This window comes from Xanthomonas sp. DAR33341 (assembly GCF_003992815.1).
Lineage (GTDB): Bacteria > Pseudomonadota > Gammaproteobacteria > Xanthomonadales > Xanthomonadaceae > Xanthomonas > Xanthomonas cissicola.
The window spans coordinates 55,761-113,431 of the sequence record NZ_QEYV01000037.1 but is presented as its reverse complement, the minus strand read 5'-3'; the positions used below and the strand labels follow the sequence as shown (position 1 = coordinate 113,431).

The window sequence follows — 57,671 nt, the reverse complement described above, 5'->3', positions numbered from 1 at the left end:
ATGTCCAGGCCCTGCTTCTTGAATTCCTTCAAGGCGGTCTTGGCCACTTCGGCATCGGCCAGGGCCAGGAAGTCCGGCAGCGCTTCGAGGATGGTCACCTCGGCGCCCAGGCGCTTCCACACGCTGCCCAGCTCCAGGCCGATCACGCCGGCACCGATGACGGCCAGACGCTTGGGAACGGCGGTGAAATCCAGGCCGCCGACGTTGTCGACGATGGTGTCGCCGTCGAACTTGGCGAACGGCAGTTCGATCGATTCCGAACCGGCCGCCAGGATCACGTTGGTGCCCTTGAGCTCGATCTCGCCGCCTTCATGCTGGGTCACCTTGACGATGTTGCCCGGCTGCAACTGGCCGAAGCCGTAGTACGGGGTGATCTTGTTGGCCTTGAACAGCATCGCGATGCCGCCGGTGAACTGCTTCACGATCTTGTCCTTGCGGCCGATCATGGTGGGCACGTCCATCTTGGCGTCGTTGAAGCTGATGCCGTGGTCGCCGAACAGGTGGCCCATGTTCCAGAACTGGCGCGAGGAATCCAGCAGCGCCTTGGACGGAATGCAGCCCACGCGCAGGCAGGTACCGCCCAGTGCCGGCTTGCCGTCCTTGCCCAGGGCCGCGTCGATGCAGGCGACCTTCATGCCCAGCTGCGCCGCACGGATGGCGGCGTGATAACCGGCCGGACCGGCACCGATGACGACGACGTCGAATTGTTCGCTCATTTCATTTGCTCACGGGAATGGGGAATAGGGAATAGGGAATGGGGAATCGCAATAGCGCACGCGCCCTTGGCGTCCCATCCAGGTCCAGGCGGGAATGGAGCGGTCCATGGGCGCTTGTCCCATTCCCGTATCTCCATCCCCGATTCCCGGCGCTTACAGGCCGAACAGCATGCGGCCCGGGTTTTCCAGCTGGTTCTTGATGTCGACCAGGAACTGCACCGAGTCCTTGCCGTCGATGATGCGGTGGTCGTAGGACAGCGCCAGATACATCATCGGCGCGATCACGACCTGGCCGTTCTCGGCGATCGGACGCTCCTTGATCGCGTGCATGCCCAGGATGGCGCTCTGCGGCGGGTTGATGATCGGGGTGGACAGCAGCGAGCCGAAGGTGCCGCCGTTGGTGATGGTGAAGGTGCCGCCCTGCAGGTCGTCCAGGCCCAGCTTGCCGGCGCGCGCCTTGGCGGCGTAATCGGCAATGCCTTGCTCGACATCGGCGAACGACTGGCGCTCGACGTTACGCAGCACCGGCGTGACCAGGCCCTTGTCGGTCGACACCGCGATCGAGATGTCGCTGTAGCCGTGATAGATGATGTCGTCGCCGTCGATCGAGGCGTTGACCAGCGGGAAGCGCTGCAGCGCGTTGGCGGCAGCCTTGACGAAGAAGCTCATGAAACCGAGCTTGATGCCGTGCGCCTTCTGGAACTCGTCCTGCAGCTCCTTGCGCGCGGCCGACACCTTGGCCAGGTTGACTTCATTGAAGGTGGTCAGCATCGCGGTGGAGTTCTTGGACTCCATCAGGCGCTTGGCGATCGTCTTGCGCACGCGGGTCATCGGCACGCGTTCTTCCGGGCGGGCACCAGAGGCCTTGCCGACGCCGCCGGCCTTGGCGAAGTTGACGATGTCTTCCTTGGTCACCGCGCCACGACGGCCGGTGCCTTCGACCTGCGAAGGATCCACGCCCTGGGTGATCGCGGAGAAACGCGCGCCCGGCGGCAGCGAATCGGCAGCGGACTTGGACGCAGCAGGCGCCGCGGCGGCCGCCGGTGCCGCAGCAGTCGCAGCCGGGGCAGTGGCCTGCTTCTCTTCAGCTGGTGCCGCCGCAGCCACAGCGCCTTCTTCGATGATCGCCAGAATCTGGTTGCTGGTGACCGTGCTGCCGGTTTCGAACTTGATTTCCTTCAGTACGCCGTCGACCGGCGAAGGAACTTCCAACACGACCTTGTCGGTTTCCAGGTCGACCAGATTCTCGTCGCGCTTGACCGCTTCGCCGGCCTTCTTGTGCCAGCTGGCGATGGTGGCGTCGGAAACGGATTCGGGCAGTACCGGAACTTTGACTTCGGTGGCCATTCGGGGAGCGTCCTAGGGTTTTCGTTCTTTGGGGAAGAGGAGTTATTCAGCGACTTGGTCGTTGAACGGGTTGAGCAGCGCATCGGCGACCAGCTTCTGCTGCTCGATGATGTGGTCGGCCATGTGGCCGGCGGCAGGCGAGGGCGAACGGGCACGGCCGGCGTAATGCAGGCTCTGACCGCCGGCCAGGCAGAAGTTGAGGTGGTGGCGGATCTGGTACCACGCACCCTGGTTCTGCGGTTCTTCCTGGCACCACACCACATCGGTGGCGTTGGCATAGGCCTTCAGTTCGGCCGCCAGCTGCGCGCGCGGGAACGGATACAGCTGCTCCACGCGCAGGATGGCGACATCGTCCTGGCCACGCTTGGTCTGGTCTTCGAGCAGGTCGTAATAGACCTTGCCCGAGCACAGCACCACGCGCCTGACCTTGGCCGCGTCGGCCTTGGCGTCCGGGATCAGATGCTGGAACTGCCCGTCGGCCAGTTCTTCCAGGCTCGACACCGCCAGCTTGTGGCGCAGCAACGACTTGGGCGTCATCACCACCAGCGGCTTGCGGGTCGTCATGCGCATCTGGCGGCGGATCATGTGGAAGCACTGCGCCGGCGTGGTCGGCACGCAGACCAGCATGTTCTCCAGCGCGCACAGCTGCAGGAAGCGCTCCAGACGTGCGGAGCTGTGTTCCGGGCCCTGGCCTTCGTAGCCATGCGGCAGGAACAGCGACAGGCCCGCGATGCGGCCCCACTTGGCCTCGCCGGCGGCGATGAACTGGTCGATCACCACCTGCGCGCCATTGGCGAAATCGCCGAACTGCGCTTCCCAGATGCACAGCGCATTCGGGTCGGTGGTGGAGTAGCCGTATTCGAAGCCCATCACCGCTTCTTCGCTCAGCAACGAGTCGATGACAGTGGCGTCTTCCGGGTTCTGCACCAGTTGGCGCAGCGGCAGGTAGTAGTCGTCGGTCTTCTGGTCGTGCAGGATCGCGTGACGGTGGAAGAACGTGCCGCGGCCGGCGTCCTGCCCAACCAAGCGCAGCTTGTGGCCTTCGGCCAGCAAGGTGGCGTAGGCCAGGTTCTCGGCAAAGCCCCAGTCGCCGAGCTGATCGCCGGCGGCCATCTTGACGCGATCTTCGTAGATCTTCGCCACGCGGGCGTGCAGTTCGACGCCTTCGGGGATGGTGGTGATCAGCTTGCCCAGGCGGTCCAGCTGGTCGCGCTTGACGCGCGTGTCCACCGGATCGGCAGCGGTGCCGACCAGGTACCTGGACCAATCGATGGCGAATTCGTCCGGCTTGCGCTTGGCCAGTTCGGTGGTGTACTCGCCCGAATCCAGCTTGTTGCGGTAGCCGTCCACCAGCGCCTTGGCCTCGTCGGCGCTCAGCACGCCTTCGCTTTCCAGCTTGGCGGCGTACAGCTCGCGGGTGGTCTTGTGCTTGCGGATGGTCTGGTACATCACCGGCTGGGTCGCTGCCGGTTCGTCGGCTTCGTTATGGCCCCAGCGGCGGTAGCAGACCAGGTCGATGACCACGTCCTTCTTGAACTGCTGGCGGAACTCGTAAGCCAGCTTGGACACGAACATCACCGCGTCCGGATCGTCGCCGTTCACGTGGAAGACCGGCGCGCCGATCATCTTGGCCACGTCCGTGCAGTACAGCGTGGAGCGGGCGTCGTCGCGGGTGCTGGTGGTGAAGCCGATCTGGTTGTTGACGACGATGTGCACGGTGCCGCCGACCGCGAAACCGCGCGCCTGCGACATCTGGAACAGCTCCATCACCACGCCCTGGCCGGCGAATGCGGCATCGCCGTGGATCAGGATCGGCAACACGCTCTTGCGCTCGGCATCGCCGAAACGCTCCTGGCGCGAACGCACGCTGCCGACCACGACCGGGTCGACGATTTCCAGGTGCGAGGGGTTGAAGGCCAGCGCCAGGTGGACCTGCTTGTCGGTGCCCACCGCGATATCGGCCGAGAAGCCCATGTGGTACTTGACGTCGCCGGTGTGCGCACGGTCGTCATGGGCATGCTCGAACTTGCCCTCGAATTCGTCGAACAGCTTGCGCGGGTTCTTGCCCAGCGTATTGACCAGTACGTTGAGGCGGCCGCGGTGGGCCATCCCGATCACGATGTCCTTGACCTGATCGTTGCCGGACTGGCGGATGATCTCGTCCATCATCGGGATCAGCGAATCGCCGCCTTCCAGCGAGAAACGCTTCTGGCCGACGTATTTGGTATGCAGGTAGCGCTCCAGGCCCTCGGCAGCGGTGAGCCGCTCCAGGGTGCGCTTGCGGCTGGCCGCATCGCCGGCAATCTTGCCGCCGGCGTCTTCCAGGCGCTTGTAGATCCACTGGCGCTGATCGAACTCCTGGATGTGCATGAACTCGGCGCCGATGCTGCTGGCGTAGGTCGCCTTCAGGCGCGTCAGCAGATCCTTGAGCTTCATCCGCGGCTGGCCGCCGACACCGCCGGTGCTGAACTCGCTGTCCAGATCGGCCTGGGACAGGCTGTGGAACGGCAGGTCCAGGTCGGGCGGGTTGACCGGCGGGACCAGGCCCAGCGGGTCGAGCTGGGCGCCGAGGTGGCCACGGGCGCGGTAGGCGGTGATCAGACGGCCGACATTGCGCTCGCGCTCGTCACTGGCGCCTGCGCCGGTGCCGGCATTGGCAGCCTGCTTGGAGGCGGCGAGGATGTGGGCGATGGCCGCCGAGTGCGGCACATCACCGGCACCGCGACCTTCGAAACCATCGAAGTAGCTCTTCCACTTCGGATCGACACTGTCCGGGGCGACGAGGTACTGCTCGTACAGATCCTCGATATAGGCGGCGTTGCCGCCGGCGAGTTGCGATGACTGCGCGAACTGCTTTAGGAGATTATCCACGATGGTAAGTCGGGTCTGCTGTGGGGATGATTGTGCGGAAGCGGCAGGGCGAGATGCCCTATCGGTCGGTCTCAAATCTCGAAAAATTATACCCCCTTGCGCTAGTGAGGAGGCGTCTGCAAGCTGACCGACGGGGTAGACCAATCGCGCGCGCGCCTACGTGCAAGGGGCGCTGCGGCGTCAGATGCCGAGCGCGCGCGGCTCGTTCCAGAGCGCGCTGCGCTCCCATATCTGCGCGAATTCGCGCTCCAGCTGGCGGCTGCGCGCTGCGCCCGACAGCCAGGTTTCGCCATCATCGAAGCGATGACCTGTTGGACGAAAGTAGTAGGCGTCGTCGCCGACAACATAGACCGATGCAAAACTTGCATCGACCGGGTCGCTGACCGCGCGGAACCGGAACACGCTGGGCAGGCGCTGTGCCAAGCGCAGCATCGCGCTGCTGCTGGCCGCGGCACTGGCGGTGTCTTGCACCAGGACATGTACACGCTTGTCGTGGCGGGCGGTGGCGAAACGACGCAGCGCGTCGAGCACCGCGGCGTTGTCGAACAGGGCCGGGTCCAGGGCGCGGGTGTAGATCAGCACCTGGCGGCGCGCGGCGCACAGCAGCCCGGTGGTGGCGGCCAAGGCTGCGGTGAAGGAGTCCACTGCCATCGGGCCGTCGAGGCGACGGTGCACGACGGTACCGGGCGCATCGTGGGTCTGGCCAATGCGCTCGGGTGAGGAGAGGGTGTCAGCGTCGGGCAGAAAGCCCAGGCGCGCGAAGACCGCTTCCGCAGCAGGGCTGGGACATGCGCGCAGGCCAGGCCAGCCGCGCTGCCGTGCCGCGTCGACTGCGGCAGCGAGCAGTTGGTCCGCCACGCCACGGCGGCGCCAGTTGGACAGAACGCCGAGCCGGTCGAGGCGGCGGTCGGCGGTGAGCCGCACCGAGGCGATCAGCTGGCCCTCGGCGCGTACGGCCAGATGCAGGCTGAGCGGGTCCAATGCATCCCACTGGACACCGCCGGTGGCGCCAGCGGTGTCGGTGGCGCAGGCCAGCCGCAGCGCACGCAGCGCCGCGGCGTCGGCGGCCGGGTCCAGCGTGACGATCTGCGGTCTGGCGTGCGCGGTCATGCAGGCTTGGTGGTGTCGTCGCTGTCGTCGGAATCGGTCTCGTCGGCGATCGCACTGTCGACGTCCTGCTCGGCTTCGGCATCGTCGCCGGGCTCGACATCGGCCTCCAACGCCTCTGCCGGGGTATCGGCAGCGTCGGCAACCTGTTCGACATCGGCGTCGGCATCGATGTCTTCGTCCGCCTCCGGCGCGTCGTCCTCGGCGTCTTCGTCGTCGTGGTCGGCCGACACGCTCAGCGCATGCGCGTGGTCGTCGTCTGCGATGGCGTCCTCGGCATCTTCGTGGGCGCGCTGGTAGTGGCCGTGTGCCAGCAGTTCCAGTACCACCTCGCGGCCACGCGGGGACAACTGCGCGTACAGCGTGCCGTCGATCTCTTCGGCCGCGGCCAGGCGGGACGCATCCTTGGCCGACAGCGCAAACTCCAGGCCGCTGCAGAACAGCGTGGCGCCGCGCTTGGCGCGCCGCCAGGCCAGCCGCGACCACGGGTGGCGGTGCAGCAGCACGCCTTCTTCCAGCGCCTGCTCGACCGCTTCGCGCGGGATCGGCTCGGGCGCCGGCACCACGTCGCCGGAGGCGCGGTAGGTGGTCATGAAACGGCCGAACCAGTCGCCCAGACGGTCGGGGTCGTTCATGCGCAGCGCATTGAGCGCAGCGACCACGCGGTTCATCGCGGTGACGTCGATTTCGTAGGGGTCGGCCGGCACCTTGAGGTCTTCGTCGTGATAGCGCACGGCCTCGTCGGCATCGGCAATCAAGGTGTCCAGGTAATCGCCGATCAGCTCGGCCGAGGACGGTGCGCGGGTGCCGATGGAGAAGGTCAGACAGGCGTCTTCGGCCACACCGTGGTGCGGGATCAGCGGCGGCAGGTAGAGCATGTCGCCCGGGCCCAGCACCCAATCGTGGGTGGGCTTGAACTCGCGTAGCAGCTTGAGCTCGACATCGTCGCGGAACGCCAACGGCGTGGCCTTGCGGCCCTGGACGGTGCGCGCGTCGATCTGCCAGCGGCGGTGGCCCTGGCCCTGCAGCAGGAACACGTCGTAGTGGTCGACATGCGCGCCCACCGAACCGCCAGTGGCGGCGAAGCTGATCATGATGTCGTCGATACGCCAGCGCGGCAGGAAGCGGAAGTGCTCCAGCAGGGCACGCACGTCGGCGTCCCATTTGTCCACGTCCTGCACCAGCAAGGTCCAGTCATGGTCGGGCAGGCCGGGAAAATCGGTTTCCTGGAACGGGCCGGTGCGCACGTCCCAGCCGTCGGTGGCGCGGTCGTGGCTGATCAGGCGTGCCAGCACGCCGTCTTCGCAGGCCAGCCCGGCCAGATCTTCCGGCTGCAGCGGCGAGGCGAAATCCGCGAACGCATTGCGGATCAACAGCGGGTGCTTGTGCCAGTAATTGCGCAGGAAACGCTCGACCGGCATACCCAGCGGCTGTCCCGGACGGGCCTGGACTTCGATGGCAAGTGGGGTCGCTTTACGTACGGCCATGGGGGGTCCTTACACGATGTAGATAGAGAGTGCGGTGCGCGGCATCGGCCGGCGCCAATGGCCTATTGTCGACTGCCCGAGCCGGATGTGCACCTGTGCGGCGCGCAGCGAGCCGGCTCCCGTTCGCCGCTGCGGGGCTGGCCAGCGATTCCGATCGCTTCTTCGTGCTGATGGCCGTGCGAGCGGCATGGTGGCGCCTGCCGCGCACGCCGATCGCCGCGCGCGCGGTAGCGCACCGGCGCGCATCACATCACCTTGTTGCGGCTGCCGCGATCGTCTCGTAAGGGGTTGCTGGAAGGGTTGACGGTGTTGTCGTTGCCCGAAAACCGTACCTGTTTCACGGCGCGCGCCAGCACCAGATTCCTGTTGCCCTGGATGTCCACGCGATCGACATCGGTCAGATTGAGCGCGTTGTCGTGACCGCTCACGCTGAGCTGACCGAGTTGCCTGTTGAGTACCGTGACGTTGCTTCCCTCCAGCCGAATGCTGCGCGCGGTGTCCAGATTCATCGCGCCACGCGAGGCGGTGATGGTGACCGTGCCGCACGCGCCGTGCAGGATCCATTCGCTGTCATCGCGGGTCAGCCGGACATCTTTGCCGGCACAGTCTGCGCCGCTGGCCGGAGCAGGGACAGTGCCGTGTGGGTGACGCGCATCGCCGGTCTGGTGAAAAGCAAGGCCGGCACGATAGCAGTCCGGTCAGGTCACCCATGTGCAGGTCCTCGCCAACCATCCAGTCCGCTAAGGCCGTGCGACGCATCCGACGCGAGGCGTCGTCATCACTGGCCTTGATCGTGCGTCATCGGCATGCGCTGATGCCGATGACGCCTCGCCGATGAGGTCGATGACGTGGCCCGCTTCGCAAGCTCCCACCGAAGCTCGCGGTTCGGTCAGCTCAGATCGCGCGCGCCAGCTGCTCGGCCAGCCCGGTGTAGGCGCCCGGGGTGAGCGCGCGCAGGCGCTGCTTGTCTTGTTCCGGCAGTTGCAGACTTTCCACGAAGGCCTGCATCGAGGCGGCGGTGATGCCCTGGCCGCGGGTCAGCGCCTTGAGTTGTTCGTAGGGGTTCGGCAGGCCGTGGCGGCGCATGACCGTCTGCACGGCTTCGGCCAGCACTTCCCAGGCCGCATCCAGGTCGGCATCCAGCCGCTCGGGGTTGACGGTGAGCTTGCCCAGGCCCTTGGCCAGCGAATCCAGCGCGACCTGGGTATGGCCGAACGCGGTGCCGAGTGCGCGCAGCACGGTGGAATCGGTGAGGTCGCGCTGCCAGCGGCTGATCGGCAACTTGGCGGAGAAATGTTCGAACAGCGCGTTGGCGATGCCGAAATTGCCCTCGGCATTTTCGAAGTCGATGGGGTTGACCTTATGCGGCATGGTCGAGGAGCCAACTTCGCCCTCTTTCAGCTTCTGCTTGAAATAGCCCAGCGAGATATAGCCCCAGATGTCGCGCGCCAGGTCGATCAGGATGGTGTTGGCGCGGCGGCTGGCATCGCCGATTTCGGCCACATTGTCGTGCGGCTCGATCTGGGTGGTGTAGGGGTTGAACACCAGACCCAGGCTTTCCACGAAACGCTGTGCGAACGCCGACCAGTCCAGGTCCGGGTACGACACCAGGTGCGCGTTGTAATTACCGACCGCGCCGTTGATCTTGCCGGTCAGTTCGACTGCGGCGATCTGCTTGCGCTGGCGCTCCAGGCGCGCGACCACGTTGGCGATTTCCTTGCCCAGCGTGGTGGGCGAGGCGGTCTGGCCGTGGGTGCGCGAGAGCATCGGCTGGGCGGCCTGGGCGTGGGCGAGGGCGCGCAGCGCGGCGGTAATACCATCCAGGCTGGGCAGCAACACCTGACGGCGTGCCTGCTCCAGCATCAGCCCGTAGCTCAGGTTGTTGATGTCTTCGCTGGTGCAGGCAAAGTGCACGAATTCCAGCGCCGGGCCGAGTTCGGCATCGTCCTTGAGCTGCTCCTTGATGAAGTACTCCACCGCCTTGACGTCATGGTTGGTGGTGCGCTCGATTTCCTTGACCCGCGCGGCATGGGCCACGCTGAAATCGTCGGCCAGGGCGCGCAGCCGCTGCGTGGCAGCCGGCGAGAACGGCGCCAGTTCGGCGATGCCCGGCTCGGCGGCCAGTGCCAGCAGCCATTCGATTTCGACCTTGACCCGCGCCTTGATCAGGCCGTATTCGGAGAAGATCGGGCGCAGCGCATCCACTTTGGAGGCGTAGCGGCCATCGAGCGGGGACAGGGCGAGCAGAGCGGAATCCGACATGGGCAGGAGAGGCAGCGGTGACGGTGGGGCCAGCATTCTACGCCGCCGAGGCTGCGGGCAGGCCCGGTGCCCTGCAAAACGGGTTCCCAAGCCCACGGCAGAATGGCTGAATGGCGGGCTACCTGCGCGGCAGAGGAGCCCGACATGGCGCGACCTGCACTTTATGGTAGAGCTCCCTGCGCTGTTCCGGCTGCCATGCGCCCGATCTTCGCTCGCCTCGCCTTTGCGATCTTTACCGCCGCGCTGCCCGCCGCCGCGCAGGATGCCGACTTCGCCGCGCAGGCGGCGGCGCTGTATCGCACCCCGCCTGCGATCGCCAGCTGCCGCGCCGGAGACCTGCAGCCGGCGCAGCGGCAACGCGTGCTGGCGCTGATCAACGACATCCGTCGGCTGCACGGGCTCGACGCGGTCGACGACGACCCGGCGGCCGAGCCCGAAGCCACCCAGGCGGCCTTGGTGATTGCCGCCAACGGCCGCCTCAGCCATACGCTGACGCCGGACTGGCGCTGCTATTCCGACACCGCAGCCAAGGGCGCGCGCCGTAGCCTGATCTACGGCGGAGTCAGCTCGCCGCTGCTGCGTTTCTCCAGCGCCGAACAGATCGTGATCGAGTGGCTGACCGACGCCAACAATGTCAGCGCCGGTGGACTGGGGCACCGGCGCTGGCTGCTGGATCCGTTTCTGCAACGCGTCGCCTTCGGCATGGTGGCCGGTCGCGACGGCGCCACGTTCAGTAGCGGTGCCGCGCTGCGCTTCGTTCCGGCGGTCGGCGTCGCGGCGCGGACGCGTGAGGATTTCATCGCCTGGCCGATCGGCGAGTACCCGGGCCGCTACTATTCCGACGATGCGCTGTTGTCGTTCACCGCATTGCCGGACCGCAAGCGCAAGTTCGCCAATCGCGATGTCGACTACGCCGATGCGCAGGTGCAGATCCGCGAGCGCGATGGACGCCAGCTGCAGGTACGCAACCTGAGCGACGACCACGAAGGTTTCGGGGTGCCCAATAGCCTGCAGTTCCGGGTGCCGCGCCTGCAGCCGGGTGTGATCTACGACGTGACCATCCGCGGGGCGCGGTTCGGCGGGCAGTCGCGCGATTACCGTTATTGGTTTCGCATCGGCCAATCGGCCCGCGCGTCCGCCGACTGAATCGACGGCATCAGCTGGCCGCGTCGACGGCTTCGCCCACCGGCCGCACCGTGACTGCCTGGATGCGATGGCCTGCCATGCGCCGCACGGTCAGCAGGTGACCATCCAGCTCCAGCGTTTCGCCTTCCTCGGGCAGGCGCTGCAGCTGATACAGGATCAGCCCGCCGACCGAATTGACGTGGTCCGGCGCGCTCAGGTCCTGACCGAGCAGGCGTTCCAGGCGGAAGATCGAGGTGCTGCCGGCGACCAGCAGCGAGCCGTCCTGGCCACGGATCGGGGCATCGCGCACCACGTGTCGGTGCTCGTCCTCGATGTCGCCAACCACCACTTCCAGCAGGTCTTCCAGGGTGAAAAAGCCCAGGATGCGGCCTTCTTCTTCCACGCACAGCGCCAGATGGGTGGTGCCGGTGCGGAATTGCTCCAGCGCGTTGGGAATCGGCGTTTCCAGGGTCAGCACGGTGGGAGGGCGCAGCAGCGGGCGCAGATCGTCCAGGTTCTGGCCGCGTGCCATCGCCACCAGCAAATCCTTGGTGTGCAGGATGCCGAGTACCTGTTCGCCATCGGCATCGAACCAGGGGTAGCGGCTGTAGCGCGACTCACTGAATTCGGCCAGCACCGTCTCCAGGATCATGCCTTCGCGCAGGCTGCGCATGTGCTCGCGCGGGCGCATCAAATCGCCGGCGACCAGATCCGGCAATTCCAACGCGTGGCTCATCAAGGCCAGCCCCTGGTCGGGCGCAGCGGCGTTCGGGTCCTGGCGGCCGACGATCAGCATCAGTTCCTCGCGTGAGTAACGATGCGAGTGATGTTCCACCTCGCCCCAGCCGAGCAGGCGCAGAAAGCGGTTGGCGCTGGTATTGAGCACCCAGATGGCCGGGTACATCAGCCAGTAGAAAACGTACAGCGGCGCAGCGGTCCACAACGACATGCGTTCCGGGCGGCGGATCGCCATGGTCTTGGGCGCCAGTTCGCCCAGCACGATATGCAGGAACGAAATCAAGCTGAAGGCGATTGCCAGCGCAGTGAATTGTGCCGCTTCCGGCGACAGGCCCAGCGTATCGAACAGCGGTTGCAGCAGATGTGCGAAAGCCGGCTCGCCGACCCAGCCCAATCCGAGCGAAGCCAGCGTGATACCGAGCTGGCAGGCCGACAGATACGCATCCAGATGCGCGTGTACACCGAGCAACAAGCGCCCGCGCCAGCCGTTGGTTTGCGCCAGGCCCACCGCTTGCGTGTGCCGCAGCTTGACCAGCGCGAACTCGGCGGCGACGAAAAATCCATTCAACAGCACCAGCAGCAATGCCACCAACAGCAGCAGGACGTTACCCAACATGGCCGCCTCCATGCGCTGCAGGAGCGGTCCATCCGCGTGCCACCGCATGTGCGGTAGCGATGAGCAGTGTCGCGGCAACCGATGCGGAACGTGCGTTTCTACAGTCAGGCTCGTCGCCCATGGCGGCTTGGTATCTCGTCACGATCAGCAGGCAGTCTAGCCGACAGCGTGCGACGACATCGTCGCAACGCGGCGTGCGAGTATCGTAGACAGTCTCGCCAGCGTGGGTACGCCCGCCGCCAGCCATCCATCACCACAAATCAGCAATGTGCGGAGAGTGCAGATGAGCGAACGTTTCAGGACCGAACACGACAGCATGGGCGAATTGCAGGTGCCCGCCGACGCGTTGTGGGGCGCGCAGACCCAGCGCGCGGTGCAGAATTTCCCAGTGTCCGGGCAGCCGATGCCGCGCGGTTTCATTCGCGCGCTGGGCTTGATCAAGGCCGCGGCAGCCGGCGTCAACGCCGAGCTTGGATTGCTGCCGAAGTCGATCGGCAAGACCGTGCAGGCCGCTGCATTGCAAGTGGCCGAGGGCAGCTTCGATGCGCAGTTTCCCATCGATGTGTACCAGACCGGTTCGGGCACCTCGTCCAACATGAATGCCAATGAGGTGATTGCCACCCTGGCCACGCGTGCCGGCAAGGATGCGGTGCATCCCAACGACCACGTCAATCTGGGCCAGAGTTCCAACGATGTGGTGCCCACCGCCATTCGCGTGTCGGCATTGCTGGCGGTGCAGGAACATCTGCAACCGGCGCTCAAGCATCTGCGCAAGACCATCGACAAGCGCGCAAAATCGCTGGACAAGATCGTCAAGACCGGTCGCACGCATTTGATGGACGCGATGCCGCTCACCTTTGGTCAGGAGTTCGGCGCGTGGTCGGCGCAGCTGAGTTCGGCGCAGGAGCGTATCGACGACGCGCTCAAACGCTTGCGACGCTTGCCGCTGGGCGGCACGGCGATCGGGACCGGCATCAATGCCGACCCGCGCTTCGGTGGCAAGGTCGCCAAGGCCTTGTCCACCCTGAGCGGAGCCAGGTTCGAGAGCGCGGAAAACAAGTTCGAAGGACTCGCCGCGCAGGACGATGCGGTGGAGTTGTCTGGCCAACTCAACGCGCTGGCGGTGGCACTGATCAAGATCGCAAACGACTTGCGCTGGATGAATGCCGGTCCGTTGGCGGGCCTGGGCGAAATCGAACTGCCGGCGCTGCAGCCTGGCAGCTCGATCATGCCAGGCAAGGTCAATCCGGTGATTCCCGAAGCCACCGTGATGGCGTGCGCGCAGGTGATCGGCCACCACACTGTCATCACCATCGCCGGGCAAACCGGCAACTTCCAATTGAACGTGACGTTGCCCCTGATCGCCTACAACCTGCTGGATTCGATCACCTTGCTGGGCAACGTTTCGCGCCTGTTGGCCGACACCGCCATTGCCGGTCTGAAGGTGCGTCAGGAGCGCGTCCGCGAGGCGTTGGACCGCAACCCCATCTTGGTGACGGCACTGAACCCGATCATCGGTTACGAAAAGGCCGCGGCGATCGCCAAGCGTGCCTACAAGGAGCAGCGGCCGGTACTGGATGTGGCCAAGGAAGACAGCGGGCTCGGCGAAGCGGAACTGCGGCGATTGCTCGACCCGACGGCATTGACGCGTGGCGGTATCCATGCCGGCGGCGGTAGCGGGGGCTGATCACCGCAGCGCATATGTAGGAGCGCACGTGTGCGCGATGGGGCATTATCGATAACGCCCTGTCGCGGCGCGCTCCTACCGATTTTGCTGATTTGTCGTCGCTTGGCCAAGCCGGCTAAGCGTCAGTGCCGCTCGGCCTGCACATTGCCGAAGCTCTCGCGATACGGTTGCAGCGACGGAATTTCATCCAGCAATTGACCACTGAGCGTCTGGATCTCCGGCGTGGCGGTCAGCTTGATCGACTTGTATTCCTGATCCGGGCCGGCCTCGTTGACCGCCTGCTGACGCAACATCTGCAGGTGGCCGAACAGCAGCTGCAGCTTGGCGCGTGTCGGCTCTTTCTGCGGCAGCGCGATGTCGTCGATCTTGAGCGTGCCATCGGGGGTGATTTCGGCATTGGCAGCCGGCGGGCGGCGGATCATCACCGACTGCGTGGTGACCGCAACGCGCGGCTTGCCGCGTTCGGCGCGGCGAGACGATTGGTCGCCACAGGCAGCAAGCGTGCACAGCAGAAGCGCCATGCAGAGCATCACGAACTTGTTCATGGGGTCGATGGAGTGAGGAGAGCGCATTAGTGTAATCCCGCTCCGGTCTGCGGATCGGCAAAGCGGCAGTCCAGTGCCTGCCAAAATGTCGCAGGGCATCGTTCCGTTTGGTCGCCGTGCACGCATCGTCGGCTGGGGGCGCTTTCCGGCCGGCCAATCAGCAGCGGCGCGCGCCCTGCGAACAGCTGTGCAGGCGGTGCGATACGCAGTTGCCGAGCGGCGCTGATGGAGGCGCTGCCACCTCCCCGCGACTAGTCGTCGACTAGGCGTGGGGCGCACAGGCGCCGCAGTGTACGAGCGGCACATGCCGCGCCGCGTACCGACGACGCCCGCTTGTCGGTGGGCGAAGTCGGTTTGTCGGCCGCTCTACTTGCGGCAATCGTCGATGTCGTGCTGCGTCAGGGTCGAATACGGCGCAAACGCCGGCACCAGGTGCGCGGCTGCATCCTGCGCGGTGCGCAGCGTGGCCAGCTGGTCGCAGATCTGCAGGGCCTTGTTCTTGAAGGTGTCCGCCTCGGCCTCGATCTTGTCGCCGATCTGATCGGAATTGCCGCTGAGCACGCCCTTGATCGCTTCGCCCGCCGCATGTGCGCCGAACGCCGCGCCCTGGGTGCCGATGTCGATGCCCTTCTTGGCCACGCCTTGCACCTGAGCGTAGTAACTGCGCATCGCCTGACGTTGCGCCTCGTTCAAGTCCACCGGCTTGCCGTCGACGCTGAGCGCGCCATCGGCACTGATGGTGGCGGCGGGCAAGCCATTGCGCTTGAGCGTCAGGCTCTTGCCGGTAAAGGTCACGCCGGCACCATTGGCCTGGCCGGAGACGTTGACGGTCGGTTCGGACTTGCCGCAACCCGCCAGCAAGACGCTCATCACTACCGCCGAAACAAGCAATTTCATCAGCAATTCCCCCGCATCCAGAAAGAAGTCGTCATTTGTCTGCCGGCACCCGCGTGCTGCCGGAGACCTCGCTCACATCGATATCGCCGCTGCCTTTGTGCGCCACGCTCAGATCGCCACGCACCTTGCGGACATTCAACGCGCCGGAAGCGACCGACTCCACGTTGACATTGCCTTGCACATCGCGGATATCGACATCGCCCGAGCCGATCGTGCCGATCTTGATGTTGCCTGCGACGCCGTGCAGCTTGACCTCGCCGGACTGCACTTTCGCCACCTCGACCGCGCCGTGCACCTCACGCGCCTTGAGATCGCCCGAGCCCACTGCCAACACGCGCAGAGCGCCCAGGTCTTCCAGCTCGACATCGCCGGAGCCCACCTTGGCAGTCACGCGGCCCTTGGTGCGACGAATCGTCATGTCGCCGGAACCCACATCGGCGCTCACTGCGGCGGCGCCGTTGATCTGCGCATCGCCGGATCCCACGTCGAATTGCACCAGCACCGTGTTGGACACGCTGCCGCGCAGATCCAGGTAGGAGTAACTGTTGCCGAAGGAGAACCGGCGGTCATCGTTCAAGGTCACCACCAGCTTGTCGCCGACGCGTTTCTGGGTCACGGTCAGGCTCTTGAGCAACTCAGCCCTGGCAGCACAGGCGCGCCCGCTCAGTTTTCCGCCGCCGCTGGGCGAGGCGTCCAGATGCAGGTCGTTGGAAGCGACCTCGAACAGGACCGACTTCACGCCGGTCAGCTGCAGGTCCAGGCTGCGTGGTTCGGAGAATTTGCACTGCTCCTCTGCTGCTGCGACACCGGGCAATGCGAGCAGGATGGCCAGGCTCAGGGTCAGGCGCATGGGACGTCCCTCAGGCTTCGGAGCGCCGACGGCGCAGATAGATGGAGGCGGCGATCAACGCAACGCCGATGGCTGCGCCGATCCAGATGTCAGGGCTGCCATACACACGTGTGCTATCGGTGTGCTGCAATGCCCACTGCACCAGATCGCTGGGGTTCTGGATCATGCTGCTGTCCAGATTGCCGCTGACGGCAAGCGGCGACCAGGTGCCGGGCAGGGCGCTGAGCAGGCCGCGATAGCCGACGATGTACCAGATCCAGCCGATCGGCAGCGACACGCCCGGCATCGCCGAGAGAATGCTCAGCATCACGCAGGCCAGCAGCGGAAACAGCACCGCCCACAGGAACGGCTTGCTGTTGGCCCAGGCCGAGCAGAACATCAGCCAGCCCACGGTCGGCAGCGCCCACAACAGGCTCATCGGAACGGTCTTCAGCAACAGCCATAGCAGCGAAAACGGGTGCGAATGGGTCGCCAGCGCCCATGGGCTGGGCACACCTGCAATCAAGGCGCCAACGATGGCGATCAACCACAGCGCCATGCCGACCGCCGCACCGATCGCGATGGAAATCAGCGGCGCCAGCAGCAACGCCCAGGCGGCCTTGGACAACACCGTCTGCACGTCCGACACCGGCAACGATTTCCAGAACAGCACGCTGCGGTCGCGGCGGTCGTCGTACAGGCTGCCGAGCGCATAGAAAAACACCACGAACGCCAGGACTACCGACGCGATGCCGATGCCGCCCAGCAGCAGACCGTCGCCGACCTGGCCCAGCGTGCGGGTGTATTCGGCCAGGTCGTCCATGGCGATGCTGTCGCCGACCATGTTGCGGCGCGCACTGATCGCACCGATCACCGCGCCCAGCAGCGCGAAGAACACCGCAATGCCACCGGTGATGAACTGCGCCCACACGAAGCCGCCACGGTGCTCCCAATATTCGCGTTTGAGCAGCCAGGCGAAGGTGCGTGCGGGTGATGCTTGGTTGGTCACTGCATTCATGCGTAGGTCCCCTTCATGACCGCAACGAACAGGTCGGCTAGGCCGGGATTGCGGGTTTCGCCAAAACGGGCGAGCTGCTCTTTCGGCGCGCCATCGAACAACATCACGGTCTTGCCGAACGGCAGTCCGCGCTCGTCGATCGGCTTCAGCGCGCGTGCTGCATCCAGCTGATCGGCACCGACCAGGACTTCGGTGTAGCGCTCGGAGACGCTTTCCATATCGGCGGTGAGCACGATGCGGCCGTCGCGGATGAACATCACATCGGTGAGGATGTGTTCGATCTCCTCGACCTGGTGGGTGGTGACGATGATGGTCTTCTGCTCGTCGAAGTAATCCTCCAGCAGGCGCTGGTAGAACTGCTTGCGGTAGAGGATGTCCAGGCCCAGGGTCGGTTCGTCCAGCACCAGGATGCGTGCGTCGATGGCCATCACCAGCGCCAGATGCAGCTGCACGATCATGCCCTTGGACAACTCGCGCACCCGCGATTTGCGGTTGAGCTGGGTATTGGCCAGGAAACGCTCGCACTTGGCGCGATCGAAACGCGGATGCACGCCGGCGACGAAATCGATCGCTTCGCCGACCCGCAGCCAGCGCGGCAGCACCGCCACATCGGCAATGAAGCAGACCTCGTTCATCAGCGCGTTGCGCTGCGTGCGCGGATTCATGCCCAACACCTGCAACTCGCCGGCGAAATCGGTCAGGCCCAGCACCGCCTTGAGCGCAGTGGTCTTGCCGGCGCCGTTGGGGCCGATCAATCCAATGATGCGGCCAGCGGCGATGGTGAAGCTGGTGTTGTCCAGCGCGAGCCGATGCTTGTAGGCCTTGCGCAGGCCACGTGCATCGACCACATGGTCGGAGGAGACGGCGGTCATGGTGTTTTTCCCTGTGGCAACAGATCGTCGATGGACAGTCCCAGGCGCTGGATCCTTTCCAGCACGGCGGGCCATTCTTCATTCAAGAAACGCTCGCGTTCGCTGCCACGCAGCTTCTGTGCGGCTTCCGGGGTCATGAACATGCCCAGGCCGCGGCGTTTCTCCACCAGATTCTCGTCGGCCAGTTCCTGATAGGCGCGCGAGACGGTGATGGGGTTGAGTTGGTAATCGGCCGCCACCTGGCGCACCGAGGGCAGGGCATCGCCGGGCTTGAGAATTCCATCGAGCATCATGGCAATCACCCGTTCCTTGAGTTGGCGGTAGATGGGAGCGCCGTCGCTCCACTGAATGTCGTTCATGATCAGCTCCGTGGGCGCAGGGCCTGCGCGAAGGAGAAATAGGGCATCGACAGCGAAGCGCGCACATGCCGGCCAGGCCGGGAACGCGCTTCGGGGGGAGTTGTCGCGTTTTCCGTAACCGCCTCCGACACGCCATAATCGGCGCCGGACTCCGTCACCTGACTGGAAGCGGCTCCCAGGCAACCAATGGCAAACAGGGTGCTGCCGAACAGCAACAGCGGAACTGGTCGCGTGAAGCGTGTGCTGTTCATGCTTTGCCCTGCGTTGGATGACTGGTGTTGTATTCAACTATAACACCGGCACGCAGGTAGTCAACTGTTTGTCATCCCCAACTGATGGCACCCCTTTATCGGTGCGCCGCCTCAACTATCGAAGGGCATTGCTCATGTTGCTCAATCGTCTGCTAGCTCTTGTATTGACTGGCTTTTTTGCAACGCCTGCGTTCGCTGCCGGCACCCCGGTACTGGATGTGGAGTACCGGCCGCTGGCCGGCAAGACGCCGATCAACCTGAACCGTACCTACGGCGGCAAGGTTGTCATGGTGGTCAACACCGCCAGCAAGTGCGGCTTCACCCCGCAGTACGAAGGTCTGGAAGCGCTCAACCAGCGCTTCGGCAGCCGCGGCTTCACCGTGCTGGGCTTTCCGTCCAACGATTTCCAGGGACAGGAACCGGGATCTGAGAAGCAGATCCAGGAATTCTGCACGCTGACCTATGGCGTGAAGTTCCCGATGTTTGAGAAGGTCCATGTGCTGGGTGCCGAGGCAACGCCGCTGTATCAGCGCCTGACCCAGGCCACTGGCGTGGCGCCGGGCTGGAACTTCCACAAGTATCTGATCGGTCGCGATGGCCGGGTGGTTGCGCAGTTCCCCAGCAAGATCAAACCGGACGATCCGAGCGTGCTGGCAGCAATCGAACGCGAGCTCAAGGCGCCGGCGCGCTGAGCGCAGCGCTCGCATCGCCGCGCGCGCGTGCGACAATGCGCATTCAGCGCCATCGGTGGCGTGTCTTTTCACTTTTGGGAAGTGCATCGAATGAAGATGGGAAAGCGCGGCGCGGCGGCGTCGTTACTGATGGTGGCAATGGCGGCGTCGATGCCGGCGATGTCGCAGCAACCGGCCGCAGCGGCCACCAAGGAGAAGCCAGCTTTGAATGCATCGTCTGATAAGAGCACGCGCGACAACGTCAGCTACGCCATCGGTATGGACGTGGCACGTTCGTTCGAGCCGATCGCTCAGGACATCGATGTGAACGCGATGCAACGCGCCATCGAAAATGCATTCAAGGGCGGCAAGCCGCTGTTGTCGGATGAGCAGACCCAGGCCACCGATACTGCATTGCGTACCGCGCTCGCTGCCCGCAACGGCCAGCAGGTGCCAGGCATGGCGCCGGGCGCCGCGCCGGCTGCACCGTCCAAGGAAAATGTCGGCCTGATGCTCGGCGATCGCGCGGTTGGTCCGTCGCTGGCCGGTATCAAAGACGAGATCGATCTGTCGATCCTGATGGAAGCGGTGCGTACCGTGTTCGCCAAGGGCACCACGCGTCTGACCCAGCAGGAGGCCGCAGCCACCATGCAGGCATTCGCCTCTGCCAAGCAGGGCGCTGCCGCTGCCAACAATCGCCAGCAGGGCAATGAATTCCTTGCCAAGAACAAGACCGAGAAGGGCGTGATCACTACCGCGTCCGGCCTGCAGTACATGGTGTTGCGCCAGGGTAGCGGCGAGCGCCCGATGCGGACCAGCAAGGTGCGTGTGAACTACGAAGGCAAGCTGCTCAACGGGCAGGTCTTCGACAGTTCCTACCAGCGCGGCCAGCCGGCGGAGTTCGGTCTGGATCAAGTCATTCCCGGTTGGACCGAGGGCGTGGCGTTGATGCCGGTCGGTTCGAAATACCGTTTCTGGATTCCATCCAACTTGGCCTATGGCCCGAACGGCACGCAAGGAGGGCCGATCGGACCTGACGCAACGTTGACGTTCGATGTCGAACTGATGGGTATCCTTCCCTGATCTTCCGCAGGAGGCAGTTCATTCCATGCGCGTTGCGATCTTCGGCACCGGCTACGTGGGTCTTGTGACCGGTGCCTGCCTGGCGGAAGTGGGGCATCAGGTCGTCTGCGTGGATATCGATCAAGCCAAGCTTGATGCCCTCAATCGCGGGCTGATTCCGATCTACGAGCCCGGCCTGGAGCCGATGGTGAAGGCCAACCATGCCGCCGGCAGGTTGCGCTTCACCAGCGACGCGGCTGCCGCGATCGCGCATGGCGAGATCACCTTCATTGCCGTAGGCACGCCGGCCGACCAGGATGGGAGTGCCGACCTGCAATACGTGCTGGCAGTTGCGCGCACGGTGGGCCGACATATCGACGGCCCGGCGATCGTGGTCAACAAGTCAACGGTGCCGGTCGGCACGGCCGATCGCGTGCGCGCGGCGATCCAGGAAGAACTGGCCGCGCGCGGAGTGGCGCACGACTTCGATGTCGTCTCCAACCCCGAATTCCTCAAGGAAGGCGACGCGGTGGCCGACTGCATGCGCCCGGACCGCATCGTGATCGGCGCCAAGAAGCCGGCGGCCATTGCGCGCATGCGTCGCCTGTACGCACCGTTCAATCGCAACCGCGATCGCATCGTCGAAATGGACGTGCGTTCGGCCGAGCTGACCAAGTACGCGGCCAACGCGATGCTGGCGACCAAGATCAGTTTCATGAACGAGATCGCCAATATTGCCGAGCGTGTCGGTGCCGACGTCGAACACGTGCGTAACGGCATCGGCTCTGATCCGCGTATTGGCTGGCACTTCATCTATCCCGGCGCCGGTTACGGCGGCTCGTGCTTCCCGAAGGACGTGCAGGCATTGGCCAAGACGGCCGAGCAATACGGAATGCAGCCGACCCTGCTCAACGCAGTGGAAAGCGTCAATAACGCGCAGAAGGGCCATCTGTTCGAACTGGTGCAGCGGCATTACGGCACCGAGGGCGCCGGCATTGTGGCCGGCAAGACCTTCGCGGTGTGGGGTCTGGCGTTCAAGCCCAATACCGACGACATGCGTGCTGCGTCCAGCCGTCGCTTGATGGAACAGTTGTGGGAAGCCGGTGCCACCGTGCGCGTCTACGACCCTGAAGCCACTCGCGAAGCCAGGCGCATCTTCGGCGAGCGCGATGATCTGACCTTCTGCGACAATGCCTTTTCTGCACTGGAAGATGCCGACGCACTGGTCGTGGTTACCGAGTGGAAGCAGTTCCGGAGCCCGGACTTCGGCAAGATCAAGCAGGCCTTGAAGGACGATGTCGTCTTCGACGGCCGCAACCTTTACGACCCGCAAGAGATCGAAGCCGCAGGTCTGGCGTACTACGCCATTGGACGAGGCCGTTCGCTGTATGCATGAGCAACTCCCGCTGCAAGACCGCGCGCTGGAAGCGCGGTTGATCGAATTGGAAACGCGCCTCTCCTTCCAGGAGCAGGCGCTCAACGAACTGAGTGAAGCACTTGCAGACGCCCGTTTGACGGGCGCACGTAATGCCGAATTGATCCGCCACCTGCTCGAGGATCTGGGCAAGGTGCGCTCCACATTGTTTGCCGATGCAGCGGACGAACCGCCGCCTCCGCACTACTGATTGCAGATTGCCACCGCCATGAGCGATACCTTACGTGACCAGTTGCTTGGGTTGGGCTTCAAGTCCGCGCCCAAGCCCGAACGCAAACCCGATGCACGTCCTGCAGCGCGTGCGCATGGCAATGGCGGCAAGCCAGCACCCGGGGGTAATCGGCCGGGCCAGGCCAGGGGGCCGCAGCGTCCGCATGCCGCTGCGGCGACCGATGGCCATGGCGAGCGCCAACCCGCTGGCAGGCCCGAGCGTCGTCATGACGGCAAGCCCGGTGCAGCGCCGCGTCCGCAGCATCCCGCTGCAGATCGCCGTGGCCCCAGGCCGGCGCGCACGCGCGAAGATATCGATCTGGCCAAGGCCTATGCGATCCGTGCGCAGCGCGAGAAGGACGAGCGCATCGAAGCCGAGCGAGTGAAGCAGGAAGAAGCACGTCTGCGTCGCGAAGCCAAGGCCAAGCTCGAAGCGCTGGTGAAGGACAAGGGCCTGAATGATGCCGCTGCGGATATCGCCCGGCACTTTCCGTATGGCGGCAAGATCAAGCGCATTTACGTCAACGCCGATCAGCTCAAGGCGCTCAACGCCGGGGAGCTGGGCGTGCTGCAACTCAACGGACGCTATCTGCTGGTGACTGCCGAGCTTCTCGCCGAAGCCGAAGCGGTGTTCGCCCCATCGGTGGCATTGAAAGTGGACCCAAACGCACCAGCGGGCGAGGACCCGTACGCTGATCCGAAATATCAGGTGCCCGACGATCTGGTCTGGTAAGACGCGCTGCGTGGTGTGTGTTGTATACGGGCGCCTACGGGTGCCCTTTTTTTAGGCATTTTCCGCAGCCAGCAAGCGCGCAGCCGCCGCGTAAGCCAGAGGGCGGCCATCGGATTGTCGGGCGTAGAACGCATGCTGGTTGTCTGGTCATGGTGCCGCACTGCCATCGGGGCTCACCCTGACCGCTAACCCGGCAGACAATGGCCAGAGCGCCGCTATACAAGCCGGTCACAGGCGGCGCGGCACCATGCGCGCCGTTACGTATCGATGCAGGCTGGCGCCTCTGCCGTTCCCTCGTCCCTGCGTGGTTGCTCTGTCCTGCCAATGGTGCTGCATATGTCCCTGTCGTCGAAATCCTTGAAATCCAACGCCGTGGCGGCCGTCGTCTCTCGTGCGCCTGTTCGCGTGCCGGTGCGGGCGCCGCGCCGAACGCCGTCGGCTTTGGCGATGCTTGCGCTGTGCGTGGCTAGCGGGCACGCCGCCGCGCAGGCAGACGATGCGCCAGCGTTCGACCGGCCGGGCATTCCGTTCGCTGCGGAGGCGTTGCAGCCAGGTGCGTTTGCCTGGGAACAGGGCTTGCCGGATGCGAGTACCGATCGCAGCGGCGGGCAGCGCACGACCCAATACACTGCCGACACGCTGCTGCGTCTGGGGTTGTTCCAGGATGTGGAGCTGCAACTCGGGAGCGACAGCTACAACTGGCAGCATGGCGGTGGCGCGCGGGTGCGTGGCGGTGGCGACAGCAGTGTCGGGTTGAAGGTGGCCTTGCCATCGCGCTCGGAGAACTTTCATTGGGCTGCGTTGGGCACTTACAGCATTCCGACCGGCAGCCCGGCCTTCAGCGACGGCTACTCGCGCGAACTCGGGGTGACTGCATCCTGGGATCTGGCGCAGCAGCGCGCCATCGCGTTATACGTCAATTACGCGCGCGACGACGACGGGCACACCTGGACGTTCTCTCCCAATTACACGTTTTTCTCCGGCGACCATTTCAGCAGCTATGTGGAAGCGGGCTTGGACACCGGCAGCGAGCATGCGCGTGTGGCTGGCGCGGGTGGCGCCTGGCAGCTGCCGCATGCGATGCAGCTGGATGTGTCGGTGTTGCGCGGACTGACCTCGGAAAGCCCGGACTGGCAGGGTGGCATCGGACTGTCGATCGCGTTTGAGTGAGCGGCGCGAACCGCCGCTGCTGGGTCACTGGCCAGTCGGCGCGTTGCCCTGGGCCTCTCAGCCTGGTGCCAGATGAGCTATGTTGCACTGCCGCATGCATTGGCTGCGCGGAAAAGGCCTAATTGGATCGATCCAATTTGATGCCACTGCATGCGTCTTTCTTCCACCGCAAGGCTTGCCACGTGACGCCAGCCAAGCCGACACCCGAGATGACGGCGGACGACGCGACGCCGGGCGCGCGGCGCGGCGCGGTGACGTTACGCGATATCGCCGGCGCCATTGGTGTCTCGCGCGCAACGGTGTCGCTGGTGTTGCGCGGTAGCCCGCTCGTGCATGCGAGCACGCGCGCGCGCGTGGAGGCCGAGCTGGATCGGCAGAATTACGTCTACAACCGCGCCGCGGCGAACTTACGCCAGCGCACCTCGTCCAGCGTCGCGCTGGTGATCAACGATTTGTCCAACCCGTTTTTTGCCGAGTTCGCCGCCGGCGTCGACGAAGCACTGGGCGCAGCCGGCTATGTCACCTTGCTCGGTAGCACCGGCGAATCGACGCAGCGTCAACAAGCAGTGCTGACCTCGCTGATGGAGCACACGCCGGCGGGCATCATCCTGTCGCCGGCCGAAGGCAGCCAGGCGCAGGCGCTGAGCCAGGTGCTCGGCCGCCAGCGCAACGTGGTGCTGTTCAATCGCGAGGTGGAAGGCGCGCAATGGGATCTGCTGGCGCTCGACAACGCACAAGGCGCGTTCGTGGCCTGCTCGCATCTGATCGCGCAAGGTCATCGGCGTATCGTGTTCTTCGGTGGGCATGCCGCATCCAGTTCCTGCCGCCAGCGCCGCGCCGGCTACGCGCGTGCGATGCAGGAGGCGGACCTGGAAACGCATTACGTCGAGTCGGCTCCAAATCGCCAGGACGCCGCAGTCTGCGGGGCGCGCTTGCTAAACAGTACGGCGCAGGCAGCGACTGCGGCGGTCTGCTACAACGACACCGTTGCGCTCGGCTTGATGGCGGCACTGGCCAAGCACGGCCTCGTACCCGGCCGCGACTTCGCGGTGACCGGCTTCGACGATATCGCCGAAGCGGCGCTGTTCACGCCTGCATTGACCACCCTGGCTGCAGACCCGCGTGCGCGGGGCAGGCAGGCTGCGCAATTGGTGCTGCAACGTATCGGTAGCCCCGAGCTTGCCGCACAACAGCTGACCGCCGCAGTCGCACTGAATATTCGTGCGAGCAGCGCCTGCGGACCCACAACGCGAATGTCACCACCTCCCCCAAGCGGTCCATCCGCCCATTCCCCTACCAAGGCCTCAGGCCGCTGACCAGGCAATCCCTATGGTTTCCCTTTCCACGCAATCCTCCGTGCCCAGCGGCAACAAGGCGCCCGTCAACAACGGCGTCGCGTTGTCGGTGGTCACCACGATCTTTTTCATGTGGGGCTTTCTGACCTGCCTCAACGACATCCTGATTCCGCATCTGAAGGCGGTGTTCGAGCTCAACTTCGCGCAGGCGATGCTGGTGCAGTTCACCTTCTTCGGTGCCTATTTCCTGATGTCGCTGCCGGCCGGTTGGCTGGTGAACCGGTTGGGCTATAAGCAGGGTATCGTGGCCGGCTTGGCGGTGGCGGCGGTCGGCGCGCTGGGCTTCTGGCCGGCGGCGGAATTGCGCGTGTACAGCGCATTTCTCGGCGCGTTGTTCGTATTGGCCACTGGCATCACCATCTTGCAGGTGGCGGCCAATCCCTACGTCGCCTTGCTGGGGCCCGAGCGTAGCGCCTCCAGTCGCTTGACCCTGGCCCAGGCACTGAATTCGCTCGGCACTGCAATCGCGCCACTGTTGGGCGGCTGGTTGATCCTGTCCAACACGGTAATGAGCGGCGACCAACTGAAGGCCCTGCCGGAAGCTGAGCAACTGGCTTATCGCGTGCAGGAAGCGCAGGCCGTGCAAGGCCCGTACATCGGGCTGGGCATCGTGCTGTTCCTGTTGGCGATCTTCGTGTTTTTGTTCCGTCTGCCGGCTCTGACCGACGCCAGCGCACAGAAAGACGACAGCACGCATTCCTTGCTCGACGCCTTGCAATACCCGCATGTGCGCTTCGGTGTGTTGGCGATCTTTTTCTACGTTGGCGCAGAAGTGGCGATCGGCAGCCTGATGGTCAATTACTTCTCGCTGCCGCAGATCGGTGGGTTCACCGAGCGCGAGGCAACCAAGTATGTGTCGGCCTACTGGACGCTGGCGATGATCGGCCGTTTCATCGGCTCGGCGCTGCTGGCCAAGCTGTCGCCGCGCGTGTTGTTGTCGGTGTTCGCTGCAATCAACGCGGTGTTGCTGGGCCTGACCATGGCCAGCGGCGGCATGTTGGCGGTGTACGCGCTGGTGGCGATCGGCCTGTTCAATTCGATCATGTTCCCGACCATCTTCACCCTGGGCATCGAGCGGCTTGGTCCGCTGACCGGGCGCGCGTCGAGCCTGCTGATCATGGCCATTGTCGGCGGCGCAATCGTGCCGTATCTGCAAGGGTTGCTCGCCGACAGCATCGGCCTGCATGAGTCGTTCGTGCTGCCGTTGCTGTGCTACCTGTACATCGTGTTCTACGGTATCTGGGGCTCGCGGTTGCGCGGCGCACTGGCGGAGGCACGCGCATGAGTGCGAGCAGGCATCAGGTGGTGTGTTTCGGCGAAGCGCTGATCGACATGCTGGCGTTGCCGCAGGCCCGCCCGGACGAGGCGCGCACCTTCGCGCAATATGCCGGCGGTGCGCCGGCCAATGTCGCCGTTGCGGTGGCGCGCCTGGGGGGCGCTGCGCATTTTGTGGGCATGCTCGGGCGCGACATGTTCGGCGATTTCCTGCTGCAAAGCCTGCAGCAATCCGGCGTGGCGACCGACGGCATCGTACGCACCGATCAGGCCAAGACTGCGTTGGCGTTCGTTGCGTTGGACGACGCGGGCGAACGCAGTTTCAGTTTCTACCGTCCACCGGCAGCGGACCTGTTGTTCCGTCCCGAGCACTTCGCTGCGGACGGGTTTACGCAGGCAGCGGTCTTGCATGTGTGCTCCAACAGCATGACCGAGCCGGAAATTGCCCAGTGCACGCTCGACGGCATGCGCCGTGCGCGCGCCGATGGCGCCATCGTCAGCCTTGATCTGAATCTGCGCCCGATGCTGTGGCCGCAGGATGTCGACCCGGCGCCGTTGCTATGGGAGGCGCTGGCGTTGGCCGATGTGGTCAAGCTTTCGCGCGAGGAACTTGAGTATCTGGCGGGAACGCTCGATAGCGACGCCAGTGCGGTCACGCAAAAGCTGTGGCAGGGCAGGGCCAGTTGGTTGCTGGTCACCTATGGCGGCGGGCCGGTGCATTGGCAGACACGGACCGATTCGGGCCAGGTGCCGGCGTTCCAGGTGCAGGTGCGCGATAGCACCGCCGCCGGCGATGCGTTCGTCGGCGGGCTGCTGTATCAGCTGGCGACGCGTGCTGCATCGCTGGAGCAGCTGTGCGGTGATCCCGCGGTAATCAATGAGGTGATCCGGTTTGCTGCCGCGGTCGGCGCGCTGGCGGTGACGCGCAAGGGCGCGTTCGCGGCAATGCCGAGCATCGATGAAGTCCATTCCTTGATCCAGGAACAATCATGAGCCGTTTGCCTGCAACACCCGCACCCGATTTCCGTTCGGCCGACGTCTTGCGCCAGCACATCGCCGACACCATGGCGTTCTATCATCCGCGCGCGATCGATCCGGCCGGTGGGTTTTTCCAGTATTTCCGCGATGACGGTTCGATCTACGATGCCGGGCATCGGCACTTGGTCAGCAGTACGCGCTTCGTCTTCAACTACGCGATGGCCTACCGCGAGTTCGGCGATGCTGCGTACCTGCAGGCGGTACGTCACGGGCTGGACTATCTGCGCAACGTGCATCGCAACCCGCAAACCGGGGGTTACGCGTGGACGCTGCGCGATGGCGTGGTCGAAGACGACATGAATCACTGCTACGGCGTTGCCTTTGTGTTGCTGGCGTATTCGTGCGGCTTGAAAGCCGGCGTCGATGAGGCGCGTGAGTGGATGGACGAAACCTGGCAACTGCTGGAAAAACACTTCTGGGAAGCAGGCTTCGGCTTGTATCGCGACGAAGCCGACGCGCAGTTCAACTTCACCAGCTACCGCGGTCAGAACGCCAACATGCATATGTGCGAGGCGATGATTGCTGCGTACGAGGCCAGCGGCGAGCAGCGTTATCTCGATCGTGCACTGGTGCTGGCGGAGAACATGACCCAACGCCAGGCTGCCAAGGCCGATGGGCTGGTGTGGGAGCATTACGATCTGCATTGGAATATCGACTGGGATTACAACCGCGACAATCCCAAGCACCTGTTCCGCCCGTGGGGCTTTCAGCCGGGCCATCAGACCGAATGGGCCAAGCTGCTGATGCTGCTGGATCGCTATGCGCCGGCCGACTGGTTGCTGCCCACCGCGCAGCACCTGTTCGATGTGGCGGTGGAGCGCTCATGGGATACGCAGCGCGGCGGGCTGTATTACGGCTTCGACCCTGAAGGCAATGTCTGCGACGACGACAAGTATTTCTGGGTGCAGGCCGAGTCGTTGGCCGCTGCTGCATTGCTGGCGCAGCGCAGCGGCGACGATCGCTACTGGCAGTGGTACGACACGCTGTGGGCCTATTCGTGGGCGCACATGATCGACCATCAGTATGGCGCGTGGTATCGCATCCTGGATGCGGACAACCGCAAGTACAGCGATGAGAAAAGCCCGGCGGGTAAGACCGATTACCACACCATGGGCGCGTGCTACGAAGTCTTGAACGTGTTGCGGCCGGCTGCTTGATGCTGGCGTGATCCAAGCGCCGCCGCGCAATGCGGTGGCGTTGCAGCGTAGGAGCGCACCCGGGCGCGATGAGGTTCTACCAGGAAAGCCTCATCGCGCCCGGGTGCGCTTCTACGATCTGCGGACTGCAGATGCCCTTACTCCGGGTCGTAATCCAGATTCGATGCCAGCCAACGCTCGGCCAGTGCCGGCGTGATGCCCTTGCGCTTTGCGTAATCGGCCACCTGTTCCTTGCTCAGTCGCCCGACCACGAAGTACTGGCTCTTGGGGTGGCTGAAGTAATACCCGGAGACCGCGGCGGTGGGCAGCATCGCGAAGCTTTCGGTCAGCGACATGTCGGCGTTGCGCTCGGCATCGAGCAGATCGAACAAGGTACGTTTTTCGCTGTGTTCGGGGCAGGCCGGGTAACCGGGTGCCGGGCGAATGCCGCGATAGCGCTCGGCGATCAAGGCTTCGTTGTCCAACGCTTCGTCCTCGACATAACCCCAGAACTCGGTGCGCACGCGTTGATGCAGGCGCTCGGCCAGTGCCTCTGCCAGACGGTCGGCCAGAGCCTTGAGCAGGATGGAATTGTAGTCGTCGTGCGCGGCTTCGAACCGGGCCACATGCGCATCGATACCGATGCCGGCAGTGACCGCGAAGGCGCCGATCCAGTCCTGCGTGCCGCTGCTTTTCGGAGCGATGAAATCGGCCAGGCAGAAATCCGGGCGGTCGATGGGCTTGTCGACTTGTTGGCGCAAAAAGTGCAGGAGTTGCCGGGATTGGGGATTGGAAATTCGGGATTGGCTTTGCTTCTGCCAATCTCCAATCTCGACTTCCGAATCCCGGGGGTCCGTCAGGATCACCTCAACATCATCCCCAACGCTATTTGCCGGCCACAGCCCGAACACGGCCTTGGCCGTCAGCCACTTCTCTTCGACGATGCGCTTGAGCATGCGGCGTGCGTCGCGATACAGCTCGCTGGCCTGGGTGCCGACGATTTCGTCGCTGAGAATCGCGGGAAACTTGCCGGCCAGTTCCCATGCCTGAAAGAACGGCGTCCAGTCGATGAGTTCGATCAGCTCCTGCAACGGGTAGTCGTCGAAGACGTGGATGCCTGGCCGGCGTGGGGCCGGTGGCGTGTAAGTGCCCCAATCGCCGTCGAAGCGTTGCGCACGCGCTTTTTCGAGCGACACCAAGCGCTTGGCATCGCCGCGATTACGGTGGCGTGCGCGGATTTCCGCGTAATCGGCATCGTTGGCGGCGACGAAGGCCTGGCGTAGGTCGCGCGAGATCAGCGACTGCGCCACGCCCACGGCACGCGAGGCGTCCTTCACCCACACGGTGGGCGCGGTGTAGTGCGGGTCGATCTTCAGCGCGGTGTGCGCGCGCGAGGTCGTTGCGCCGCCGATCAACAACGGAATGTCAAAGCCCTGCCGCTGCATCTCGCGCGCCACATGCGACATTTCTTCCAGAGATGGCGTGATGAGGCCGGACAGCCCGATCAGATCCGCGTTTTCTTCGCGTGCGCGATCCAGGATCACCTGCGCCGAGACCATTACGCCCAGATCCACCACATCGAAGTTGTTGCAGGCCAACACCACGCCGACGATGTTCTTGCCGATGTCGTGCACGTCGCCCTTGACGGTGGCCATGATGATCTTGCCGTTGGACTTGCCGACATCGCCGGTGCGCAGTTTTTCCGCTTCGATGAAGGGCAGCAGATACGCCACCGCTTTTTTCATCACGCGCGCGGACTTGACCACCTGCGGCAAAAACATCTTGCCGGCGCCGAACAAATCGCCCACTACGTTCATGCCGTCCATCAGCGGGCCTTCGATCACGTCCAGAGGGCGTGTGGAATGCTGGCGCGCTTCTTCGGTATCGGTTTCCACGAATGCGTCGATGCCATGCACCAGCGCATGCGCCAGGCGCGCGCGTACCGGCTTGTCGCGCCAGGCCAGGTCTTCGACTTTTGCCGCGCCCTTGGTGCCCTTGTAGCGCTCGGCGATTTCCAGCAGACGTTCGGTGCCGTCACGGCGTCGGTTGAGGATCACGTCCTCCACGCGCACGCGCAGTTCCGGGTCCAGTTCGTCGTAGATCGGCATGCCGCCGGCGTTGACGATGCCCATGTCCATACCGGCCTTGATCGCATGGAACAGGAACACCGAGTGGATTGCCTGGCGTACGGTTTCGTTGCCGCGGAACGAGAACGAGACATTGGAAACGCCGCCGGACACATGGCAGTGCGGCAGCGTGTCCTTGATGATGCGGGTAGCTTCGATGAAGTCCACCGCGTAGTTGTCGTGCTCTTCGATGCCGGTGGCCACGGCAAAGATGTTCGGGTCGAAGATGATGTCTTCCGGCGGAAAGCCCACCTGCTCGGTCAGCAGCGTGTAGGCGCGCGTGCAGATCTCGACCTTGCGTGCGCAGGTGTCGGCCTGGCCCGCTTCGTCGAAGGCCATCACCACCGCGGCGGCGCCGTAGCGCAAGACCTTGCGGGCGTGTTCGATGAACACCGCTTCGCCTTCCTTGAGCGAGATGGAATTCACCACGCTCTTGCCTTGCAGGCACTTCAATCCCGCTTCGATGACACTCCACTTGGACGAATCCACCATCACCGGAATGCGCGCGATATCCGGCTCGGACATGATCAGGTTGAGAAAGCGCGTCATTGCCTTCTCCGAATCGATCAGGCCTTCATCCATGTTGACGTCGAGGATCTGCGCACCGCTGTCCACCTGCTGACGCGCGACCTCCACCGCTTCCTCGTAGCGCTCCTCCTTGATCAGCTTGCGGAACTGCGCACTGCCGGTGACGTTGGTGCGCTCGCCGACGTTGACGAACAACAGGTCCGGCGTAATGACCAGCGGCTCAAGGCCGGACAAGCGGGTGTAGCGGGGAGTGCTCATGCAAGGCTCTGCTGGAAGGCGACGCCGACGGCGCGATCGGTCGTGGTGAGTAGGTGTTCACGGCCCGACCCTGGGGCGCGGTGCAATGCGGCCCTCATCCGGCGCTTCGCGCCACCTTCTCCTGCAAGTGGGAGAAGGCAGGTGGACTGCGCACGGCGCGTCCTTGCGGCAATCCAAGCGCCGCGCTGTCCTTCTCCCGCCAGCGGGAGAAGGTGCGCGGCGCGATCGGTCGTGGTGAGTCGGTGTTTACGGCCCGCCCCTGGGGCGCGGTGCAATGCGGCCCTCATCCGGCGCTTCGCGCCACCTTCTCCCGCAAGCGGGAGAAGGCAGGTGGACTGCGCACGGCGCGTCCTTGCGGCAATCCAAGCGCCGCGCTGTCCTTCTCCCGCCAGCGGGAGAAGGTGCCCGAAGGGCGGATGAGGGTGAGCCTGAAGCATCACGCCGCCAGCTCTTGTGCGCCCGGCAATTGCCGCGGTGGCAGATCAGCGACCGCCTCGGCAATGGCGCGGATATGGTCGGGCGAGGTGCCGCAGCAGCCGCCGACCAGATTGAGCAGGCCGGCCTGTGCGAATTCGCGCAGCGTCTGCGCCATTTCTTCCGGCGTCTCGTCGTATTCGCCGAAGGCATTCGGCAAGCCGGCATTCGGATGCGCACTGACATAGGTGTCGGCGATCTGCGCCAGCGTTTCCACATGCGGGCGCAAATCCCTGGCGCCGAGCGCGCAATTCAGGCCGATCGACAACGGCCGGCCGTGCGCGACGGATGCATAAAACGCTTCGGCAGTCTGTCCCGACAAGGTGCGACCGGATGCATCGGTGATGGTGCCGGAGACCATCACCGGCAAACGCCCGCCGCGCGCGTCGAAGACCTCTTCGATCGCATACAGCGCGGCCTTGGCGTTGAGCGTGTCGAAGATGGTTTCCACCATCAGCGTATCCGCGCCGCCATCGATCAGGCCCTCGATAGCCTCGCGATAGGTTGCGCGCAGCGCATCGAAACTGGTATTGCGGTAGCCCGGGTCGTTGACGTCCGGGCTGATCGAGGCAGTACGGCTGGTGGGGCCGAGCACGCCGATCACAAAGCGCGGCTTGTGCGGGGTCAACGCCTCGACGTCGTCGCAACAGGCGCGCGCGACCTGTGCGCCGGCCTTGTTCAACTCGTACACCAGATGTTCCAGGTGATAGTCGGCCTGGCTCACCGACGTGGCGTTGAAGGTATTGGTTTCCAGGAGATCGGCACCTGCCTCCAGGTAGGCACGATGAATGCCGGCAATGATTTCCGGGCGGGTCAACAGCAGCAGATCGTTGTTGCCCTTCAGGTCGTGGCCCTGCGGTACGTGCGCGTGGTCGCAACCGGGGCCGTGCACGTGCGCACTGTCGTAGCCGTCGGCAAAGCGGGTGCCGCGGTAATCGGTCTCCTGCAGATCGTGGCGCTGGATCATGGTGCCCATCGCCCCATCGATGATGAGGATGCGCTCGGCAAGCGCGGCAGTGAGCTTGGCTGCGCGTTCTGGATGCAGCCACGGCAATGCAAACGGGATTGGAGATTCGGGATTAGGGATTCGCACGTGCGTCATGGTCCGGTTCTCCGCGCAGCGGTGTCTTTGTTTTCCACTAATCCCGAATCCCGATTCGCCATTCCCGGCTTCACCGCAATCAGCGAGATCACTTCGAAATGGGGCGGGCGTTTTTCGCGTGTCACCGTCTCCAGGCTGGAGACGTCCAGCCCGGCTTTTTCAACGAACTTGCGCAACTCCTTGACCGCAAAGCCCAGATTGACGTGGCCGTACGCATGCACTGCGGCGCGATGTTCGTGCTTGGCCAGGCTGCACAGCAGCAGGCGGCCGCCCGGGCGCAGCACGCGCGCCGATTCGGCTACCGCCTGCGCCGGTTTGGCCGCGTAGGTCAGTGCATGCATCAGCACCACCAGGTCGAAGCTGGCAACGGGGAATGGCAGCGCATGCATATCGCCTTCGCGCACTTCCACGTTGCGTAGTTTGCGCAGGCGCTCGCTGGCGGCCGCAACTACGCGCGCGCTGGTGTCGATGCAGATGTAGCGGGTGGCGTGCGGTGCCACCAGTTCGGCCAGCACGCCGTCGCCGGACGCGATATCGAGCACGTCGCCGGTTTCCAGCAGGGGCAGGGCGGTGCGCGCCAGGGCCTCCCAGGTGCGGCCCGGCGAGTAATGCCGCTCCATGTCGCCGGCCACCGAATCGGCCCAGTTCTGGTCCGCGGCACGGTTGGCCAGCACGGCGGCCACGCGCTCGGCATCCTGGCGCAACAACGGGTCGTCGCTGCCGGTGCTCAGTGCCAGCCACAGCGCCCGTTGGGCCGGGTCCAGCGACACTTCGTCGAAGCGGTAATACGCCGACACCCCGGCGCGACGGTCGCGGACCAGCCCGGCTTCCTTGAGTTTGGCCAGGTGCGTGGACACCCGCGGCTGCGCCAGGCGGGTGATGGCCGACAGCTCGGCCACGGTGAGTTCTTCCTGCTCCAGCAAGGCCAGCAGGCGGACTCGGGTGGCGTCGGCGAATACCTTCAGGCGTGCCGACCAGTCTTCCAGATCCATGAATATCTCTATATCGCGATATGGAGATATTTTCGACCCGGCGCCAGGTGCGGTCAACTACATACGCATGCGAATGGTTGGCGCTACAATGGGGCTCAGCTCAGGCCTGAAGGGGTGCGACGTGGATTTCAGCTTCACCGAAGAACAATTAATGATCCAGGATGTGGCGCGCCGCATCGCGCAGGAAAAGATCGCGCCCAGCGCCGAGCAATTCGACCGTAGCGGCGAATTCCCGCTCGAAAATATCCGCCTGTTGGGCGAAAACGGCCTGATGGGCATCGAGGTGCCGGTCGAATACGGCGGCGCCGGCATGGACCCGATCAGCTACGCGCTGGCGATGATCGAAATCGCCGCGGCCGACGGCGCGCATTCCACCATCGTTTCGGTCAACAACTCGCTGTTTTGCACCGGTATTCTGAAGAACGGCAGCGAAGCGCAAAAGCAGCTCTACGTGCGCGCGATCGCCGAAGGCGCGCACATCGGTGCGTTCGCGCTGACCGAGCCGCAGTCCGGCTCGGATGCCTCGGCAATGCGCTGCCGCGCGGTCAAGCAGGCCGATGGCAGCTTCCTCATCAACGGCAAGAAGAGCTGGATCACCTCCGGCCCGGTGGCCAAGTACATCGTCTTGTTTGCAATGACCGAGCCGGACAAGGGTTCGCGCGGCATCACTGCGTTCATGGTCGACACCGATCGCGCCGGTTTTCATCGCGGCAAGACCGAGCCCAAGCTCGGCATTCGCGCCTCGGCCACCTGCGAAATCGAGTTTGCCGATTACGTTGCGCAGCCCGATGAAGTGCTGGGCGTGGAAGGCGAGGGCTTCAAGACTGCGATGAGCGTTCTGGACGCCGGGCGCATCGGTATTGCCTCGCAAGCGGTCGGGATTGCACGTGCGGCTTATGAGGCCACGCTGGCCTACGTCAAGGAGCGCAAGGCATTCGGCGCGGCGATCGGCACGTTCCAGATGACCCAGGCCAAGATCGCCGACATGAAGTGCAAGCTGGATGCAGCGCTGCTGCTGACGCTGCGCGCCGCGTGGTTGAAAGGGCAGGGGCAGAAGTTCGGCACCGAAGCGGCAGTGGCCAAGCTCACTGCATCCGAGGCGGCGATGTGGATCACCCATCAGGCCGTGCAAATCCATGGCGGCATGGGGTATTCGAAAGAAATGCCGCTGGAGCGCTACTTTCGCGATGCAAAGATCACCGAAATCTACGAGGGCACCTCGGAAATCCAGCGCCTGGTGATTGCGCGCGGCGAGACTGGCTTGCGCTGAAGTCGACCGCGCTCCAGCGCTGCCGCCACGCGCGGCAACGCTGGAGCGCTCTCCGCGATGCAAAGATCACCGAAATCTACGAGGGCACCTCGGAAATCCAGCGCCTGGTGATTGCGCGCGGCGAGACTGGCTTGCGCTGAAGTCGACCGCGCTCCAGCGCTGCCGCCACGCGCGGCAACGCTGGAGCGCTCTCCGCGATGCAAAGATCACCGAAATCTGCGAGGGCACCTCGGAAATCCAGCGCCTGGTGATTGCGCGAGGCGAGACTGGCTTGCGTTGAGGTCTTGCCGCGCTCCCGCGCTGCCGCTATACGCGGCAACGCTGGAGCGCGCTCGGGTCGCAGCGATGCGGCAAGGTCCGACCGCTTGCTGCAGTGCGTTGTGATCACCAAGGGCGGCTACGCCAACGCTTGTCCTGCGTTGCAGGCGCGGACCACAATCGACGCCTCTCCCGTGTCTGGTGCGCGCATGTCCCGGTCTTCGCACGCTGCTTGGTTCCGTGTTTCACGCTCCGGCTTTGCACATACGCTTTGGTGCTGGGGGCTGCTGCTGTTCTGCACGATGGCAAGCGCGCAAACGCCGCCACCGTCGATCGTGCCGACCGATCGCCTGCAGGAGTCCTGGTGGGCGCAGCGGCATGCCCAGGTGCTGGAACAGGTCAAGCAGCACCCGGATGCCAAATTGCTGCTGATCGGCGATTCGATCACCCAAAACTACGAAAAAGCCAAGGCGCCGGACGAAGACTTCCAGCCGACCTGGCAAACCTTCTACGGTAGCCGCGGCGCACTCAACCTGGGTTTCAGTGGCGACGGCACCGAAAACGTGTTGTGGCGGCTGGCCAATGGCGAAGTCGACGGGCTGCAGCCGAAGGTCGCGCTGGTGCTGATCGGCACCAATAACACCGGCCATCTCGGTCAAACCGCCGAGCAGACCCAACTCGGTATCGATGCGGTGGTCGCAGCGATCGAGCAAAAGCTGCCGCGCACGCACATCCTGCTGCTGAGTGTGTTGCCCAGCGATCTCTCCAGCGAAAAATCGCGGCGCGATGCGCAGATCAATCAGGGCCTGGCCGTGCGTTACGGCGACAACCCACGCGTGACCTATCTGGATGTGAGCTCGGTCTTCCAGCGCGGCGGCAAGCTGCGCACCGAGCTGTTTTACGACACCCGGTTCCGTCCGGCGGCCGGTGCCTTGCATCCGGACACGCGGGGGCAGCGCATGCTGGCCGAAGCGATCGAGCCCACGCTCGCGCGGCTGCTGGGCGAGCCGCCGGTCAAGCCGGTGGCCGAACTCGGCCGTGACGCGGCGACCTCGCTGATGCCGGTCGACTGGCTGGAGCAGGATTCCTACGACTGGTACGCACGCCACCACGCAGCGCTGGCCATCGCGCGCAGCCTGAAGCCGGAGGTAGTGATGATCGGCGACTCGATCACCCATTTCTGGTCTGGGCCGCCGCAGGCCACGCGCGTCAGTGGCCCCGAATCGTGGCAATGGTTGTATGGCATGCGGCCGGTACTGAATCTGGGCTTCGGCTGGGACCGCACGCAAAATGTGCTGTGGCGCATCCGCCAGGGCGAACTCGATGGTCTGGACCCGCGCTGGGTGGTGCTGCATCTCGGCACCAACAATCTCAGCGGCACGGCGCAATCGCGCGCCAGTACCCCGGCTGAAGCGGCGTTGGGTGTGCAGGCGGTGGTGAGTGAGGTGCGCCGCCGCCTGCCCAACAGCAAGCTGATCCTGATGGCGATCATGCCGCGTGGCCGCAACCCCGACGATGCGCGGCGCGCGCCGATCGCCGAGACAAACCGGCTGCTGGTCGCGCGCTATGCCAAGGATCCGGCGGTGCAGTTGGTCGATATCGGCCCCAGGCTGCTGCAGCCCGACGGCACGCTGCCCGAAGCGCTGATGCCCGATGGCACCCATCCCAGCGAATCCGGCTACCGCATCTGGGCACGGGCGCTGCGCGAGGCAGGAATTACCGCTGCGCCGTGACGGGGGCGGCGCGCGCGCGTTCGTCGAAAGGCGAGCGCGGCTGGTGAGTGTGGCACTGCGGCCGCCCGCGCGCTGCTGCGTTGTGCGTGCCGACAGTCGCGTTTGGTTTTTAGCATTGCGCGGGCCCACATTCCGCGTGGAGCGTGATGACGGCCGACGGGCTCAAGCGAGGCTATCTGCCGCGTCCGACGCCAGGAAAGCGAGCCCGGGTCGAGGTGCCGGCAAGGGCTCGGCGCGGCGATCGAGTACAGAGCACTGCATTTTCGAGCCGCAGAAACCAGAAGACCCCCGATTGCTCGGAGGTCTTTTTAAACTGGTGCCCAGAAGAGGACTCGAACCTCCACGAAGTTGCCCCCGCTAGCACCTGAAGCTAGTGCGTCTACCAATTCCGCCACCTGGGCAGGTGAGCCGCGAATTTTGCAGGCTCCCGGCAGGCTTGTCAATGGTTTCTGTGCGGCAATCGTCGGCGGTCGCGCCGGCCTTGCTGCCCATCTCGCCGCGCCACGCAGTACCATGTAAGCAATGACAAAGAAAAAAACCCCAGATTCCGATCGGCCGAGTCGCCGCAAATCCACCGGCGCAGGCGATTCCAGCGCTGCCGAACAGCAGAAGTTGCCGGGCTGGATGCCAGACTTCCTGGTCCGTGCCGCAGCCGGCGCATCGACCAGGTCCGCCAACAAGCGCGCTGCCGACAAAGCATCCAACGCCTCCAAAGCCTCGCCACAGCCGGCGACCGCGCCGCCTGCGCCGCCTGCGCCGCGCGCTCCGCATCCGCGCAAGAGTGGCCCGTCTGCGCCGCCGCCGGAACGCTTCCAGACCGCCGCGCCCGCGGCTGCCGAATTCAAGGATCCGCATGCCGAGCGCGAGGCTCTTCGGTATGCCGAGCCGATCGCCAGCCGCGAGGCGATCCTGCAGTTGCTGGAAGCCTGCGACGGTCCGCAGACCGCCGAAGAAATTGCCGAGCAGCTCAATCTGAGCGATCGCATCGACGCGCTGGGCAAGCGCCTGGCTGCGATGGTGCGCGAAGCACAGCTGGTGCAGAACCGCCGCGGCGGTTATGCGCCGGTGCAGCAGACCAGCCTGATCGCCGGCGTGGTCATCGCCAATCCGGAGGGGTTTGGTTTCCTCAAACCCGACGAGGGCGGCGACGATCTGTTCCTGCCACCGTTCGAAATGCGCAAGGTCATGCATGGCGACCGCGCGCTCGCCAATGTCACCGGCATCGATCGCCGCGGCCGTCGCGAAGGCGCCATTGCGCGCGTGCTCGAGCGTGGCATGTCGCGCATGCTGGGGCGCTTCTTCTATGAGCACGGCGTGGCTTACGTCGACCCCGACGACAAGCGCATCCAGCGCAATGTGCAGATCGCCCCGGACGGTATCGGCGAGGCACGCGAAGGCCAATTGGTGGTCTGCGAACTGATCGCCCCGCCGGACGCGCGCCGCCCGGCGATCGGCAAGATCATCGCGGTGCTGGGCGACAAGCTGACGCCGTCGCTGGTCGTGGAAATGGCCATCCACGGCCATGAATTACCGCACGAATTTCCGCAAGAAGTACTGGACGAAGCGGCGGCCGTGCCGTTGGTGGTCGAGCCGCAGATGATCGGCGGGCGCGTGGACCTGCGGCAGATGCCACTGGTCACCATCGATGGCGAAGACGCCAAGGATTTCGACGACGCGGTGTATTGCGAACCCAACGCCGACGGCTTCCGTCTGGTGGTGGCAATCGCCGACGTGTCCAACTATGTGCGTCCCGGGACGCCGCTGGACGACGAAGCGCAAAAGCGCGCCACCTCGGTGTATTTCCCCGGGTTCGTGGTGCCGATGCTGCCGGAAACGCTGTCCAACGGCATCTGCTCGCTGATGCCCAAGGTCGACCGCATGTGTTTCGTCTGCGACATGCAGGTGGGGCGCGATGGCGAAGTGACCGGCTCGCGTTTTTACGAAGCGGTGATGAATTCGCACGCACGCCTGACCTATAACCAGGTCTGGAAGGCGGTGGGCGAAGACGATGCGGATACCAAGGCCTTTATTGGTCCGTTGCTGCCGCAAGTGCAGCGCCTGCATCAGCTGTATCACCTGCTGTCGAAGGCGCGCACGCAGCGCGGCGCAATCGAGTTCGAAACCTCCGAAGTGCGCTTCGTGCTGGACAATACCGGCGAAGTCACCCAGGCCGGCATGCTGGTGCGCAACGATGCCCACAAGCTCATCGAAGAATGCATGATCGCCGCCAACGTCGAGGCGGCGCGCTACCTGCTGAGCGTGCATGTGCCCGCGCCCTACCGTGTGCATGAGCGCCCGCCGGAGAGCAAGTACGAAGACCTGCTGGAGTTCCTCAAGGAATTCCAGCTGAGCTTGCCGGCATGGAGCAAGGTGCGACCCGGCGACTACACCAAGCTGCTGAAGAAGGTGCGCGCGCGCCCGGATGCGGCGCTGCTGGAATCGGTGTTGCTGCGCAGCCAAAGCCTGGCGGTGTATTCGCCGGAGAACAACGGCCATTTCGGTCTGGCGTTGGAGGCATACGCGCATTTCACCTCGCCGATTCGGCGTTACCCGGATCTGTTGGTACACCGCGCAATCAAGCACGCACTGACCGGCGCCAGCCCGCAGACATTCATCTATACCCCGCGTCAGATGGCGGCGCTGGCATTGCAATGCTCCGAGCGCGGACGGCGTGCCGATGAAGCCGAGCGCGAAGTGGACGAGCGCTACCGCGCAGCGTGGATGGAAAAGCACGTCGGTGGCCAGTTCGATGGCGTGATCAGCGGTGTGACCGGATTTGGCCTGTTCGTGGAGTTGACGCAGTCCAAGGTCAACGGCCTGGTGCACGTCACGCAGCTGCCGCAGGACTATTACCAGTTCGATCCGATTCGCAAGACGCTCAGCGGCGAGCGCCGTGGCCGCGAGTTCCGCCTCGGCGACCCGGTGCGTGTGCTGGTGCTCAAGGCCAGCATGGAAGAGCGCAAGATCGATTTCCGCCTGGCCGACGAAAATGGCGGGGCGCCCGAAGCGCCGCTGCCGCCGCGCGAGAAGCCGACCAAGCGCAAGAAGAAATCGTACTGAGCTGCAGGACCATGCTGCGGGCGATCGAAATGGCAGCCCGCAGCACGTTTAGTGGTGGCAAGAGCAGCCACTAACATGTAGCGAGAGTCGTCGGATGGGTGCAGATGGCGCTGATCCATCGCAGCGTGCCGGCGTTTCCGGCCGATTCCCAATCCCGCTACCGGCCGCGTCCGCTTGGTGGTGAGCGCAGTCGTGTTATTAGCTGTCATAGAGGCAGGTGGGGCCGTTGCAGGTGTGTGGGTCTGCAATGGTGTCCGTAACAGACTGACGCGGAGCAGGGCATGGACACTTCAAACGAATACAGCGGCGGCTGCCAGTGCGGGGCGGTGCGGTTTCATGTGCGTGGTGCGTTGGTGGACGCTTCCATCTGCCACTGCCGCATGTGTCAGAAAGCATTCGGCGCGTATTACGCGCCGCTGGTGTCTGTGCGAGGCACCGAGTTTCGCTGGACCCGTGGCGAGCCCAAGCGCTTTGCATCGTCGACGGTCGTGCAGCGCGGGTTTTGCGCCGATTGCGGCACGCCATTGACTTATGAGGCACCCGACGGGATCTCGGTTGCAGCAGGTGCCTTCGACACGCCGGAGCGGTTGCCGCCGCATATCCAGTATGGGTTGGATCGCAAGCTGCCCTTCGTCGATAGGTTGGCGCATCTACCCACGCGTCCACCCGAAGACGATGCCGCCGCGGAGGCGTTTTTGGCCAGCGTGGTGTCGCGGCAGCATCCGGATCACGACACTGCGCATTGGCCCGCGTGAGAAGTCGCCCTGGTTTGGTTGTGCTACTGATCGCGGCATGCGAGCAGTGACGGTATCACCTCGCTCGCGGCCGTCTCGCCGCGCCAAGACGCGCTGGTGCACGATATGGCAGGCTTCCATCGGCACGATGGGTTGCACGGCCAGCATGCGTTCACTGCAGGCGCGCCATTGGCCCCGGGCGCTGCGCGTCCAGCACCGGTGCCCCTTGCAGCAACGCTTCGCTGGCATCGCCCGGGCTCCCATGCACCGGCCGTGACGTGACAGGCCGCAGGCCCTACCATTCCCTCTTTACCTCTTCGTATGCCCGCGCAATGAGCAAGCAGAACCAGTGGATCGTCGGCGTCAACGCTGTCGCCTCGTCCGTCGAGAACGACGCCGACAACGTGCGCGAGGTCTTGATCGAAGCCGGTAGCAAGAATCCGCGCCTGACCGAGATCGAGGAACAGGCGCGCCGCAAGGGTATCGACGTGCGCCGGGTCAACACCCAGGCGCTTGACGGTGTTGGCGGGCAGGTGCGCCATCAGGGCGTGGCCGCGCGCTATGCCGCCGCGCGGCTGTGGGCCGAGAACGAGCTGGAAGGGCTGGTCGAGGCCGCCGCAGGGCGCGCGCTGGTGCTGATCCTCGATGGCGTGCAGGACCCGCACAACCTTGGCGCTTGCCTGCGCAGTGCGGCAGCGGCCGGGGTCACCGCGGTGGTGATTCCCAAGGACAAGTCGGCCACGGTGAACGCCACCGTGCGCAAAACCTCCGCCGGTGCCGCCGACCGTATTCCGGTGGTGGCGGTGACCAACCTGGCGCGCTGCCTGCGCGACCTGCAGAAGCAGGGGGTGTGGCTGTATGGCTTGGCCGGCGAAGCAGAGGCTTCGTTGTACAGCGTGGATCTGCGCGGCAATGTCGGGCTGGTTCTGGGTGGCGAGGCCGATGGCCTGCGCCGTCTCACCCGCGAGCACTGCGACGGCCTGGTCAAGATCCCGATGCCCGGCGAAATCGAAAGCCTCAATGTGTCGGTCGCGACCGGTGTGACCTTGTTCGAGGCCGTGCGCCAGCGCCTGGGCGCCTAACGCCTGCGTGCATCAGGCGCGAGCGCAGGCGTGCCGGCCTGGGTATCGCACGCGCGTTACGCGATGCACATCAGCTCCAATTCTTGATCGTGGCAGTGCCGATGGGCATCTGCGCAATGTTCCGCGCAGATGCAGCTCGCAGACAGTGGCCTGACCCACGCGCAGGGAGTTGCAGCAAGGCTTTCCAGAGCTGCGCTTCCATCGTCGAACGCCGCGCGGCGTTTTTGCCTACCATATCGCCAGCGAACGGCGCGTTGTGTGTGATGAACGATGGGGTGGGCGCCTGGCAAACAGGCGAGAGCAGTTGCGGCGTCCAGGCGTCAGCACGACGAAGAAATAGACAGCAGCAGCGCTGGTTCGGTGTCGGCGCCTGCCTGCTGTTGGCGCTGTGTTCGCTTGTTGCGGTTGCCTCACCGGCCGGAACGGCACGCTTGCGCGATTACGCCGTCGATAGCTGGAGTTCGCGCAACGGGCTGCCGCACAACTCCTTGCGCGACATCGCCCAGACCCGCGACGGGTATCTGTGGTTTGCAACCTGGGAAGGCCTGGTGCGCTACAACGGGCTGGAATTCAGCGTGATCGACCGCAGCACGCGCCCTGGGCTGCCCGATAACGGCGTCGGCGCACTCTACGTAGATCGCGATGGCGCGCTGTGGCTGAGCGATGCACGCGGCAACCTGGTCCGGCATGCTGCCGATGGGCAATGGCGGCAGTGGCAGCGGCAGGGGCAGTGGCCGCAGGCGTTGATCCATGCCATGACCATGGACGCTGAAGGCCGCATGTGGCTGTTGTTCGAAGGGCATGGGCTGGGCTGCCTGTGGCCGGATGGGCACTTCGACTATTTCCCGCCGCGCGATGACGCGCCACTGCAGAGCAGCTTTCCGCGCATGGTGTTCGATGCGCGGGGGCGCTTGTTGATCGGCACCTTCGATGGATTGATCTACCGCGAACCGGATGGGCGCATGCACCGCGCGCCGGCTGCATTCGGGTTTCCACCGGGGTTGGCATGGCCGTATCGCGCAACGGACGGCACGGTGTGGGTGGTTGCGGGCGATCAGCTGTATCGCCTGCAGGGCGAGCGCGCCGAGCTGGTGCATCGGGTGCCGGGGCAGGGCCACTTCACCGCGATGCTGCAGGATCGCCGCGGCGATCTGTGGCTGGGCAGCGAAAACCAGGGGCTGCTGCGGATCGGGCCGTACGGCGTGGAGCAGCTGCCGGCCGGTCGCAGCCTGCCGACCGGACGCATCGTCAGCCTGCGTGAGGACGCAGAAGGCAGTATCTGGGTCGGCGCCAACGGCGGTCTGTTCCGGCTGCGCGAGACCCTATTCAGCAGCTACAGCCAGCGCGATGGATTAAGCGGCGACTACAGCCGCGCCATGTTGGAAGACCGCGACGGCAGTCTGTGGATCGCCGGAACCGCCGGCCTGGACCGGATGCTGCCGGACGGGCGCATCGTGCCGGTGCCGGTGGTCACACCCTCCGGGCGACGCCTTTCGGTGCTCAGTCTGGCGCTGGACCGGCACGGCGATCTTTGGGTGGGCACCTATGCCGATGGCGTCTTCGTGTTGCGCGCTGGGCGCGTGCTGCGCCATTACGGCGAGGCCGAGGGCATTCCCGGCGGGCATATCCGCGCGATCGTGATCGACGACCACGATTCGGTGTGGCTGGCAACCCAGCGTGGCGTGGCGCAGCTAGTGGATGGCAGGCGCGCGCCGTTGGCCATCGAAGGCCTGCCTGTCAGCGTGGTGACCGCATTGGCCAGCGTCGATGGTGCGTTGTGGATCGGTTCGGTCGATGGTGCGGCAGTGCTACGCAACGGCAAGCTGCGCCAGTTGAATCTGGAAAAACTGGGCGGCGCGCGCAGCGTGTTCGGTTTTCAGCCCATCGGCGATGCCATGTGGATCGCGACCGATCGCGGCCTGTATCGCGAGCGCAATGGCGTGCTTGCACGCGTGGGTCTGGAGCAGGGTATGCCGGTGGATACGGTGTTCCAGCTCATCGACGACCGGCGTGGCAATGTATGGATCAGCAGCAATCGCGGTGTGCTGCGTACCGAACTTAAGACCCTTAATGCCGTTGCCGACGGGCACGGCACGCTCGCGATCGAACGCTATGGCGAGATCGATGGCATGGGCAATGCGCAGGCCAACGGCAGTTCCGGCCCCAGCCTGCTGCGGCGTGCCGACGGCACGGTGTGGGTAGTGACAGCTGGCGGCGTGAGCAGGGTCGACCCCTCACGCCTGCAGCGCTTTCGCGAACGTCGCCCGCCGCCGGCAGTGATCGAGAATGTGCAGCAGGATGGCCAGCCGTTGGTGTGGCGCCAGCGCGCACAACTGGCTGGCGGGCATCGCTTGAACGTGTCCTACGTCGGCATGAGCTTTCTGCTGCCGGAGCGAATCGAGTACCGCACCCGACTGGAGGGTCTGGACGCTAGCTGGACCGAGCGCGGCCGGCAGCGCAGCGTGGAATTCATCGGCCTGCCGCCGGGCAGGTATCGTCTGCACGTGGCTGCGCGCCATCCGGGCGGGGCATGGAGCCCGCACGAAGCGGTGTGGGCGTTCGAGGTATTGCCGCTGTGGTGGCAACGCCAGGATGTGCGCTTGGCCGCGGCGCTGGGGACGCTCTTGTTGCTGGCCTTGCTGTATCGCGTGTTGCTGCATCGCTACAAGACCCATAACGCGCGCCTGGCCGAGCTGGTGCGCAAGCGCACCGAGGACCTGCAACGGCAGGCGCAGCGCTTGCTGCAGGCCAACCAGGAAAAGAGCGAGCTATTGACGCGTTTGCGTATCAAGTCCGACGTGTTCGAGCGTCAGGCGCACGAAGATGCGTTGACCGGGCTACCCAACCGTCGCCATTTCGACGAAGCGCTGGCGCGCGATATCAGCCGTGCACGGCGCAGTGCGCGCCCGCTGGTGCTGGCGATTCTGGATATCGATCACTTCAAGCGCATCAACGACCATTATTCGCACGCCAGCGGCGATGCGGTCCTGCACGAGGTGGGGGTGCTTCTCACGGCGGCCGCGCGCGCCTCGGATCTGCCGGCACGCCTGGGCGGCGAAGAATTCGCGCTGCTATTGGCCGACACCACGCTGGACGAGGCACAGGCACTTTGCTTGCGCATCCGCGCGCTCTTCCATTCCCGTCACAACTGGGGCAGCGTCGAGGGCTTGCAGGTGACCTTCAGCGCCGGTGTTGCCGCACTGCGCGACGAAGACACCGGCTCGTCGCTGATGCAGCGCGCCGATCACGCCTTGTACGAGGCCAAGAGCGCCGGGCGCGACCGGATCTGCGTGGGTTAGGGGCGGGGAATCGGGATTCGGGAGTCGCAACAGCAGTGCAGACATTCCTCCTCCTGCGGGAGAAAGTGCCCGCAGGCAGAGGAGGTAGATGCGCTACTGGCGCGCCACCTTAGAGTGCCACCTGTGCAAAGCTCTTGCGATTCCCGATTCCCGATTCCCGATTCCCGATTCCCCAACTCAAACCGGCCCGGGCCAGGCGTTGGCGATCTTGCAGAACAGGCGTGCGGTCTGTTCGGTGTCGTAGACCGCGCTGTGGGCGTCGGCTGCATTCCAGTCCAGGCCTGCGGCCTGGGCGGCGCGTGCCAGCACGGTCTGGCCGTAGGCCACGCCGGCCAACGTCACCGTGTCGAACACGCTGAAGGGATGAAACGGGTTGCGTTTGTGGCCCACGCGCGCCACGGCCGCGTTGAGAAAATTCAGATCGAAATGCGCGTTGTGGCCGACCAGGATTGCGCGCTGGCAGCCGTATTTCTTCACTGCTGCGCGCACCGGCGCGAACACATCGTCGAGCGCGTCCTTTTCCTGCTTCGCGAATCGGAATGGATGGTCGAGCACGATACCGGTGATTTCCAGCGACTTCGGGTCGATCTCCAGCCCGGGCGCCGGCACCAGGTGTGCGCTGGCGGTCTCGCCGGGAAAGAAGCGTCCGTCGGCACCCATTTCGATCGGCACGCAAGCGATCTCCAGCAGTGCGTGCTTGTTCCAGTCGAACCCGCCGGTTTCTACGTCCACCACCACGGGCAGATAGCCACGAAAGCGGCGCGACATCGGCAAAAAGGAGGGGGCAGGCTGTGCATCGACCGGTTCGTTCATCCGCATAGCCTAGCAGGTCGCACGTCGGGCTCTGCCTTGGCTGCAGGCTTGCAGATTCATACCTGCGGCGGCTGCGGCCCGCATCACCCGGTGCATGACCTAACACCATGCCGTTGGCGCGCACGATCGCCCCGTGTTGGCGAGCATTTTTTTCGAACCGGGCGGCTGTGGACCATATGCGTCGGTCGCCCCCACACCAAATAGGAGAAGCCCGATCCGCGTTGCCACGGACCGGGCCTCACTGACGACACGGTGAGCGAGCGCTTAGTGCCCAGCGACGACGCTGGTGATCAGCCCGGTGGCCACTGCGATCAGCACGTACGTGTTATCCACGCGACGCCATTCGTGTCCACGCGGCGGCGGCTTGAGATGGTGCTTGTGGTAGTCGGCAACGCGGCTGCCACGATGGTCCGGCGCCAGCCGCTCGCCGCGACGATACGGCGGGCCGCGCCGGTCGTTGCGGTGATCGTCGTGATCCGCCTTGCGGCGATCGTCGCGCCTGTCGTCATGCCTCTCGTCGCGATGGTCGTCATGGCGATCAGGGCCATGGTCGTCGTGACGATGCGCGTTGCGGTCACGGTCGTGATCGAGGTCGTGCTGCTGCGGCGCTGCAAACGCTGCGCCAGAGGTCAGCAGCGTCAAGGCCATGAAAGATCCAACGAAGCGTTTCATCAGCGGACTCCTGGGTCACAGGAAATGCCTGTGCACCTGCACGGTAGAAGTTTCAAGCTGAATACGTAATGAGAAGGCGTTCCGGCGCCTCACGGCAGCGCTGCCGGGGTCTAGACGACGCCGGTACTGCTGGTGTCGTCGCGCTTCACGCGCGGAGGCAAGGGTTGTTCGCCATGCACCAGGAACCACACGTTCTCGGCGATGTTGGTGGCGTGGTCGCCAATGCGTTCCAGATTCTTTGCCATGAACAGCAGATGCGTACACGGGGTGATATTGCGCGGGTCTTCCATCATGTAGGTGAGCAGCTCGCGGAACAACGCGGTGTACTGCGCATCCAGGCGCGCATCTTCGTCGCGGACACGGATCGCCGCATCGGCATCCTTGTTGCGATACGCCTGTACGGCTTCTCGCACCGCATCGGCCGCCATCTGGCCGAGCGCGCGCAGGCCCACGGTCTGCGGCAGCGGCGGTGCGGAATTGAGCGCGATCGAGCGCTTGGCCACGTTGGCCGCGTAATCGCCGATACGTTCGATATCGGCCGGAATCCGCAGGCCTGCAAGAATTTCGCGCAGATCGCGCGCCATCGGGCCGCGCAATGCAAGTCGCATCACGTCGTGGCTGATCGCGTGCTCCAGCGCATCGATCGCCTCGTCGTTGACCACGATGCGGTGCGCGGCATTGTCATCGCGACGCTCCACCACATCCAGTGCGGCTTCCAGCTGCGCCACCGCCGTCTCGCCCATGCGCACGATCTCGGCGACGAGACGGTGCTGCTCCTCGTCGTAGCTTTTGACGATATGGTCGTTGAGGTGCTGGTTCATCGTGATCTCGATTCGTGGCAGTGGTGGATGTCCGCCGTAACCTTGGCGACATGGCACATGATGCAAATGTCGTGCCGGGCGGTGTGGCGGAACTGCGTCAATGCGGCGTTGCGCTGGCGCGCCTTACATCAACCGAAGCGGCCGGTGATGTAGTCCTCGGTCTGTTGCTTGGACGGCTGCGAAAAAATGGTTTCGGTGCGGTCATGCTCGATCAGATCGCCCAGGTACATGAAGGCGGTGTAGTCGGACACGCGCGCGGCCTGCTGCATGTTGTGGGTGACGATCACGATGGTGTAGTCGCGCTTGAGCTCTTCCACCAACTGTTCGATCCGGCTGGTGGAAATCGGGTCCAGCGCGGATGTCGGTTCGTCCAGCAACAACACATCCGGGCGCAGCGCTACCGCACGTGCGATGCACAGGCGCTGCTGCTGGCCACCGGAAAGACCCAGCGCGCTCTGCCCCAGCTTGTCCTTGACCTCGTCCCACAGCGCGCCTTGGCGCAAGGCCTGCTCGACGCGGTTCTGCATGTCGGCTTTGGACAGTTTTTCGTGGTGGCGGATGCCGTAGGCCACGTTTTCGAAGATGGTCATCGGAAACGGCACCGGCTTCTGGAACACCATGCCCACCTTGCTGCGCAGGCGGTTCATCGGGTACTTCGGCGACAGGATGTTTTCGTTGTCCAGCAATACCTCGCCGCGCGCTTCCATCTTCGGATACAGCGCGTAGATGCGGTTGAAGATGCGCAGCAAGGTCGACTTACCGCAGCCGGAGGGACCGATCAGCGCAGTGACGCGCTTTTCGGGGATCTCGATGTTGATGCTCTTGAGCGCGTGGTACTTGTCGTAATAGAAATCCAGATTGCGTGCGGCCACCTTCACCGGCGCCTGCGCCGTCGGCGCCCCCGTGGCGGCCGGGACAGCGATGCGATGCATCGGCTTGGCGTTTTGGAGATCGTTCATGTCGGGTGTCCGGAAGGAAAGGTCAGTCATTGGAGATCTTGTTGCGCAAGAGCAGGGCGCGCGCGCCCAGGCTGACCAGCAACACGAACACGGTCAGCACCAGCGCGCCGGCCCAGGCCAGCGTCTGCCAGGTGTCGTACGGGCTGCCGGCGAATTGATTCATGATCACCGGCACGCTGGCCATCGGCTGGAAGATGTTGCTGTTCCAGTACTGGTTGCCGAATGCGGTGAACAGCAGCGGTGCGGTTTCGCCGCTGATGCGCGCCAGCGCCAGCAGCACGCCGGTGACGATGCCTGCCGAGGCGCTGCGGTACAGCACCTGCACCGTGACTTTCCACTGGGGAATGCCCAGCGACAATGCCGCTTCCCGCATCTGCGCCGGCACCAACCGCAGCATTTCGTCGGTGGTGCGCACCACCACCGGCAGCACGATGAAAGCCAGCGACAGCGCACCGGCGAATGCCGAAAAGCGTCCGCCGGTCTGCATCACGTACAAGGTGTAGACGAACAGGCCCAGCACGATCGATGGCGCCGACAACAGGATGTCGTTGACGAAGCGCACCACCACGCCGGCCTTGCGCGCGTTGCCGTACTCGGCGAGCCAGGTGCCTGCAGCGATGCCCAGCGGCGTGCCGATCGCCAGTGCCAGCCCGCACATCACCGCACTGCCGAAAAAGGCGTTGAGCAGGCCGCCTTCCTGCATCGGCGGCGGCGTCATCTTGGTAAACAGGTTGAGATCGATGCCCGGCACGCCCTTGGACACCAGCGTCCACAGGATCCAGGCCAGGAAGAACAGACCAAACAATGCAGTGACGCACGAGAGCAGCAACGCGATGGCGTTGGTGACCCGGCGGCGGTTGTACAGCGATTGCGACACCGAAGCGGCGGACATCAGTTGCCCTCCCGACGCGACAGCTGCATGAGCATGAAGCGCGCGATGGCCAGCACGATGAAGGTCACGATGAACAACACAAAGCCCAGCAGCAGCAATGCCGACCGATAGGTTTCAGTGGCCTCGCCGAAATCGTTGGCGATCAACGCCGCGATGGTGGTGCCGGGCTCCAGCAGCGACGGCGACAGGCGCACCGTGTTACCGACCACGAAGGCCACCGCCATGGTTTCGCCCAGCGCACGTCCCAGACCCAGGAACACACCGCCGATCACCGCAGAGCGGGTGTAGGGCAGCACGATGTCCCAGCTCACTTCCCACTTGGTGGAGCCCAGCGCGTATGCCGATTCCTTCAAGCGCGTGGGCACGGTCAAAAACACTTCGCGCATCACCGAGGAGATGAAGGGAATCACCATGATTGCCAGCACGAAGCCGGCGGTCAGCAGGCCGATGCCCAACGGCGGGCCCTGAAACAACGGGCCGATCAGCGGCAGCGTGCCGAGATGATCGTTGAGCCATGGTGTGACGTGCTCGGTCATCACCGGCACCAGCACGAACAGGCCCCACATGCCGTAGATGATCGACGGGATGCCGGCCAGCAGTTCGATGGCGGTGCCGACCGGGCCACGCAGCCAGCGCGGCGCCACCTCGGTCAGAAAGAACGCGATACCGAAACTCACCGGCACCGCAATCAGCATCGCGATGACCGCGGTGACCAGGGTGCCGTAGATGGGTGCCAGCGCACCGTATTTGTTTTCGACCGGATTCCAGTCGGCCGAATAGAAGAAACTCAGGCCCTGCATCTGCAAGGCATGGCGTCCGCCCCACAGCATCGACAGCGCCGCGCTGCCGAGCGCCAACAGGACGAAAACGACCGTAGCGGCCAGCGCAAGCTTGAACAGGCGATCGGCGCGTGCGTCGCGCAGGTCGCGGCCGCGTGGCGCGGTCATCGCTTCGGGAATGGCGGTGGCATTCATTCGATTGGACTCGTCACCCGCGCAACGGCGGGAGCGTGAGACAGCAGGAACGGCGAGGCACCTTCAGGTACCTCGCCGCAGCGCAGCCCGCCGCATGGGCGGGTGCAGGGCATTACTTGAACTCGCTGCCCCAGTAGGCTTCGATCTGCTTCACCAGCTCCGGCGGCAGCGGCACGTAGTGCAATTCGCTGGCCTGGGCCTGGCCGTTTTCCAGCGCCCACTTGAAGAAGTCCAGCGTCGCCTTGCTGCGCGCGGCGTCCTTGGGCTGCTTGTGCATCAACATGAAGTTGGTCGCGGTGATCGGCCATGCCTTCTCGCCCGGCGCATTGGTGATCACCAGATTGAAGTCACGGGCGTTGGCCCAGTCGGCGCTGGCAGCGGCGGCGGCAAAGCTTTCCGCATTCGGCTCGATCCATTGGCCGGCCGCGTTCTGCAGCGAGGTGTACGGCATCTTGTTCTGCAGTGCGTAGGCAAGCTCGACATAGCCGATCGAGCCCTTGATCTGCTGCACGTACGACGCAACGCCCTCGTTGCCCTTGCCGCCCACGCCACCCGGCCACTGCACCGAGGTGCCTTCGCCGACCTTGCTCTTCCACTCCGGGCTGACCTTGGACAGGTAGTTGGAGAAGTTGAAGGTGGTGCCCGAACCATCCGAGCGATGCACCAGGTTGATCTTGGTGGCGGGCAGGGTCACGCCCGGGTTGGCCGCGACAATGGCCGCGTCGTTCCACATCGTGACCTTGCCCAGGAAGATGTCGCCCAGCAGGGCGCCGGTCAGGCGCAGCTTGCCCGGCGCGATGCCTTCCAGATTCACCACCGGTACCACGCCGCCGATGGCGGACGGGAACTGCCCCAGGCCAGCCTGTTGCAGTTCGGCGCTGTCCAGTGGCTTGTCGGTCGAACCGAAATCCACCGTGCCGGCCTTGATCTGCGCAATGCCGCCGCCGGAGCCGATCGACTGATAGTTGACCTTGTTGCCGGTGGCGGCGTTGTAGTCGGCCGACCACTTGGACACCAGCGGATAGATGAAGGAAGCACCGGCGCCGGAAATTTCAGCGCCCTTGCTGTCGCTGGCGGCGGCGCCTGCGGCTGGCGCGCCCTTTGCGGCGTCTGCGGACTGCGCGTCCTTGCCGGGCGAGCACGCGGCCAGGGCGAGGGCAATGGTGAGGGACAGGGCGGTCAGGCTGGCCGACTGCAATTTCATGGAAGCTCCGAGGCTGGATTGGCCGGTGTCTCCGGCAGACCACACTATGAAATGATGTTTTTGTTACACCCGCATGACAGCGCCTTCTGGCCAACGCATCACAAAAAAAGACGCGGACCACGGAGGGCGTTGCACCCTCCGGGATCCGCGTCCCGGCGCCGACGCCGGGGAGAGAGACGGCATCGTTCCTTCACGCGTTTTCGTGCTTGCTGCCAGGCCCTAGTGCACGGCGCCCATTGCCAGTTCAGGTGGGCGGGCGGCTCGCCGGCATGGACCAGACAACGGCCCATGCCGTTTTAGAGCATGGCTTGCCCCACCAAGCCGCTGCAGCAGAGGCCTGCGCCGTACTCTTAGTGCGGCAGATTCTTGGCCCAGTACGCCTCGATCTGGGTCACCAGCGTGTCCGGCAGCGGCACGTAGTCCAACTGTTTGGCCTGCGCATCGCCCTTGGTGTAGACCCAGCGGAAGAATTCCAGCGTGTTCTTCAGTCCAGCCGGATTCTTCGGCTTTTTCTGCACCAGGATGAAGTTGGTCGCCGTGATCGGCCAGGCGTTATCGCCGGCCGCGTTGGTCATCACCAGATAGAAGTCCTTGGCCGTGCCCCAGTCGGCGCTGTTGGCAGCGGCGGCGAAGGTTTCATCCGACGGCTGCACGAACTTGCCGGCCGCGTTCTTCATTGCGGTGTAGGCCATCTTGTTCTGCAGCGCGTACGACAGCTCGACATAGCCGATGCCGCCCTTGATCTGCTTCACGTAGGCAGCCACGCCCTCGTTGCCCTTGCCGCCGATGCCGGTCGGCCACTGCACCGCCGTGCCTTCGCCGACCTTGCCCTTCCAGTCCGGGTTGACCTTGGAGAGGTAGTTGGTGAAGTTGAAGCTGGTGCCCGAGCCGTCGGAGCGGTGCACCACGGTGATCTTGCCTTCCGGCAGTTTCACGCCCGGGTTGAGCGCGGCGATGGCCGGGTCGTTCCAGGTGCTGACCTTGCCCAGGAAGATGTCGCCCAGGGTCTTGCCGTCCAGCTTGAGCGTACCGGCGGCAATGCCCGGCACGTTGACCACCGGTACCACGCCGCCGATCACCGAGGGAAACTGCGCCAGGCCGGCAGCGGCCAGTTCTTCCGGCTTGAGCGGGGCATCGGAAGAGCCGAAGTCCACGCTGGCCGCCTTGATCTGGGCAATGCCGCCGCCCGAACCGATCGATTGGTAGTTGACCTGCTTCTTGGTGGCCGCGTTGTAGTCGGCCGACCACTTGGACATTACCGGGTAGATGAACGACGCACCGGCACCGGTGACGTCGGCAGCCTGGGCGCACAGTGCCAGCGAAGCGGCGAGCACGCCGACGGCCAGACGGGTCTTGAAGGAGTGGATCACGGAACAGCTCCTGTAGCGAAGGGATGAGGACGTCCCGCCGTGGTGCCATTGCAGGGCAACGGCATGACCATGCGGTGTCTGGGACATGACAGGCCGATGACGGCGTTGCGCCGTCGGATGTTCGGGCCGGCAGGAAGTGGCGGCTGCCACCGCGTGCCTCGACCGAGCGCACGCGGCAGCGACGCACTTACCAGTAAAACTGCGCGCGTGCTTCGATGATCGACGGATTGTCGTCGACCAGGCCGCGCGTGCTGCTGTTGTAGCGGGTGCTGTCGACCTTGGCGTAGTCCAGCGCGAACTTGAAATTGGAGCGCCAGTACCAGTTGGCGCCGACCGTCCAGATGTTCATCTTGCCGCCCAGCACGCCATCGACGAACGGCGTGTTGCCGTTGGCGACCAGGTGGCCGTCGTTGAGGTCGAGGGTGTCGTAGCGCACCGCCAGCTGCCACATGCCCGATGCCGGCTCGTTGGGTAGCGGGGTGGTCGGCACGCCCGCCTTGTAGCCCCAGGTTTCGCCGGTGAGGTTCCAGACGCCGCTCACGTACCAGCCGTCGCTCTTGTAGTCGTGCGCATTGGCACCGATGCGGTTGGCGTTTTCCTGGAAGTACTCGCTCTGCAGTTTGAACGGCCCGGTGATCCACATCGCCTCGGCACCGGCCACGCCGACGTCGTCCACATTGGTGATGGCGCCGCTGTCGATCAGGCGAACCGTGGTCAGGTCCGCGTCGGGGCGTGCGCGCAGGCGCAAGGTGTCGTCGTCGGTGTCGTAGGCCAGGTAGCTCAGGCCGAAGTGCAGCACATTGCCAGTCTCGTTGATTGGCGCCCAGGTGCCACGCGCGCCATAGCCGTTGCCGTGCGCCTGGTTACGGGTCAGCTCGCGGCCGAATGCACTGGCGGTCACGCTCCAATTGTTGTCGCCCATGCCATAGGCCACGCCCAACCGGCGCGAGATGCCATAGGTGTTCGTCACCGACGCCTTCGACACGAAGTCGTTGTTCTTGGTGCTGGACAGTTCTTCCAGGCTGTTGGGCTGCTTGAACTGGCCGATCTGCAGGTAGTTGTTCGCGTTGCCGCCAAACTTGTACTTGATGTTGTTATCCAGGAAGCGGCCGGTGCTGCGAATGGTGGTGCCACGGATGGTGACTTCCTTCAGCACGCTCGGGTCATAGCCGGCGACCCATTCGAAGTTGCCCGGGCCCTTGCCCTTGAGGACCAGCTCGGCGCGCCGGATGCTGAATTCGGAATTGTCGCCATTGGCACCGATCGGACCATTGAGGTCCTGCACATCGTTGTGGAACCAGTTGCCGTCGGCCTGGACCAGGCCTTCCAGCGAGATTTCCGAACCGCCGATTACATCGATGGCGATCTCGGCATGTGCTGCAGGAGCGGCCAGTGCCAGCAGCAGCGCGGAACCAAGCAGGGTGGGAGCGAGTTTCATAGATGCCTTGCGACCTGAGAAAGTGGGCGCAGGCTAGGGTGTGAAGGTTGCGTTAATGTGACAAAACAACAGAAACGTAATAAGTAATTTTTGTCAATAAAGACAAGAGTTTACGTGTGTTTAAACTATGTCATCGTGTGTCAAAAAGCTGAACGGCAATGGTTTATGACAGCGCCGCGCGCCGACCCAAATCCTTGAATTTGCAAGCTGCGCCGCTGACGGCCTGAACTAGAGCCACGCCAGCCTGAACACATGCGTCAGTTTGTGCGGCGCACCACTTGCATACGCGACGTCAGAATTGTTAGCTTCGAGGCCATGTTTCCTCGATTCCTCCAATTGCTGTTGGTCTGCCTGCTCGCGCTCTCCGCGTGGTCGGCAGCCAATGCGCACGCGCGCATGCAGGATGCGTTCGTGGGCGACGGCTTGGCGGTCATGGTGGATGCTGGCGAAGAACGCGATGCAGTTGAAGATCCGCAGGACGACGGCGATACACAGAGCCAAGTCGACACACAGCCTGCAGACGATATCCCCTTGCTCTCCCAAGCATGGCCGATGCTGGCGCGGTATTCCCCCTCTTGGCATGCGCATCACGCGCCGGCAAATCAAAAACGCGACCTGATTCCACAGCTGCGTCCTCCAAACGCACTGCTTGGCTGATCCCCGCTGTCGCTGCACCCGGTGCGTTCGGCGCCGGATTCCTACCTGATTTGTTTGTCTTTGCAATTCGCGGCGTGCGCCGCGGACGGCTATTCGTTGCCTAGAGGAATCTCCCATGGAAAGTTTGCTAGAAGGTTTTCGTCATTTCCGTAAGGAAGTCTATCCGCGCCAGAGTGCGCGCTTTCAGGAGCTGGCGGGCGGCCAGAGCCCGCATACGCTGTTCATCACCTGCGCAGATTCGCGCGTCATGCCGGAGCTGATCTTCTCCGCACAGCCAGGCGAACTGTTCGTCTATCGCAATATCGGCAATGTGGTGCCGCCTTACTCTCAGCACGTCAGCGGCGTGGTGGCGGCGATCGAATACGCCATCGCTGTGCTGGGCGTGCGGCACATCGTGATCTGCGGGCATACCGATTGTGGCGCGATGAAGGCCGTGCTCAAGCCGGAGTCGCTGGAAGACGTGCCCTCCGTGGCAGCGTGGCTCAAGCACACCGATGCGGCGCGTCATGTCACCGCGCATCACGGGCACGATCCACAGAGCCCGGATGCGCTGAACTGCATGACCGAAGAGAACGTGGTCTCGCAGCTGGACCATCTGCGCACGCAGCCGGTGGTGGCAGCGCGCCTGGCGGCAGGCACCTTGCGTATCCACGGCTGGATCTACGACATCGCCCACGGGGAGATCCGCGCCTTCGATGCCGAGAAGGGTGGCTTCCGGCCACTGCTGGCCGAAAGCACCCCCGAAGCCACTCCACGCCCGCGACTGCAGCAAGTCGTGCGCGCTGAACTCGCCTGACGGAGCCTGCCATGAACACATCAGGTATCGGCGGATATTTCCGTCAGGGACTGTTTGGGCGTGATTTATTGGCGTCCGTGGTGGTCTTCCTTGTCGCGCTGCCGCTGTGCATGGGTATCGCGATCGCATCCGGCATGCCGCCCGCCGCAGGTCTGATCACCGGCATCGTTGGTGGTCTGGTCGTCGGTTTTCTGGCGGGTTCCCCGCTGCAGGTGAGCGGGCCGGCCGCCGGCCTGGCTGTGTTGGTGTTCGAACTGGTCCGGGAGCACGGCGCTGTTGCGCTCGGGCCGGTGATCTTGGTGGCCGGTGCGATTCAGCTGATTGCCGGTCTGTGCCGCGCAGGCGTCTGGTTCCGGATGACATCGCCGGCCGTGGTGGCCGGCATGTTGTCGGGCATCGGCATCCTGATCGTGGCCTCGCAGGCGCACGTGTTGATGGATGCCGCGCCCAAGGCACGCGGTCTGGAAAACTTCGCCGCATTGCCTGGCGTGTTGTGGCAGGCCATCAGCGAGGGGACCGGCCGTAATGCGCTGTTCGTGGGTCTGGCGACGATCGGCATCATCCTGGCTTGGGACAAGCTGCGCCCGCAGCGTCTGCGGTTTCTGCCGGGTGCATTGATCGCGGTGGTGGTTGTCACGGCGACCGTGCAGTTGCAGGGCTTGAATGTCAACAAGGTCGACGTGCCGACCAATCTGTTCTCTGCGATCAGCATCCCCAGCATTTCCGACATCTTTGGCGTGTTCAACCACACCTTGCTGGTCTCGGCTGTGACCTTCGCCTTCATCGCCAGCGCCGAAACCCTGCTGTCGGCGGCAGCGGTGGACCGTATGCATCAGGGCGCACGGACGCAATACGACCGTGAGCTGGCGGCGCAGGGCGTGGGCAATATGCTCTGCGGCTTCCTGGGTGCTTTGCCGATGACCGGCGTGATCGTGCGCAGCGCGGCCAATGTGCAGGCCGGTGCGGCAACGCGTGCATCGACCATCCTGCACGGCAGCTGGCTGCTGGTGTTCGCCATGCTGTTGCCGTGGCTGTTGCGGATGACGCCGGTGGCGTGTCTGGCTGGCATCCTGGTCTATACCGGCGTGAAGATGATCAAGATCGGGCAGGTCAAGGAACTGGCGACCTACGGCCGCGGAACGGCTGCGATCTACCTGGCGACCACCTTCGCGATCGTGGCTACCGACCTGCTGACCGGCGTGCTGATCGGCTTCGGTCTGTCGCTGTTCCGTCTGGCACTGCATTCTTCGCGTTTGAAGGTGGAGGTGCGCGAGCACGCCGACAAGAAGGACGAAATGCATCTGACCCTGCAGGGTTCGGCCACCTTCCTGAAGGTGCCGGCGATGG

Annotated in this window: 46 protein-coding genes, 1 tRNA gene and 2 pseudogenes (2 of these 49 cut by a window edge); 21 read left to right on the top strand and 28 right to left on the bottom strand. The window is 64.5% G+C overall.

Annotated features, from left to right (window positions below; all coding sequences use genetic code 11):
- From lpdA to purB, 7 genes and pseudogenes are all read right to left on the bottom strand, one after another.
- On the bottom strand, positions 1-716 hold the start of the coding sequence (gene lpdA, locus EO156_RS19035) for a dihydrolipoyl dehydrogenase (RefSeq protein ID WP_005913750.1). It extends 721 nt beyond the left edge of the window; 716 of the gene's 1,437 nt are visible here — the first part of the coding sequence; its start codon is at positions 714-716; its stop codon lies off the left edge, out of view.
- Between the two features lie 153 nt (positions 717-869).
- Positions 870-2,063, bottom strand: a complete 1,194-nt coding sequence (sucB, locus tag EO156_RS19030) for a dihydrolipoyllysine-residue succinyltransferase (protein WP_016849807.1) — start codon at positions 2,061-2,063, stop codon at positions 870-872.
- Positions 2,064-2,105: 42 nt separating this feature from the next.
- Positions 2,106-5,009, bottom strand: coding sequence for a 2-oxoglutarate dehydrogenase E1 component (locus EO156_RS19025; RefSeq protein WP_026006975.1), 2,904 nt, complete (start codon positions 5,007-5,009; stop codon positions 2,106-2,108).
- Between the two features lie 105 nt (positions 5,010-5,114).
- Complete coding sequence (locus tag EO156_RS19020; RefSeq protein WP_029828644.1) at positions 5,115-6,044, bottom strand: GNAT family N-acetyltransferase; 930 nt, start codon at positions 6,042-6,044, stop codon at positions 5,115-5,117.
- On the bottom strand, positions 6,041-7,528 hold the full coding sequence (locus EO156_RS19015; protein ID WP_029828645.1) for a cupin domain-containing protein: 1,488 nt from the start codon (positions 7,526-7,528) through the stop codon (positions 6,041-6,043). The genes EO156_RS19020 and EO156_RS19015 overlap by 4 nt, the downstream gene beginning before the upstream one ends.
- 245 nt (positions 7,529-7,773) lie before the next feature.
- Positions 7,774-8,151: pseudogene (locus EO156_RS19010) on the bottom strand (DUF3060 domain-containing protein); the annotation flags it as partial.
- Positions 8,152-8,422: 271 nt separating this feature from the next.
- Complete coding sequence (gene purB, locus EO156_RS19005; protein WP_016849103.1) at positions 8,423-9,790, bottom strand: adenylosuccinate lyase; 1,368 nt, start codon at positions 9,788-9,790, stop codon at positions 8,423-8,425.
- Positions 9,791-9,985: 195 nt separating this feature from the next.
- On the opposite strand from purB, the gene EO156_RS19000 reads away from it, so the two are divergent.
- Positions 9,986-10,936 (top strand): CAP domain-containing protein, encoded by a 951-nt coding sequence (locus tag EO156_RS19000; protein WP_026006844.1) that lies wholly within the window; start codon positions 9,986-9,988, stop codon positions 10,934-10,936.
- A gap of 10 nt (positions 10,937-10,946) precedes the next feature.
- Here EO156_RS19000 and EO156_RS18995 read toward each other — a convergent pair whose 3' ends face one another.
- Positions 10,947-12,317: a hemolysin family protein gene (locus EO156_RS18995; protein WP_016849102.1), complete on the bottom strand. Its 1,371-nt coding sequence runs from the start codon at positions 12,315-12,317 to the stop codon at positions 10,947-10,949.
- A gap of 235 nt (positions 12,318-12,552) precedes the next feature.
- On the opposite strand from EO156_RS18995, the gene EO156_RS18990 reads away from it, so the two are divergent.
- Positions 12,553-13,956: a class II fumarate hydratase gene (locus EO156_RS18990; RefSeq protein WP_016849101.1), complete on the top strand. Its 1,404-nt coding sequence runs from the start codon at positions 12,553-12,555 to the stop codon at positions 13,954-13,956.
- Between the two features lie 122 nt (positions 13,957-14,078).
- Here EO156_RS18990 and EO156_RS18985 read toward each other — a convergent pair whose 3' ends face one another.
- The 7 genes from EO156_RS18985 to EO156_RS18955 all read right to left on the bottom strand — a co-directional run bounded on the left by EO156_RS18985 (position 14,079) and on the right by EO156_RS18955 (position 18,727).
- Complete coding sequence (locus EO156_RS18985; protein WP_016849100.1) at positions 14,079-14,501, bottom strand: hypothetical protein; 423 nt, start codon at positions 14,499-14,501, stop codon at positions 14,079-14,081.
- 366 nt (positions 14,502-14,867) lie between these two features.
- Positions 14,868-15,398 carry a DUF2884 family protein gene (locus EO156_RS18980; RefSeq protein ID WP_005925590.1) on the bottom strand — a complete coding sequence of 177 codons (531 nt, stop codon included), beginning with the start codon at positions 15,396-15,398 and terminating at the stop codon, positions 14,868-14,870.
- Between the two features lie 31 nt (positions 15,399-15,429).
- Positions 15,430-16,248, bottom strand: a complete 819-nt coding sequence (locus EO156_RS18975; RefSeq protein WP_016849098.1) for a DUF4097 family beta strand repeat-containing protein — start codon at positions 16,246-16,248, stop codon at positions 15,430-15,432.
- Positions 16,249-16,258: 10 nt separating this feature from the next.
- Positions 16,259-17,245, bottom strand: a complete 987-nt coding sequence (locus tag EO156_RS18970; protein WP_003483688.1) for a hypothetical protein — start codon at positions 17,243-17,245, stop codon at positions 16,259-16,261.
- The gene (locus EO156_RS18965) at positions 17,242-18,117 is read right to left on the bottom strand and encodes an ABC transporter ATP-binding protein (protein ID WP_016849097.1); all 876 of its coding nucleotides are present in this window, start codon (positions 18,115-18,117) and stop codon (positions 17,242-17,244) included. Before EO156_RS18965 ends, EO156_RS18970 begins: the two co-directional genes overlap by 4 nt.
- The gene (locus EO156_RS18960) at positions 18,114-18,476 is read right to left on the bottom strand and encodes a GntR family transcriptional regulator (protein WP_003483692.1); all 363 of its coding nucleotides are present in this window, start codon (positions 18,474-18,476) and stop codon (positions 18,114-18,116) included. The genes EO156_RS18965 and EO156_RS18960 overlap by 4 nt, the downstream gene beginning before the upstream one ends.
- 2 nt (positions 18,477-18,478) lie before the next feature.
- Complete coding sequence (locus EO156_RS18955; RefSeq protein WP_015472303.1) at positions 18,479-18,727, bottom strand: hypothetical protein; 249 nt, start codon at positions 18,725-18,727, stop codon at positions 18,479-18,481.
- A 134-nt stretch (positions 18,728-18,861) separates the two neighbouring features.
- Here EO156_RS18955 and EO156_RS18950 point away from each other — a divergent pair, with 134 nt between their 5' ends.
- From EO156_RS18950 to EO156_RS18905, 10 genes are all read left to right on the top strand, one after another.
- A complete protein-coding gene (locus EO156_RS18950) occupies positions 18,862-19,419 on the top strand; it encodes a glutathione peroxidase (RefSeq protein ID WP_016849096.1) in 558 nt (185 codons plus the stop codon).
- Between the two features lie 90 nt (positions 19,420-19,509).
- Positions 19,510-20,481, top strand: a complete 972-nt coding sequence (locus EO156_RS18945) for an FKBP-type peptidyl-prolyl cis-trans isomerase (RefSeq protein WP_005913770.1) — start codon at positions 19,510-19,512, stop codon at positions 20,479-20,481.
- Between the two features lie 25 nt (positions 20,482-20,506).
- The gene (locus tag EO156_RS18940; RefSeq protein ID WP_016849095.1) at positions 20,507-21,856 is read left to right on the top strand and encodes a UDP-glucose/GDP-mannose dehydrogenase family protein; all 1,350 of its coding nucleotides are present in this window, start codon (positions 20,507-20,509) and stop codon (positions 21,854-21,856) included.
- Positions 21,849-22,085, top strand: coding sequence for a SlyX family protein (locus EO156_RS18935; RefSeq protein ID WP_003483700.1), 237 nt, complete (start codon positions 21,849-21,851; stop codon positions 22,083-22,085). Before EO156_RS18940 ends, EO156_RS18935 begins: the two co-directional genes overlap by 8 nt.
- Positions 22,086-22,103: 18 nt before the next feature.
- Entirely contained in the window at positions 22,104-22,838 is a 735-nt protein-coding gene (locus EO156_RS18930; RefSeq protein WP_326492057.1) for a DUF2058 family protein, read from the top strand.
- A gap of 324 nt (positions 22,839-23,162) precedes the next feature.
- Positions 23,163-24,008, top strand: a complete 846-nt coding sequence (locus EO156_RS18925) for a transporter (RefSeq protein WP_016849916.1) — start codon at positions 23,163-23,165, stop codon at positions 24,006-24,008.
- Positions 24,009-24,148: 140 nt separating this feature from the next.
- The gene (locus EO156_RS18920) at positions 24,149-25,324 is read left to right on the top strand and encodes a LacI family DNA-binding transcriptional regulator (RefSeq protein WP_016849915.1); all 1,176 of its coding nucleotides are present in this window, start codon (positions 24,149-24,151) and stop codon (positions 25,322-25,324) included.
- Positions 25,325-25,337: 13 nt separating this feature from the next.
- The gene (gene fucP / locus EO156_RS18915) at positions 25,338-26,648 is read left to right on the top strand and encodes an L-fucose:H+ symporter permease (protein ID WP_005913776.1); all 1,311 of its coding nucleotides are present in this window, start codon (positions 25,338-25,340) and stop codon (positions 26,646-26,648) included.
- A complete protein-coding gene (locus EO156_RS18910; protein WP_016849913.1) occupies positions 26,645-27,631 on the top strand; it encodes a carbohydrate kinase in 987 nt (328 codons plus the stop codon). Before fucP ends, EO156_RS18910 begins: the two co-directional genes overlap by 4 nt.
- Positions 27,628-28,833, top strand: a complete 1,206-nt coding sequence (locus EO156_RS18905; protein ID WP_016849912.1) for an AGE family epimerase/isomerase — start codon at positions 27,628-27,630, stop codon at positions 28,831-28,833. Before EO156_RS18910 ends, EO156_RS18905 begins: the two co-directional genes overlap by 4 nt.
- 137 nt (positions 28,834-28,970) lie before the next feature.
- On the opposite strand, the pseudogene metH reads toward EO156_RS18905, so the two are convergent.
- The 3 genes and pseudogenes from metH to EO156_RS18890 form a co-directional block, all read right to left on the bottom strand.
- A pseudogene (gene metH, locus EO156_RS18900) lies at positions 28,971-31,727 on the bottom strand (methionine synthase); the annotation flags it as partial.
- A gap of 433 nt (positions 31,728-32,160) precedes the next feature.
- Entirely contained in the window at positions 32,161-33,300 is a 1,140-nt protein-coding gene (locus tag EO156_RS18895) for a homocysteine S-methyltransferase family protein (protein WP_016849910.1), read from the bottom strand.
- The gene (locus EO156_RS18890) at positions 33,297-34,292 is read right to left on the bottom strand and encodes a metalloregulator ArsR/SmtB family transcription factor (RefSeq protein WP_016849909.1); all 996 of its coding nucleotides are present in this window, start codon (positions 34,290-34,292) and stop codon (positions 33,297-33,299) included. The genes EO156_RS18895 and EO156_RS18890 overlap by 4 nt, the downstream gene beginning before the upstream one ends.
- Positions 34,293-34,380: 88 nt before the next feature.
- Here EO156_RS18890 and EO156_RS18885 point away from each other — a divergent pair, with 88 nt between their 5' ends.
- Positions 34,381-35,562, top strand: a complete 1,182-nt coding sequence (locus EO156_RS18885) for an acyl-CoA dehydrogenase family protein (RefSeq protein WP_029828661.1) — start codon at positions 34,381-34,383, stop codon at positions 35,560-35,562.
- Between the two features lie 467 nt (positions 35,563-36,029).
- Positions 36,030-37,553: a platelet-activating factor acetylhydrolase IB subunit gene (locus EO156_RS18865; protein WP_170828819.1), complete on the top strand. Its 1,524-nt coding sequence runs from the start codon at positions 36,030-36,032 to the stop codon at positions 37,551-37,553.
- A gap of 314 nt (positions 37,554-37,867) precedes the next feature.
- Here the strand turns inward: EO156_RS18865 and EO156_RS18860 are convergent.
- Positions 37,868-37,954: transfer RNA gene (locus EO156_RS18860), tRNA-Leu, on the bottom strand.
- A 121-nt stretch (positions 37,955-38,075) separates the two neighbouring features.
- Between EO156_RS18860 and rnr the strand changes: the two genes are divergently transcribed.
- From rnr to EO156_RS18840, 4 genes are all read left to right on the top strand, one after another.
- On the top strand, positions 38,076-40,613 hold the full coding sequence (gene rnr / locus EO156_RS18855; RefSeq protein WP_029828666.1) for a ribonuclease R: 2,538 nt from the start codon (positions 38,076-38,078) through the stop codon (positions 40,611-40,613).
- A gap of 281 nt (positions 40,614-40,894) precedes the next feature.
- Positions 40,895-41,368 (top strand): GFA family protein, encoded by a 474-nt coding sequence (locus EO156_RS18850; RefSeq protein WP_033482677.1) that lies wholly within the window; start codon positions 40,895-40,897, stop codon positions 41,366-41,368.
- A gap of 311 nt (positions 41,369-41,679) precedes the next feature.
- Positions 41,680-42,429 (top strand): 23S rRNA (guanosine(2251)-2'-O)-methyltransferase RlmB, encoded by a 750-nt coding sequence (rlmB, locus tag EO156_RS18845; protein ID WP_003487142.1) that lies wholly within the window; start codon positions 41,680-41,682, stop codon positions 42,427-42,429.
- Between the two features lie 263 nt (positions 42,430-42,692).
- On the top strand, positions 42,693-45,728 hold the full coding sequence (locus EO156_RS18840; protein ID WP_026007046.1) for a ligand-binding sensor domain-containing diguanylate cyclase: 3,036 nt from the start codon (positions 42,693-42,695) through the stop codon (positions 45,726-45,728).
- 177 nt (positions 45,729-45,905) lie between these two features.
- Here EO156_RS18840 and rnt read toward each other — a convergent pair whose 3' ends face one another.
- The 9 genes from rnt to EO156_RS18795 all read right to left on the bottom strand — a co-directional run bounded on the left by rnt (position 45,906) and on the right by EO156_RS18795 (position 54,871).
- Positions 45,906-46,547 carry a ribonuclease T gene (gene rnt, locus EO156_RS18835; protein WP_078585866.1) on the bottom strand — a complete coding sequence of 214 codons (642 nt, stop codon included), beginning with the start codon at positions 46,545-46,547 and terminating at the stop codon, positions 45,906-45,908.
- A gap of 258 nt (positions 46,548-46,805) precedes the next feature.
- Complete coding sequence (locus EO156_RS18830; protein WP_026007047.1) at positions 46,806-47,213, bottom strand: RcnB family protein; 408 nt, start codon at positions 47,211-47,213, stop codon at positions 46,806-46,808.
- Between the two features lie 110 nt (positions 47,214-47,323).
- Positions 47,324-48,034 carry a phosphate signaling complex protein PhoU gene (phoU, locus tag EO156_RS18825; protein ID WP_003487149.1) on the bottom strand — a complete coding sequence of 237 codons (711 nt, stop codon included), beginning with the start codon at positions 48,032-48,034 and terminating at the stop codon, positions 47,324-47,326.
- A 128-nt stretch (positions 48,035-48,162) separates the two neighbouring features.
- The gene (gene pstB / locus EO156_RS18820; RefSeq protein ID WP_005913798.1) at positions 48,163-48,993 is read right to left on the bottom strand and encodes a phosphate ABC transporter ATP-binding protein PstB; all 831 of its coding nucleotides are present in this window, start codon (positions 48,991-48,993) and stop codon (positions 48,163-48,165) included.
- Between the two features lie 22 nt (positions 48,994-49,015).
- Positions 49,016-49,885: a phosphate ABC transporter permease PstA gene (gene pstA / locus EO156_RS18815; RefSeq protein WP_005913799.1), complete on the bottom strand. Its 870-nt coding sequence runs from the start codon at positions 49,883-49,885 to the stop codon at positions 49,016-49,018.
- The gene (pstC, locus tag EO156_RS18810) at positions 49,885-50,859 is read right to left on the bottom strand and encodes a phosphate ABC transporter permease subunit PstC (RefSeq protein WP_003487154.1); all 975 of its coding nucleotides are present in this window, start codon (positions 50,857-50,859) and stop codon (positions 49,885-49,887) included. Before pstC ends, pstA begins: the two co-directional genes overlap by 1 nt.
- A gap of 112 nt (positions 50,860-50,971) precedes the next feature.
- Positions 50,972-52,063, bottom strand: a complete 1,092-nt coding sequence (gene pstS / locus EO156_RS18805) for a phosphate ABC transporter substrate-binding protein PstS (RefSeq protein WP_005913801.1) — start codon at positions 52,061-52,063, stop codon at positions 50,972-50,974.
- Positions 52,064-52,413: 350 nt separating this feature from the next.
- Positions 52,414-53,433: a phosphate ABC transporter substrate-binding protein PstS gene (gene pstS, locus EO156_RS18800; RefSeq protein WP_003487159.1), complete on the bottom strand. Its 1,020-nt coding sequence runs from the start codon at positions 53,431-53,433 to the stop codon at positions 52,414-52,416.
- Positions 53,434-53,620: 187 nt separating this feature from the next.
- Complete coding sequence (locus EO156_RS18795; protein ID WP_016850248.1) at positions 53,621-54,871, bottom strand: OprO/OprP family phosphate-selective porin; 1,251 nt, start codon at positions 54,869-54,871, stop codon at positions 53,621-53,623.
- 336 nt (positions 54,872-55,207) lie between these two features.
- Between EO156_RS18795 and EO156_RS18790 the strand changes: the two genes are divergently transcribed.
- From EO156_RS18790 to EO156_RS18780, 3 genes are all read left to right on the top strand, one after another.
- Complete coding sequence (locus EO156_RS18790) at positions 55,208-55,528, top strand: hypothetical protein (protein WP_003487163.1); 321 nt, start codon at positions 55,208-55,210, stop codon at positions 55,526-55,528.
- A gap of 115 nt (positions 55,529-55,643) precedes the next feature.
- A complete protein-coding gene (locus EO156_RS18785; protein ID WP_005913808.1) occupies positions 55,644-56,324 on the top strand; it encodes a carbonic anhydrase in 681 nt (226 codons plus the stop codon).
- Between the two features lie 11 nt (positions 56,325-56,335).
- A protein-coding gene (locus EO156_RS18780) for a SulP family inorganic anion transporter (RefSeq protein ID WP_008572157.1) crosses the window boundary here: on the top strand, positions 56,336-57,671 show its 5' portion. It continues 233 nt past the right edge of the window; the window shows 1,336 of its 1,569 coding nt (coding positions 1-1,336); it begins with the start codon at positions 56,336-56,338; its stop codon lies beyond the right edge, outside the window.

Excerpts from the sequence above, each read along its gene's own strand:
- purB (WP_016849103.1), bottom strand. The coding sequence starts at position 9,790 with ATGTCGGATTCCGCTCTGCTCGCCCTGTCCCCGCTCGATGGCCGCTAC.
- EO156_RS19020 (WP_029828644.1), bottom strand. The coding sequence starts at position 6,044 with ATGACCGCGCACGCCAGACCGCAGATCGTCACGCTGGACCCGGCCGCC.
- sucB (WP_016849807.1), bottom strand. The coding sequence starts at position 2,063 with ATGGCCACCGAAGTCAAAGTTCCGGTACTGCCCGAATCCGTTTCCGAC.
- phoU (WP_003487149.1), bottom strand. The coding sequence starts at position 48,034 with ATGAACCAGCACCTCAACGACCATATCGTCAAAAGCTACGACGAGGAG.
- EO156_RS18865 (WP_170828819.1), top strand. The coding sequence starts at position 36,030 with ATGTCCCGGTCTTCGCACGCTGCTTGGTTCCGTGTTTCACGCTCCGGC.
- EO156_RS18895 (WP_016849910.1), bottom strand. The coding sequence starts at position 33,300 with ATGACGCACGTGCGAATCCCTAATCCCGAATCTCCAATCCCGTTTGCA.
- rlmB (WP_003487142.1), top strand. The coding sequence starts at position 41,680 with ATGAGCAAGCAGAACCAGTGGATCGTCGGCGTCAACGCTGTCGCCTCG.
- EO156_RS18930 (WP_326492057.1), top strand. The coding sequence starts at position 22,104 with ATGAGCGATACCTTACGTGACCAGTTGCTTGGGTTGGGCTTCAAGTCC.
- EO156_RS18945 (WP_005913770.1), top strand. The coding sequence starts at position 19,510 with ATGAAGATGGGAAAGCGCGGCGCGGCGGCGTCGTTACTGATGGTGGCA.
- rnt (WP_078585866.1), bottom strand. The coding sequence starts at position 46,547 with ATGCGGATGAACGAACCGGTCGATGCACAGCCTGCCCCCTCCTTTTTG.
- EO156_RS18830 (WP_026007047.1), bottom strand. The coding sequence starts at position 47,213 with ATGAAACGCTTCGTTGGATCTTTCATGGCCTTGACGCTGCTGACCTCT.
- EO156_RS18890 (WP_016849909.1), bottom strand. The coding sequence starts at position 34,292 with ATGGATCTGGAAGACTGGTCGGCACGCCTGAAGGTATTCGCCGACGCC.
- fucP (WP_005913776.1), top strand. The coding sequence starts at position 25,338 with ATGGTTTCCCTTTCCACGCAATCCTCCGTGCCCAGCGGCAACAAGGCG.
- EO156_RS18990 (WP_016849101.1), top strand. The coding sequence starts at position 12,553 with ATGAGCGAACGTTTCAGGACCGAACACGACAGCATGGGCGAATTGCAG.
- EO156_RS18840 (WP_026007046.1), top strand. The coding sequence starts at position 42,693 with ATGAACGATGGGGTGGGCGCCTGGCAAACAGGCGAGAGCAGTTGCGGC.
- EO156_RS18935 (WP_003483700.1), top strand. The coding sequence starts at position 21,849 with ATGCATGAGCAACTCCCGCTGCAAGACCGCGCGCTGGAAGCGCGGTTG.
- EO156_RS18955 (WP_015472303.1), bottom strand. The coding sequence starts at position 18,727 with ATGAACAGCACACGCTTCACGCGACCAGTTCCGCTGTTGCTGTTCGGC.
- EO156_RS18940 (WP_016849095.1), top strand. The coding sequence starts at position 20,507 with ATGCGCGTTGCGATCTTCGGCACCGGCTACGTGGGTCTTGTGACCGGT.
- EO156_RS18970 (WP_003483688.1), bottom strand. The coding sequence starts at position 17,245 with ATGAATGCAGTGACCAACCAAGCATCACCCGCACGCACCTTCGCCTGG.
- EO156_RS18920 (WP_016849915.1), top strand. The coding sequence starts at position 24,149 with ATGCCACTGCATGCGTCTTTCTTCCACCGCAAGGCTTGCCACGTGACG.
- EO156_RS19015 (WP_029828645.1), bottom strand. The coding sequence starts at position 7,528 with ATGGCCGTACGTAAAGCGACCCCACTTGCCATCGAAGTCCAGGCCCGT.
- pstA (WP_005913799.1), bottom strand. The coding sequence starts at position 49,885 with ATGTCCGCCGCTTCGGTGTCGCAATCGCTGTACAACCGCCGCCGGGTC.
- EO156_RS18950 (WP_016849096.1), top strand. The coding sequence starts at position 18,862 with ATGTTGCTCAATCGTCTGCTAGCTCTTGTATTGACTGGCTTTTTTGCA.
- EO156_RS18995 (WP_016849102.1), bottom strand. The coding sequence starts at position 12,317 with ATGCGGTGGCACGCGGATGGACCGCTCCTGCAGCGCATGGAGGCGGCC.
- rnr (WP_029828666.1), top strand. The coding sequence starts at position 38,076 with ATGACAAAGAAAAAAACCCCAGATTCCGATCGGCCGAGTCGCCGCAAA.
- EO156_RS18785 (WP_005913808.1), top strand. The coding sequence starts at position 55,644 with ATGGAAAGTTTGCTAGAAGGTTTTCGTCATTTCCGTAAGGAAGTCTAT.
- EO156_RS18795 (WP_016850248.1), bottom strand. The coding sequence starts at position 54,871 with ATGAAACTCGCTCCCACCCTGCTTGGTTCCGCGCTGCTGCTGGCACTG.
- EO156_RS18980 (WP_005925590.1), bottom strand. The coding sequence starts at position 15,398 with ATGAAATTGCTTGTTTCGGCGGTAGTGATGAGCGTCTTGCTGGCGGGT.
- EO156_RS18960 (WP_003483692.1), bottom strand. The coding sequence starts at position 18,476 with ATGAACGACATTCAGTGGAGCGACGGCGCTCCCATCTACCGCCAACTC.
- EO156_RS19000 (WP_026006844.1), top strand. The coding sequence starts at position 9,986 with ATGCGCCCGATCTTCGCTCGCCTCGCCTTTGCGATCTTTACCGCCGCG.
- EO156_RS18985 (WP_016849100.1), bottom strand. The coding sequence starts at position 14,501 with ATGAACAAGTTCGTGATGCTCTGCATGGCGCTTCTGCTGTGCACGCTT.
- pstC (WP_003487154.1), bottom strand. The coding sequence starts at position 50,859 with ATGAATGCCACCGCCATTCCCGAAGCGATGACCGCGCCACGCGGCCGC.
- EO156_RS18975 (WP_016849098.1), bottom strand. The coding sequence starts at position 16,248 with ATGCGCCTGACCCTGAGCCTGGCCATCCTGCTCGCATTGCCCGGTGTC.
- EO156_RS18885 (WP_029828661.1), top strand. The coding sequence starts at position 34,381 with ATGGGGCTCAGCTCAGGCCTGAAGGGGTGCGACGTGGATTTCAGCTTC.
- EO156_RS18905 (WP_016849912.1), top strand. The coding sequence starts at position 27,628 with ATGAGCCGTTTGCCTGCAACACCCGCACCCGATTTCCGTTCGGCCGAC.
- EO156_RS18910 (WP_016849913.1), top strand. The coding sequence starts at position 26,645 with ATGAGTGCGAGCAGGCATCAGGTGGTGTGTTTCGGCGAAGCGCTGATC.
- EO156_RS18850 (WP_033482677.1), top strand. The coding sequence starts at position 40,895 with ATGGACACTTCAAACGAATACAGCGGCGGCTGCCAGTGCGGGGCGGTG.
- pstB (WP_005913798.1), bottom strand. The coding sequence starts at position 48,993 with ATGAACGATCTCCAAAACGCCAAGCCGATGCATCGCATCGCTGTCCCG.
- EO156_RS18965 (WP_016849097.1), bottom strand. The coding sequence starts at position 18,117 with ATGACCGCCGTCTCCTCCGACCATGTGGTCGATGCACGTGGCCTGCGC.
- EO156_RS18925 (WP_016849916.1), top strand. The coding sequence starts at position 23,163 with ATGGTGCTGCATATGTCCCTGTCGTCGAAATCCTTGAAATCCAACGCC.
- pstS (WP_005913801.1), bottom strand. The coding sequence starts at position 52,063 with ATGAAATTGCAGTCGGCCAGCCTGACCGCCCTGTCCCTCACCATTGCC.